The 45,877-nt window shown below is 64.0% G+C and carries 30 protein-coding genes (1 of these 30 running past the window's edge); 9 read left to right on the top strand and 21 right to left on the bottom strand.

Features of this window, described 5'->3' with window-relative positions; genetic code table 11:
• Positions 1 to 16: 16 nt before the first annotated feature.
• The 12 genes from HUX88_RS12620 to HUX88_RS12565 all read right to left on the bottom strand — a co-directional run bounded on the left by HUX88_RS12620 (position 17) and on the right by HUX88_RS12565 (position 18,499).
• The gene (locus HUX88_RS12620) at positions 17 to 1,180 is read right to left on the bottom strand and encodes a glycosyl hydrolase family 18 protein (protein ID WP_176361982.1); all 1,164 of its coding nucleotides are present in this window, start codon (positions 1,178 to 1,180) and stop codon (positions 17 to 19) included.
• Positions 1,181 to 1,192: 12 nt separating this feature from the next.
• Positions 1,193 to 2,305, bottom strand: a complete 1,113-nt coding sequence (locus HUX88_RS12615) for an acyltransferase family protein (protein ID WP_176361981.1) — start codon at positions 2,303 to 2,305, stop codon at positions 1,193 to 1,195.
• Between the two features lie 219 nt (positions 2,306 to 2,524).
• Entirely contained in the window at positions 2,525 to 3,988 is a 1,464-nt protein-coding gene (locus HUX88_RS12610; RefSeq protein ID WP_117013492.1) for an ATP-binding protein, read from the bottom strand.
• Positions 3,981 to 4,688 (bottom strand): response regulator, encoded by a 708-nt coding sequence (locus tag HUX88_RS12605; protein ID WP_117013491.1) that lies wholly within the window; start codon positions 4,686 to 4,688, stop codon positions 3,981 to 3,983. The genes HUX88_RS12610 and HUX88_RS12605 overlap by 8 nt, the downstream gene beginning before the upstream one ends.
• Positions 4,660 to 6,093: an ABC transporter substrate-binding protein gene (locus tag HUX88_RS12600; RefSeq protein ID WP_117013490.1), complete on the bottom strand. Its 1,434-nt coding sequence runs from the start codon at positions 6,091 to 6,093 to the stop codon at positions 4,660 to 4,662. Before HUX88_RS12600 ends, HUX88_RS12605 begins: the two co-directional genes overlap by 29 nt.
• 89 nt (positions 6,094 to 6,182) lie before the next feature.
• Positions 6,183 to 8,762, bottom strand: a complete 2,580-nt coding sequence (locus HUX88_RS12595; RefSeq protein ID WP_176361980.1) for a family 20 glycosylhydrolase — start codon at positions 8,760 to 8,762, stop codon at positions 6,183 to 6,185.
• Between the two features lie 15 nt (positions 8,763 to 8,777).
• Complete coding sequence (locus HUX88_RS12590) at positions 8,778 to 11,423, bottom strand: TonB-dependent receptor (RefSeq protein ID WP_229213229.1); 2,646 nt, start codon at positions 11,421 to 11,423, stop codon at positions 8,778 to 8,780.
• A gap of 93 nt (positions 11,424 to 11,516) precedes the next feature.
• On the bottom strand, positions 11,517 to 14,147 hold the full coding sequence (locus tag HUX88_RS12585) for a TonB-dependent receptor (RefSeq protein ID WP_176361979.1): 2,631 nt from the start codon (positions 14,145 to 14,147) through the stop codon (positions 11,517 to 11,519).
• A 39-nt stretch (positions 14,148 to 14,186) separates the two neighbouring features.
• Complete coding sequence (locus HUX88_RS12580; protein WP_176361978.1) at positions 14,187 to 15,326, bottom strand: ABC transporter ATP-binding protein; 1,140 nt, start codon at positions 15,324 to 15,326, stop codon at positions 14,187 to 14,189.
• Positions 15,327 to 15,350: 24 nt separating this feature from the next.
• Positions 15,351 to 16,217, bottom strand: a complete 867-nt coding sequence (locus tag HUX88_RS12575; protein ID WP_117013486.1) for a carbohydrate ABC transporter permease — start codon at positions 16,215 to 16,217, stop codon at positions 15,351 to 15,353.
• A 10-nt stretch (positions 16,218 to 16,227) separates the two neighbouring features.
• Positions 16,228 to 17,112 (bottom strand): carbohydrate ABC transporter permease, encoded by an 885-nt coding sequence (locus HUX88_RS12570; protein WP_117013812.1) that lies wholly within the window; start codon positions 17,110 to 17,112, stop codon positions 16,228 to 16,230.
• Between the two features lie 136 nt (positions 17,113 to 17,248).
• Positions 17,249 to 18,499 (bottom strand): ABC transporter substrate-binding protein, encoded by a 1,251-nt coding sequence (locus HUX88_RS12565; RefSeq protein WP_161082236.1) that lies wholly within the window; start codon positions 18,497 to 18,499, stop codon positions 17,249 to 17,251.
• 511 nt (positions 18,500 to 19,010) lie between these two features.
• Here HUX88_RS12565 and HUX88_RS12560 point away from each other — a divergent pair.
• Positions 19,011 to 21,668, top strand: coding sequence for a TonB-dependent receptor (locus HUX88_RS12560; RefSeq protein WP_229219314.1), 2,658 nt, complete (start codon positions 19,011 to 19,013; stop codon positions 21,666 to 21,668).
• On the opposite strand, the gene HUX88_RS12555 is transcribed toward HUX88_RS12560, so the two are convergent.
• Positions 21,665 to 22,555, bottom strand: a complete 891-nt coding sequence (locus HUX88_RS12555; RefSeq protein ID WP_229219313.1) for a LysR substrate-binding domain-containing protein — start codon at positions 22,553 to 22,555, stop codon at positions 21,665 to 21,667. The two genes, HUX88_RS12560 and HUX88_RS12555, sit on opposite strands and share 4 nt — an antisense overlap.
• A 74-nt stretch (positions 22,556 to 22,629) precedes the next feature.
• Between HUX88_RS12555 and HUX88_RS12550 the strand changes: the two genes are divergently transcribed.
• Positions 22,630 to 23,037, top strand: coding sequence for a CidA/LrgA family protein (locus HUX88_RS12550; protein WP_117013482.1), 408 nt, complete (start codon positions 22,630 to 22,632; stop codon positions 23,035 to 23,037).
• The gene (locus HUX88_RS12545; protein ID WP_117013481.1) at positions 23,034 to 23,717 is read left to right on the top strand and encodes an LrgB family protein; all 684 of its coding nucleotides are present in this window, start codon (positions 23,034 to 23,036) and stop codon (positions 23,715 to 23,717) included. The genes HUX88_RS12550 and HUX88_RS12545 overlap by 4 nt, the downstream gene beginning before the upstream one ends.
• Here the strand turns inward: HUX88_RS12545 and axe2C are convergent.
• The 5 genes from axe2C to HUX88_RS12515 form a co-directional block, all read right to left on the bottom strand.
• Positions 23,704 to 28,827 carry a bifunctional acetylxylan esterase/glucomannan deacetylase AxeC2 gene (gene axe2C, locus HUX88_RS31845; protein ID WP_217916309.1) on the bottom strand — a complete coding sequence of 1,708 codons (5,124 nt, stop codon included), beginning with the start codon at positions 28,825 to 28,827 and terminating at the stop codon, positions 23,704 to 23,706. The two genes, HUX88_RS12545 and axe2C, sit on opposite strands and share 14 nt — an antisense overlap.
• Complete coding sequence (locus tag HUX88_RS12530; protein WP_117013480.1) at positions 28,824 to 30,026, bottom strand: glycoside hydrolase family 27 protein; 1,203 nt, start codon at positions 30,024 to 30,026, stop codon at positions 28,824 to 28,826. Before HUX88_RS12530 ends, axe2C begins: the two co-directional genes overlap by 4 nt.
• Before the next feature lie 11 nt (positions 30,027 to 30,037).
• Positions 30,038 to 31,375 (bottom strand): cellulase family glycosylhydrolase, encoded by a 1,338-nt coding sequence (locus HUX88_RS12525; RefSeq protein ID WP_229219312.1) that lies wholly within the window; start codon positions 31,373 to 31,375, stop codon positions 30,038 to 30,040.
• A gap of 22 nt (positions 31,376 to 31,397) precedes the next feature.
• Positions 31,398 to 33,530: a beta-glucosidase gene (locus HUX88_RS12520; RefSeq protein ID WP_176361999.1), complete on the bottom strand. Its 2,133-nt coding sequence runs from the start codon at positions 33,528 to 33,530 to the stop codon at positions 31,398 to 31,400.
• Positions 33,531 to 33,699: 169 nt separating this feature from the next.
• A complete protein-coding gene (locus HUX88_RS12515) occupies positions 33,700 to 34,974 on the bottom strand; it encodes a sugar MFS transporter (protein ID WP_373886785.1) in 1,275 nt (424 codons plus the stop codon).
• 314 nt (positions 34,975 to 35,288) lie between these two features.
• Between HUX88_RS12515 and HUX88_RS12510 the strand changes: the two genes are divergently transcribed.
• The 5 genes from HUX88_RS12510 (at position 35,289) to HUX88_RS31840 (ending at position 42,209) form a co-directional block, all read left to right on the top strand.
• Entirely contained in the window at positions 35,289 to 36,311 is a 1,023-nt protein-coding gene (locus HUX88_RS12510) for a LacI family DNA-binding transcriptional regulator (protein ID WP_117013476.1), read from the top strand.
• Between the two features lie 137 nt (positions 36,312 to 36,448).
• Positions 36,449 to 37,657, top strand: a complete 1,209-nt coding sequence (locus HUX88_RS12505; RefSeq protein WP_176361976.1) for an AGE family epimerase/isomerase — start codon at positions 36,449 to 36,451, stop codon at positions 37,655 to 37,657.
• Between the two features lies 1 nt (position 37,658).
• Positions 37,659 to 38,567 carry a carbohydrate kinase gene (locus HUX88_RS12500; protein ID WP_176361975.1) on the top strand — a complete coding sequence of 303 codons (909 nt, stop codon included), beginning with the start codon at positions 37,659 to 37,661 and terminating at the stop codon, positions 38,565 to 38,567.
• A gap of 82 nt (positions 38,568 to 38,649) precedes the next feature.
• Positions 38,650 to 40,800: a TonB-dependent siderophore receptor gene (locus tag HUX88_RS12495; RefSeq protein WP_229219311.1), complete on the top strand. Its 2,151-nt coding sequence runs from the start codon at positions 38,650 to 38,652 to the stop codon at positions 40,798 to 40,800.
• Between the two features lie 1,088 nt (positions 40,801 to 41,888).
• Positions 41,889 to 42,209 carry a hypothetical protein gene (locus tag HUX88_RS31840; protein ID WP_217916308.1) on the top strand — a complete coding sequence of 107 codons (321 nt, stop codon included), beginning with the start codon at positions 41,889 to 41,891 and terminating at the stop codon, positions 42,207 to 42,209.
• A gap of 197 nt (positions 42,210 to 42,406) precedes the next feature.
• Here the strand turns inward: HUX88_RS31840 and HUX88_RS32275 are convergent, their stop codons facing one another.
• The 3 genes from HUX88_RS32275 to HUX88_RS12485 form a co-directional block, all read right to left on the bottom strand.
• A complete protein-coding gene (locus HUX88_RS32275; RefSeq protein WP_373886784.1) occupies positions 42,407 to 42,514 on the bottom strand; it encodes a hypothetical protein in 108 nt (35 codons plus the stop codon).
• 282 nt (positions 42,515 to 42,796) lie between these two features.
• A complete protein-coding gene (locus HUX88_RS32270) occupies positions 42,797 to 43,075 on the bottom strand; it encodes a hypothetical protein (RefSeq protein WP_229219310.1) in 279 nt (92 codons plus the stop codon).
• Between the two features lie 48 nt (positions 43,076 to 43,123).
• Complete coding sequence (locus HUX88_RS12485; protein ID WP_176361974.1) at positions 43,124 to 43,312, bottom strand: hypothetical protein; 189 nt, start codon at positions 43,310 to 43,312, stop codon at positions 43,124 to 43,126.
• Positions 43,313 to 45,720: 2,408 nt separating this feature from the next.
• On the opposite strand from HUX88_RS12485, the gene HUX88_RS32265 reads away from it, so the two are divergent.
• On the top strand, positions 45,721 to 45,877 hold the 5' portion of the coding sequence (locus HUX88_RS32265) for a hypothetical protein (RefSeq protein WP_229219309.1). Its footprint extends 233 nt past the window's final position; 157 of the gene's 390 nt are visible here — the first part of the coding sequence; its start codon is at positions 45,721 to 45,723; its stop codon lies off the right edge, out of view.

Genomic DNA, 45,877 nt, shown 5'->3' with positions numbered 1-45,877 from the left:
CGGGGGGATTACCCGATTACTGGTTCAGGCCGGCGTTGACGGCGGTCCAGAAGCTGGCGTCCTCCATGCCGAAGGCGTAGATCGAGGTGCCGGCCAGGCCGTAGGCGCCGACCAGGCTGGTTTTCAGGGTCACGCTTTTGGCGTTCTCGTTCCATACCGTATGCTTCCGGCCGCCGGCCGTGTAGTTGAAGCTGATGGCGTTGGCGTTGTTGTCGTACTTGGGCGTGACGTGGTACTTGCTCAGCAGCGCGGGCACGTTACGCCAGAACAGCTGGCTGCCGTCGCCCTCGGCGATCCAGTCGTAGCCGTAGGCCGGGATGCCGTTCAACACCTTGGACGCCGGCACCTTGCTGGTAGCGTAGTCGAGGGCGTTCTCCATCCAGTCGGAACCCGCCACCGGACCGGACGCCCAGGACGGGATGGTCTCGTCGTAGGTCATCACCTGGACGTAGTCGGCCGCCTGCCCCAGCGCCTGCAGGTCGAAGGCCAGGTTGTGGCTGTTGTTTTCATCGGTGAAGGAGAACGCCGGCACGGTCATGATCAGCTTCATGCCCTGCGCGTGCAGGGCCGTCGCCAGCGCGGCGGCGAAGTCGCTCATGTTCTTGCGGTCGGCCTGGTCCACCTCTTCGAAGTCGATGTTGATGCCGGCGAAGCCGTTGGCCTTGGCGAAGCTGACCAGGTTGGCCACCGAGGCCGCGCGCTTGGCGCCGGTGACGGCGTGCGACAGCTCAGGGTCCCAGCCATCGGGCGCGGTGGCCGAGACGTTGGAAATGCAGCCGTAGATCGCGATGCCCTTGGACTTGAGGAAGGTGATGGCGTTGGTCGGCGTCGGGTCGCCATTGCCGACCACCGTGCCGTCGCTGGCCATGTTCCAGAAGTCGATGGAGACCGCGTTGACGTTGGCGTAGAACTTGGTCAGCGAGTTGTAGTTGTTGCTGTAGCCCGAATAGTAGGCCAGCACCATCTTGCCGTTGGCCAGCGCCTTGCTGGCGGGAGCTGCGGCCGACGCCGTGCGCTCATCGGCCACATCGACCGAGACGCCGGACGAGGTGCCGTTGCGCGCCGCCGTCAGGTTGGCCATGCGCGCCATGGCGCGTGGCGACTCCTGGCCGGCGGAACCGGAGCCGCCGCAGCCCGCCAGCGTGGCCGCGACACAGGTGGCCATCAACAGTTTTTTCATTTTTTTCTCCAATCAGAGTTTGATATAAATCTTTTTCCGGTCCAGCACATAGCCGACCGACCAGCAGCCCAGCATGTACACCACCGCCCACAACAGCGTGCCGTTGTAGGCGCCGGCCCAGGGCCGGAACAGGTTGAGATAGACCCAATCGAATACATTGAGGTCGCCGATCTTCAGCAGGAAGAAGGTGCTCGCCACCACTTCGCTGAACAAGTAGATGAACAGCGTGTTGCGGCCGAAGACTTCGAAGAAGTAGGTCCAACCACGCTTGCCCAGCATGTCGATCACGTACAGCAGCAGCGACAGCGTGAACAGGTCGATGGCGATGGTGATCAACGTGTAGGAACTGGTCCACAGTTTTTTATTGAGCGGGAATACACTGCTCCAGCACAGTGCCAGTACAGCCAACACGGCGGCCGACATGGTCAGCTTGGCGATGCTCTCGTAGCTGGCGCCAAGGCGGCGCACCAGGCGGCCGGCAAAGTACCCGGCCAGCACGTTGACGATGGACGGCAGCGTGCTCAATATCCCTTCCGGGTCGAAGGCGATGCCCTCGCCGTGGTACATATGCGCCTCGCCCAGCACCAGCAGGTCCAGCTTGCGCTGCGCATTGCCGGCCAGCGTGTAATCGCCGAACCAGTACATCAAGGCCCAGTAGCCGAACAAGGCCACCACCGCAAACACGATGGCGCCCTTCTCCTTCCAGTAATGCAGGATCAGCGAACCGGCGCAGTAACCCAGCGCGATCCGTTGCAGTACACCGAAGATACGGGTATCGGACAGCGGCAGCACAGTAAGCGATCCACCCTCGATACTGAAGAACGGATACCAGTACATCAGGAAGCCGCACAGGAAGATCAGCGCGGTGCGGGTGAATATCTTCTTCAGCACCGCCGCCTCGCCCATGCCCTCGTACTTCTCCAGCGTGAAGCTGAGCGCCGTGCCGACCACGAACATAAAGGTCGGGAACACCAGGTCGGTCAGCGTCAGGCCGTGCCATTCGGCGTGCAGGAAGGGCGCGTAGGTGGTGGCCGGCGTGCCCGGCATGTTCACCATGATCATCAGCGCGACCGTGAGGCCGCGCAGCACATCGATGGCTTGCGAACGTTGATGCTGTGTTTTCATTGATCGTGGACTTTCGGTGTTTGTTTAGCTGTTGCAAACGTTATCATCTTCGCCAGCCACAGGCGAACAGGGATAAGCCTTTGATTTCATTGGTTAAGCGTGGCCGCCGCTTACAGTTCCTTACGCTCGCGGATGCGCCCTGCCCGGCGCCGGCATCGCCGCTGCAACAAAACTTCACAGAGGCTTACAAAATGTATTGCGCGGCTGTCGCATTTCCGCTCACGCCGGCAATCGGATGGTGGCATTGAGGCCGCCCTCGGGATGGTTCTCCAGCACCAGCTGGCCGCCGTGCGCCTCGATCACGCTGCGGGCGATGCCCAGTCCCAGGCCCATGCCGGCGTCGTTCTGCTCGCGACCGTGGGCCAGCCGCACGTAGGGATCGAACAGGCTGGCGAAGGCGTCGTCCGGCACGCCGGGGCCGTGGTCGCGCACGGCGATCGCCACCGCGCCCGGTTCACTGGTGACGCTGATTTCGGCGCGGTCGCCGTAGTACAGGGCGTTGTCCAGCAGGTTGCCGATGGCGCGCTTCAAGGCCAGCGGCTTGGCGCGCACCGTGATGCCGCTGTCGCGATAACCCACCTCGTGCCCGCCCAGCCGCGCGCTGCGCACCAGGCGGCCCAGCAGCGCGTCGAGTTTGACCTCGGCCGGGTTCTCGTGGATGTCGCTGTCCTTCACGCATTGCAGCGCGCCTTTGACCATCATGTCCAGTTCATCGAGGTCTTCCTCGAACTCGTTGCGCAGCGCTTCGTCGTCCAGCAGTTCGGAGCGCAGCTTGAGGCGCGTGATCGGCGTGCGCAAGTCGTGCGAGATGGAGATGAACAGGCGCTCGCGGTCCTCGATGTAGCGCTGGATGCGTTCGCGCATGGCGCTGAAGGCGCGCGCGGTGTTGATGAATTCACGGCTGCCCGTTTCCGGCAGCGGCGGCGCGCGGTCGTCCTGCCCTTGGCCGAAGGCTGCGGCGGCGTCGGACAAGGCGGCCAGCGGACGCGTGATCCAGCGCACCACCAACAGGCAAAGCAGCAGCACCACCGCCAGCGACAGCCCTTGCAGCGACAGCCGATCCCACGCCAGCGGATCGTTACTGCTCAAGAAGTACGGGTTGGGCATCAGCGCCGCCATGTACAGCCAGTTGCCAGGCTCGATCTCGGTCTGGATCACCAAGATCGGCGCGGGGTCCGGCTGCAGCAGCAGGATGTGCTGGACCCAGGCGTCCGGCAGGTCGCCCAGGTGGACGCCGTCCTCCGACACCACCAACTGGTCCGGCCAGGCGAAGGCCAGGTGGAAGCTGGGCGAATGCGGCAGGTCGCTCTTCAACGTGGCGCCCACCGTCGCCAGCACGCTGCTGGCCAGTGGATGTTCGGCGATCTGCTGGACCGGCACGTAGGCGTGATTGAGGTTGACGAAGAAGCGCGTGCCGCCCATCTCGCGCAGCTGCTGGATCAGCAGCAGGCGGTAGTTCGGCGGCAGGCTGCGGAAGAAGCGGATCGCGCCGGACGCGCCATGCGCCATGTACTGCGACGCCGATTGCGCCTCCACCTGCGCCTTGGCGCGCAGCTGGCTGGCCCAGATCACGCTGGCCGCCAGCTGCGTCACCAGCAAACCGGCGGCCATCACCAGCATCAGGCGGCCCAGCAGCGACTGCGGCCAGATGCGGCGCAGCCGCTCCAGCGCAGACTTACGCATGCGAGACGCTGACGTCCGCCGAGAACACGTAGCCGGCGCCGCGCACGGTCTTGATCAAGGCGGGCTGCTTGCCGTCGTCGTTGAGGCGCAGGCGCAGGCGGCTGATCTGCACGTCCAGCGAGCGGTCCAGCGGGCCGGCGTCGCGGCCGCGGGTTTCCTCGCACAGCACGCTACGGTCCAGGATCACGCCCGGATGTTCGACAAAGTATTTCAGCAGCTGGAAGTCCAGCCCCGTCAGCGCGATCACGGTGCCGGCGTTGTCGAGCACCTTGCGCTCCATCAGGTCCAGCGTGAATCCGACGAAGCGGTAGTAGCGCGCCGACGGCGTCTCCAGCGCGGTGCGGCGCAGGATGGCCTTGATGCGGGCCAGCAGCTCGCGCGGGCTGTATGGCTTGGCGATGTAGTCGTCCGCGCCCAGTTCCAGGCCGACGATGCGGTCGGTCTCGTCGGAGCTGGCCGTCAGCATGATGATGGGGACATTCGAGCGCTGGCGCACCTGCTTGCACAGCGCGAAGCCGTCGGTATCGGGCAGCATCACGTCCAGGATCACCAGCGACAGCTGCTCGGAATGCGCGTGCAGCTCGGCCAGGAAGCTCTCGCCGTTGTGCGACAGGATCACCTCGTACTGGTTTTTCTCCAGGTAGGTCTTGAGCAGGACGCGGGTCTTTTGGTCATCGTCTACGATCAGTATCTTGCGCACCGGGTGCTCCTTGGCTTCTGAGGTTAAACAGTCGGAACAACGCCCCAAGGCGGCGCTGCGCCTCGGCGGGCGTGGCCCTGTCGTCTAGAAAATAACGGTGGATTTCGGCGATGATGGCGTCGCGGCTGGCTTCATCGGTGGCCATGCGGTGCACCAGGCTGGGAGCCTGCACCGCCGCGCCTTGCGCGAAGGTGGTCCAGGAGGCACGCGCGCAGCTGTCCATTTTCGACAGGTCGGCGTCGCGCCGCACCGGCACCGCGCCCTTGAGCGTGTTGTATTCCGCCTGTACCTGCGGCGACACCAGCAGCCGCGCCATCTTCTCCTGCGATTGCATGTGGCGGTAGTCGCCGGCGAACATGGTCAGCGTGTCGACGCTGTACAGGTGGTACTTGGCGGTGCCGGGGGCGGTGCCACAGGCGTAGTCCTCGTCCAGCGCCATGCCGCGTTCGGCCAGCTCCGGCTTGGCCCAGTCGCCCATGATCATCATCGCCGCCTCGCGCCGCGCGAACTGGCGCACCACTTCCGGCCACGGACGCTCGTCCAGCTGGCCGCTGATCCAACCCTTGACGACGCGCAGCCGCTCCAGCGCCTCGGCGGTGCGGCGGTCTGCGGCGGCGGCCGGATTGCGGCGCACGAACAGCTCGCGGTAGAACTCAGGCCCGCTCTCGGCCAGCACCAGGTTCTCGAACAGCGCGGCCACCTGCCAGGATTCGCTGCTCTGCGCCAGCGGCATGATGCCGGCGGCCTTGAACTTGAGCGCGGCGCTTTGGAACTCGTCCCAGGTCTGCGGCGGCGACAATTTGAGTTGCGCGAACAGCGCGCGGTTGTAGTACAGCGTATTGACGCGGTGGATCCCGAGCGGCGCGGCGACGACGTGCTTGCGGTGCTGGATCAGCGCCTGGATGGTGGGGAACAGGAAGCCGTTCCAGTTGCCGGCACTGGCGACGTTGTCAATCTCCAGCAGCAGGCCCAGTTCCGCCCACTCCGCGACGGAGACGCCGATGATCTGCGTGACTTCCGGCGCGTCGCCAGCCAGCACGCGGCTCTTGAGCACCTTGCCGGCCCCGAGGCCTGCGCCACCGGGGATGGCGGCGTCCTTCCATTCGAGGCCTTCGTCGGCCATGCGCGCGGCCAGCGCGTTGGCTGCCTTGCGTTCGCTGCTGGACGTCCACCAGTGCAGCACCTGTAGCGTGTTGAGGGAGGCGGCGGGCGCGCCGGCGCCTACTGGTGCGGACTGGGGCTGTTGCGCGGCGTGGGCGATATTCAGCGCGCCGCAGTTGAAGGCGCAGGCCGCGGCCAGCAGGCCGAAGGACCACGCCCGCGCCGGCGTGGCGCGGCGGGCGGTCGAACGAAAGCGTAACCAGTCGAACCTCGGCAAGGCCACTTTTTCTATCGACGCTATCACTCGTTATCCCGAACTAAACAGTGCCACGATTATAACGGAGAAGATAGCCGCCGGGACTAATTGGTATGCCCGGCGTGCGCGCAGCCCGTTCAAGGGTTGTCGATGCGCGACACCTTGCCCATCCTGCCGTTGCGGTCGAAAGCCGCCACTTTGATCGAACCCTTGTCCGATATCGGCCCGCTCACTGGTTTGCTATTGGTATTCGGCTCGCCGCCGTCGCTGGTGTAGCGCATGGCGATGCCCGGCAGGACGTGATTGACCAGCACCTTGCCGCCGTCCAGCATCAAACCCGGCGGCGCGATGCGGTAATCGACGCCGGTGTGCTCCAGGTCGAGGCGCGGCAGCACACGCTGGCTCAGCGTGTTGACGAAGCCGGACCACGCGGTGCGGTGCAGCGCGGCGGCTTTGGCGGCGTCGGTCTCCGTGGCCCATGCGGGATCGGGCGCCCAAGAGCGTTCGGCCATCGCCAGCAGACGTGGCATGACGAGGTAGTCGATACGCTCGGGAGTACGTACGGTTTCGGTGAACAGCGTCGCTTCCAGCCCGCGTATGCGGCGCTTGCCGTAGTCGGTCAGCCGGTCCTTTCCGGCCAGCGGCGGATTGGCGTTCTTCAGGTAGTCCAGCGGGATGAAGTCGTAGACCGTGTCGAGTTCCACATAGTCGCCCCAGTTCACGCCCGGTTCGTCAGGGTTGGCGTTGTAGGCCATGTCCATGTACATCTTGGTCACCGGGGCCAGCACGATGTCGTAGCCGGCATTGGCCAGGCGGTAGGCGAAGTCCTCGGCGCCTTCGGTGTTGTTCCAGACGTAGGCGCTGAAGCCGCGCTGCGTGAAGTGCGGATTCGGTATCAGCTTGTGTTCCCCATTCAGCTTGGTGCCGCGCGCCGCCAGCTCTTCCCAGCCGGAGGCGTACAGCCCGCGCTTGCGCAGGATGGCGTCGACGCGGTCATAGAAGTAGTCCCACAGTTCGGCGGTGCTCTCCAGCTTTTTCTTCTGCATGACCGCGCGGCTGGCTGGCGACTGCTCCCATGCGCCGCCGGGCAGCTCGTCGCCGCCGACGTGGATGGTGTGCAGCGGCACGCCGGCCTCCTTGTACATGTCCGCGACCTGCCCGATGACGTGGTCGATGAAGGTGAAGCTGGACTCCAGACCTGGGTTGATCACGTGGTCGTTGTACAGCTGTGCCGATTTGTAGACCGATTTGTCGGCCGGGTCGTTGAGCAGGTACTTGGCGGCATCCGCCTTGCCTGCGGCTTTCAGGCGCAGGTAGCGCGCTTCCATCGCCTTGACGGCGGCGCGGGCGTGGCCAGGCATCTCGATCTCGGGGATCACGTCGATGTGGCGCGCGGCGGCGTAGCGCAGGATCTCGATGTAGTCGGCGCGGGTGTAGTAGCCGCTGCCGCTGGCGTCGGCCGGATCGGGGCCGGAGCCGTAGGCCGGTTGCAGGCGCACGCCTGGCTTGGCGCTGTGGCCGCGCACCGCGCCGATACTGGTCAGTTCGGGCAGGCCGGCGATCTCCAGGCGCCAGCCCTCGTCCTCGGTCAGGTGGAAGTGGAATTTATTGAGCTTGTAGCGCGCCATCAGGTCCAGCAGCTTGAACACGGTCTGCTTGGTGTGGAAGTTGCGGCCCACGTCCAGCTGGAAGCCGCGATATTCGAAACGCGGTGCGTCGGTGATGGTCAGCTCCGGCAGGTCGATGCTGGCGGCGCCCGGCAGCGGCAGCAGGTCGCGCAGCGATTGCAGGCCGTAGGCGACGCCGGCGGCGCTGTTGCCGACGATGTCGATGCCGCTGCCGGCCTTAATGGTCAGCGTGTAGGCTTCCGGCGAGGTGGAACCGGGCACCTGGGCCACGCTCAGGCGCAGTGCGGGCGAGCCGGCGCCGCCAGCGGGCAGGTTGGCCGGGAACAGCGAACGCGCAAACGCGGCTTCCGTTTTCAGTGCGGCCGGTGCGACGATGACCGGCAGCGCCGCCAGTCGCAACCTGCCGCCGCCCGTCTGCAGATGCTGCGGCGTCGGGAACACCGGCGGCAGCGCGGCTGCCGGCATCCAGTCGGCGTTGGCGTTGCGGCGATAGGTGTCCTGCACCGTGACAACCGGCTTGGCGCCGCTGCTGCCCTTGTCCAGCTGCTCCGGGCGAGTGACCGGCAGCAGCTCGTAGTCCGCGATGGCCTGGCCGACATCCGGGGCGGCGTCATAAACAAGGTAAGGGCCGATCGGCGCCTTGGCCAGTTTAATCACCAGGTCCGGATGGTAGTAGGCGATGTTCAGCGTCTGCCCTGCCGGCACGCCGGCAAAGCCGGGCGCAGGCCGAATGCGGAACAGATTGCCGGCGACCTGCTCCAGCAGCAGGTTGCCTTCCAGCGGTCCCGTCGCAACGCCGTCCATGACGTTGAAGTACAGCGTCCAGCCCTTGGGCGGCAAGGGCTGCTGGCCCAGATTAGTGAGGATCAGGCGCGCATGCGTGCCGCCGCCCGGCGCTTCCGACGTGAACACATTGCGCACCAGCTCCCAGCGCAAGCGGATCTGCGCGCCGTTCACCACGCCGGCCAACGCGCCCTGCCCGGCCACGGGCTTGGCTTCGGGCGCCACTCCGGCGACCGCGCCGCCAGCCATCGACGCCATCAGCCATGAGGCCAAAACGAAACCACTGTACTTGATCTGCTTACGCATTCGATTCCTTTTCTTTTACCAGGTGGCGCCGAAGCGGATGCCGTAGACGCGCGGATCATTGTAGGACGCCGTGACGTAGCCGGGATCGACCACGCTTGCATAATTCTTCGCCAGCGTCTGGCCCCAGTTTTTCACGTATGCCTCCAGATGCCATTTGCCGCTCGGAGAAACCAGCTTGAGCGCCGCATCGACCGTCGTGTAGGCCTTCTGCGCGTCGGAGATGTGTGGATTATCCAGATTCCGCAGCGAGAAGTACATCTTGTCCTGCCAGCGCGCCGAGATCCATGGCGTGAGCGTGTAATCGCCGATCGCGAAGTCCTGCGAAGCGCTCAGGTTCAACGTGTTGGCGGGCGCATACGGCAAGCGGTTGCCCGCGATATTCAGCGGGAATTTGCCGGCGAACAGAGGGTCCGTGCCTTCATACGCCACGCAAGGCGGCGCGCCGTACTTGTCGCGGATGTTACAGCTGATCGAGCTGTCCTCGCTGTAGGTCGGATAGGACTTGATGACCGCCTTCAGGTGCGAGTACGAATAACCGATGTGCGAACCAGGCCACGGCTTGTATTCGCCTTCGATCTCCAGGCCGGAGATGTTCGCCTGCGCCGCGTTCTGCGTGCCGTAAATGACCACGCTGTCGCAGTATGGATTGGTGGCGGTGCACGGTATCTTCGGAATGATCTTTCCGACCGTGACGCCGCCGGTCAGCTGCATGTCCTTGTAACGGCTGTAGAACGCGGTGGCCGAGAAGGTCAGCTTGTTGTTCAGCAGGCGGCCCTTGTAACCCAGCTCGAAGTTGGTCAGCGTCTCGGGATTCCACGGCATGTTGGTGTAGTGCGGTCCCGGCGTCATGCCGGCGCAGTTGCCGTTCAAGCCGGTGCGGCAGATATCCTCCTTGTCGCTGAAGCCACCGGCCTTGTAGCCGGTCGACAGCGAGGTGTAGACCAGGTCGCGCGGCGTCAGTTGGCGGCTCAGGCCCAGGCGCCAGGTGAATTTCTTCCATGCGTCCGAATCGTCGCTGATCACCGGATGGATGGACGAATCGAAGCCTCCCGCGCCGTAGTAGCCGCCCATGCCAGGCTTCAGGTCCGAGCTGTTGAAGGGCACGAAGCCCGGCGTACCCGGCGTGCCGGGGTTGTGCAGGCCCTTGAAGTAGATCGCCGGGTCGTCCGAGAACGCGGTGTCCCAATACTGGCCGCCGACGTCCTTGCGGGTGTCGCGCGTCATGCGGCCGCCCACGGTCAGGTTCCAGGTCGGCGCGAATTCCCAGTCGGCCTGCGCGAAGATGGCCTTGGAATCGGACTGGCGGTCGGCCTGGTGATAGAAGTAGGACTCGGCCGGGAAGCCATACGTGCCCCACGACGCCCCCAGGTAGTCCTGCGCGTAGTCGATGCTGTTCTTCTCGTGCATCCAGAACAGGCCCGCCACGTAACGCAGGCGGTCGTACTTGCCGCGCAGTTGCAGCTCGTGGACCGTGGAGACGTACTTCGACGCCGTGGTGTAGGTGGCGTAGTCGTTGAACGGCGACGTACCGGGGCGCGTGGCCAATTCGCTTTCGATAGGCTGGTAGCCGCTGTCGCTGTCCTGGATCTCTCGCCGTTTCTGGCTCGACCACGAGGCGTTGTATTCGATGGTGGTGGACGGATTCAGGTCCCAAACTAGGCCGCTGCGCACGGTGTCGATGGTCATGTCCATCACGCCGGGCACGTTGACCTTCACGTCCCATTGGCCGCCGGTGCAGGCATACGGCGTGCCGGCCGCCTGTTCGCAATCCTTGATCGGCAAGTCGCCGGCGCCGTTGTTCTGGTACTTCTCGTAGGTCAGGCGCCAGTCCAGATCGGGGCGAATCTTCCAGCGGGCCTGCAGGCGCGCCGCGTATTCGTCCTTGTTGGTGTAGTACTTGTCGGCGCCGACCTTCTTGTTGAAGCGCTGGTCGACGTCGGGGATGATGTTACCGGCCGCGTCGCGCGAGGGCACGATGCCCAGCGCCGGAAAGTTCGCGGCGTAGAAGTCCTGCTGCTGGTTGATGTAGCCGTCACGCTTGATCTTCATGGCCGTGACGCGCAGCGCGAAATTGTCGCTGACCGGGATGTTCTGCACCGCCGATACCTGGCGTCCGCGATAGGTGCCAACGTCCGCCTCGACGGTGCCATAGCTGCTGCCGAATTCCGGCTTGGCCGGGATGATGTTGATGCTGCCGCCGGTCGAGTTACGGCCGAACAGCGTCCCCTGCGGACCACGCAGCACCTCGACCTGGTCCAGGTCGAACATCAGCGCCAGCGCGGCCTGTGGGCGCGGCTGATACAGGCCCGCCACGTGCAGGCCGACCGCCGGGTTGCCGATCTCCGTGAAGTCGGAACTGCTCACGCCACGGATGGCGATCTGCACGCCGCCGCTGCCGTCGTTCGACGTCCCCAATTGCAGGTTGGGGATCTGGCCGCTCAAGCCGCGCACGTCGGTGATGCCGTCGCGGCTAAGCGCTTCCTGCGTCACCGCCGTTACCGCCACCGGCGTCTTGAGCAGCGACGTGGAATGGCGCGTCGCCGTCACCTTGACCTCCGCCACCTGGTCCTTGGTGGCGATGGCCGAAGCATCGGCCTCCTGTTGCTGGGCGCCCGCCGCGCCGGCCATGACAGCGCAAGCGCTGCCGATGGCGAGACTCATTAACTTTTTCTTGGCACTCTGATGCGACATCATTGCTCTCCCGATCAAATCGATATTTGTCCCGCCATCGGCGCGACGGCGCGCCCAGCTTTTTTAGAACTTGGCTTTCAAGCCAACGCTGTAACGCGCGCCATTTTCGTACACGCCCACCGGCAAACCATCGGTGGTGTTGGTGCGGATGACTTCATTGGTGATGTTCACCGCCGTGAGGTAAAGGCTGATCTTCGGCGTGATATCCCAGCTTGCCGAAGCGTCCCACTGGCCGTAGGCGCTGGTCACGTCCTGGCCGCCTTCATCCAGCGCGCCGTAGGCCTTGGAACGGTAGTTGTACGACAGCCGCGCACTGTAGCCGTTCTTCTCGAAGAAGCCGGTGATGTTGGCCTGGTTGCGCGAGTTGCCCACCACGTTCAACTTCACGCCGCCCGCATTGGCACCAGTCTTGGCGTCGGTGTAGGTGTAGTTGACGATGGCGCCGAAGCCGCTGCTGAACGCCTGCTGCCATTGCAGTTCCAGGCCGTTGACGGTTTCGCCGTTGTTGGCGTTGTACGGACGGCTGACCGGCCGCATCACGCCCGCCACGTTCTCCTGCGTCGTTTGCGTGTAGATGAACGTATCCAGCTTCTTCGCAAACAGCGTGGCGGACAGCAGCGACGCGTCGGCGTAGTACCACTCCGCGCCGATCTCCGCCTGGTTGGCGTGGTAAGGCTTGAGCAACGGATTGCCGGAGGTGGCGGCGTTGGTGGTGCCGCTGACTTCCGTGCTGGCGCTCAAATCGCTGTAGGTGTTACGCGCCATCACGCGCGCAATAGCGCCGCGCACCAGCAGGTCCTTGTTGACGGAGTAGACCGCGTTCAGATTGGGCAGCACGTCGGTGTAGCTGCGGCTGACGTTGGCCAGTGTGTAGTTGCCCGAGCCGGTCAGGTCCTGGTACGCCTCGGAGGTCTGGTCGGTCTTGACGATACGCGCACCGAAGTCGCCACGCCATCCACCGGTGGCGAAGTCCGCACGGGCGTAAGTCGCGTAGATCTTTTCCTTGATCTTGTAGTACTCGCCCTTGGCTTCCGCGTAGACCATGCCCTTGTCGTACATCGGGAAGCCCTTGGAATAGGCCAGGCCATCGTCCACCCACGCATACTGGGTCAGCGAACCGGGATTGGCGGCCTTTTGGCTCAACAGCGGCGAGGCGCCGGTCGACAGGTCCGCCAGCGAGAACGACTGCCAGCCAGGATTGCCAGGACCATCGGTACCGATGGTGCGATGGTTCTGCACCGTGGTGTCGCGGAACTTGGCGCCGACCTTGACCGACTTGAAGAAGCCGTTGTTCAGGTCCAGCGTCAGGTCGCCCTGCGCGTAGTTCTCCTTGGTCTCCATGCGGCGGATCCAGTCGCGCGAGCTTTGCAGCGTCAACTTGCTCGGGTCGAGCGGATTGATGTCCTGGTACTTGACCTCATAGGTGTCCGGCGCGATGTTGAAGGTGGTGCGGGTATTCCCGACGAACCAGAAGTTGCGGTCATGGTCGCTGCCGCCCGAACCCTTGGTGGTACCGGCCTGTCCGTGGAATTTCCAGTTGTCGGCATCGTAGGTTCCTTCCAGGTCCAGCACTTCCGACTTGACGTAGGACTGGCGGAAGATAGGCTCGAACGACACGCCGCCCGTCGGGCCGACCGTGCCGCCGACCAGCGCCTTGGTGCCGTCGGAGGTGGTGATGAACTTCGGATTGGTGACGGCGATGTTGCCCTTCGCATCCGCCAGGCCGCCCGCCTCCCATAGATAGTTCTGGTTGCTGTTGTCCATGCTCATGTCCGAGTTCATGTAGTTCAGCGAGAGGTCGGTGTTGGCGTTCGGGCGGGCCTGCAGGGTGATGTCGCCGGTGGTGCGCTTGCGGTCCTGGCGGAAGATGGCCGAGCCACCGCCCCACGACGCATAGGCGCCCGGCGTGACGACGCCATTCTGGTCGACGATGTTGTACTTGGTCGAATCGGTGAAGTTTTCCAGACCGTCGCGGCGCATGGTGCGCTGCTGGCGGCTGATGGCGACCAGCGCGCCGAAGGTCTTCTGCTCGTTGGTCCAGCTCAGCAGGCCGGAGACCTGCGGATCGGTTTTCTTCGGCAGCTTGCTATAGGTCTCCTCGACCGATACCTGCGCCACCAGCGGCTTCAGTTGGAACGGCTTGCGGGTCTTGACGATCACCAGGCCGCCGATGCTGCCCTCGTCCAGGTCCGCCGACGGGCTTTTGTACACGTCGATGCTGCCCACCAGTTCCGACGCGAGGATGTCGTAGTTGAAGCCACGGCTCTGCGAATCGTTCTTCCACCAGTAGCCCGAGGCCACGGCCTGGCCGTTCAACTGCGTCAGGTTCAGGTTCTTGTCGGTGCCGCGCACGAAGATGTCGCGGCCCTCGCCCCAGGTGCGGTCCACGGAGATGCCCGGCACGCGCTGCAACGAATCCGCCACGTTCTTGTCGGGGAACTTGCCCACTTCCTCGGCGGTGACGGTGTCGATCACGTTGCCGGAGTCGCGCTTCTCGGCCAGGTTGCGCTTGAGGCGTTCGCGGATGCCGCGCACTTCAACGGTTGCGGTTTCACCAGCCGGTACAGCGTCGCTGGACTGTGCCGCTTCGGCCGTAGCCGGATCGGCCGCGTACAAGTGCGGCGCCAGGCCGCCGCTCAACGCCAGCGCGATCAGGTTAGGTAGTAGTTTTTTCTTAAATACCGGCTTAGTCATTCAATTCTCCTTGTGTGAAAAAGATGAACCGCATCGATATCAAACGCTGCGCATCATGCTGCGCGCGGCCGATACCATATTCCCCGGGCGCAGCCGCCGCAACGCCCGTCCCGCTTCGTCAAACACGTGGAAGGCGGTGCTGTCGGCCGAGAAGACGATGGGCTGTCCGATCTCGACGTGACGTTCGCCGTCTCCGCGTATCACCACGTCTTCTGCACCTTCTCGACTGACGTAGATGTAATTGGCTTCACCCAGGTGTTCGACCACACTGACCTCGCCTTTGAAAACTTCCGAACCGGCGCGCGATTCGTTGATATGCTCGGCGCGCAGGCCAAGCGTGACCTTCATGCCGGTGCGCAGGCCGCTGCCGTCGACATAGGCGCGCACCGCCTCGCCGCTGGGCAGCAGCACCAGCACACCGCCGGCGCCCGCCTCGGCGACGGTGCCGGCCATCAGGTTCATCTTCGGCGAGCCGATAAAACTGGCGACGAACAGGTTGCACGGCTGCTGGTACAGGTCCAGCGGTGTGCCGGCCTGCTGGATATGCCCCTCGTGCATGACGACGATCTTGTCGCCCAGGGTCATCGCCTCGACCTGGTCGTGCGTGACGTAGACGATGGTGGCGTCCAGCTGCCGGTGCAGCTTGGCGATCTCCAGGCGGGTTTGCACGCGCAGCGCGGCGTCCAGGTTGGAGAGCGGCTCGTCGAACAGGAACAGGCGCGGCTCGCGCACGATGGCGCGGCCGATGGCCACCCGCTGCCGCTGGCCGCCGGACAGTTCACGCGGCAGGCGCTCCAGCAGGTGCTCGATCTTCAGCGTGGCGGCGGCGCGCGTGATGCGCTCCTTGATCGCGGCCTTGCCCTGCCCCGCCACCTTCAGGCCGAAGGCCATATTCTGGTACACCGTCATGTGCGGATACAGCGCATAACTCTGGAACACCATGGCGATGCCGCGTTCCGCCGGCGGCAGGTGGTTGACCACCTCGTCGCCGATGGACATGCTGCCTCCGGTGATGCTCTCCAGGCCGCACAACATGCGCAGCAGCGTCGATTTGCCGCAGCCGGAAGGGCCGACCAGCACCACGAACTCGCCGTGCGCGATATCCAGGTCGATGCCGGCCAGGACATCGGTCTTGCCATCGTAGGATTTACGCAGCTGCTTCAGGCTGACACTTGCCATTACATTCCTCTTTCTGTTGTTGGGTTACTTGACCGCGCCGGCCGTCAGGCCGCGGATCAATTGACGCGAGAAGACCGCGTACAAAATCAGCATCGGGATCACCGCCAACGACAGCGCCGCCAGCACGGAATTCCAGTCGGTGACGTACTGGCCGATGAACTGCTGCACGCCCAGCGTGACGGTCTTGGTGCGGTCGGACGGCGCCAGGATCAGCGGGAACCACAGGTCGTTCCAGGCCGGGATCATGGTGAACACCGCCACCGTCGCAATCGCCGGCCGTATCAGCGGCAGGATCACCTGGAAGAAGATCCGCACCTCGCCGACGCCGTCGCAGCGCGCCGCGTCCTTCAGTTCCGACGGCACCTGGCGCATGAATTCGGACAGGATCATGATCGCCAGCGGCAGGCCCTGCGCCGTGTACACCAGGATCAGCGCAGACAAGGTATTGACCAGGTCCAGCTTGACCATCAGCTCCAGGATCGACACCGTGCCGAGGCGGATCGGGATCATGATGCCGAGTGCGAGGAACAACGTCAGCACCCGGTTGCCCATGAAGCTGTACTCCGACAGCGCCCACGCGGCCATGGCGCCGAACAGCACGATGCACAGCAGCGCCGCCAATGTCACGTATAGGCTGTTGCCGAAGTAGAGCAGGAAGTTGGTGCTGGCGAGGACCTTCTGGAAGCCGATGAAGGTCAGCGATTCCATCGTCGGCAGCGCCAGCGGATCGTCGAAGATGGCGGCGCGGGTCTTGACCGAGTTAATCAGGATCAGCGCGATCGGGAACAGCGCCAGCACGGTGTAGGCGATCAGCGTGGCGTGCACCATCAGGCGGCCCAGGTCGAAGCGGCTGGCCAGCGGCGCGGTCGGGTTCATGGCGATAGCGGTCATGGCGCGGCCCTCACAGTGCAAAGCGGGTCAGCCTGCGCTGGACACCGACAAAATATATACCCACGCCGGCCAGGATCACCAGGAACATCAGCGTGGCGACGGCGGAACCGAGATAGGCGTTGCCCACCTGCGCCTGATAGCCGAAGAAGGTGCGGTAGAACAGCGTGCCCAGGATGTCGGTCGAATAATTCGGCCCGGCCAACGCGCCCTTGATCGAGTAGATCAGGTCAAAGGCGTTGAAGTTGGCGACGAAGGTCAGTATCGTCACAAGGCCCAGTGTCGGGTAGATCAACGGCAGCTTGATCTGCCAGAAGATGCGCAGCGCGCTGGCACCCTCCACGTGGGCCGCCTCGACGATCTCCTCCGGCACCGCCAGCAGCGCCGCGTAGATCAGCATCATCGGCATGCCGATGTACTGCCACACGGAGATCATCGACAGCGTGGCCAGGGCGGTTTCCTCCTGCCCCATCCACGGCGCGAACCACTCGGCCAGGCCGGCAAAGCCCATCAGCTTCTCGCCCACGCCCCACAGCGGCGACAGGATCAGCTGCCAGATAAAGCCGATGATCACCACCGACAGAAGCGTCGGCAAAAAGATCAGCGTGCGGTAGGTACGGGCGCCGCGCAGACCCTTCAAACTAAACAGCGTCGCCAGCAGCAGGCCGATGGGGTTCTGCAGCAGCATATGAATGCAGAAGAATTTGGCGTTGTTGGCCATCGCATTCCAGAAGCCCGCCGACCAGTCGGGATCGAGCAGGATGGTGCGGAAGTTCTCCAGGCCGACGAAGGTGGCCTTGCCGCTGTCGTCGGCGCTGAAGAAGCCCTGCGCCAGCGTCTGCACCAGCGGCAGCGCGCTAAACAGGGAGTAGACGATCACCGCCGGCGCCAGGAACATCAGCAACTGCCAGGGCCGTACCGTATTAACCGCATGTTTCAAGTAAGCCTCCAGAATTCGGGCAAAAAAAGAGCCGGCGCCGCGCCCGGCGCCGGCCAAAGGAATCACACAATCAGGGGGAGGGATTGGTGTGATACTACTTTTGCTGTGGCTTGTACCACTTCGCAAAACCGTTTTGAAGCTTTGTCGCCGCGTCCTTGGGCGCCAGCTTGCCGTTCAATACCTGGGCGTTGACGTTCCAAAGTTCGCTCTCCATGCTGGGCTGTCCGCGATTGAGCACCTGCGCGTTGAAGCGGATGGTGGAGGCGCAGCTGCCGCGCCACTCCGCCATCTGCTTGGCCACCGGATCGCGCACCGAGATCAGGTGGTTCGACAGCGAGAAGAAGCCGGTCACGCGGTTGGTGTAGATGTCCGCGAATTCCTGCGAGCCCACCCAGGCCAGGAATTTGTAGGCGTCCTCCTTGTTGCGGGACTTCTTGTTGATGCCGATGCCGATGTCCATGTGGTCGGAGATGAAGCACGGGTCGCCCGCCTTGCGCACCGGCGGCGGAAACGCGCCCAGCTCCAGTCCCGGCGTCTGCGCGAAATACGAGATGTCCCACGAGCCGGTTGGGTAGATCGCCGCGCGGCCCAGCGCGAACTGGTTCTGGCTGTCGCCGTAGGTCTGCGCGCTGGCGCCCTTGCCCAGGTAGGTGCCCATCCGCTGCTCGAACTGCAGCGCTTCCACGAACGGCGCGTCGGTCAGCTTGGCTTTGCCGGCGATGAGCGCCTTGCGCCCTTCCTCGCCGCGCCAGAAATTGGGGCCGATATTGGTATAAACCATTTGGCTCGATTCCCACTGGTCGGCGGTGCCCAGCGCCAGCGGCGACACGCCGCCCTTTTTCAACGCCTCCAGCACGGCGAAGAATTCATCCACCGTCTTGGGCGGTTGCAGGTTCAGCTTCTTGAAGATCTTCTTGTTGTACAAAAAACCGTGGATCACCGAGGCCACCGGCATGCAGAATGTGTCCTTGCCGTCGTCGGTCTGCCACGCCACGGTGGACGTGGCCGGGAAATTCTGCATGCCCGGCTTGCCGTCCAGTTTATCCAGATGGCCCTTCTTATACAGCGACAGCGACACGTCGAACGGGCGGCAGGCGATCAGGTCGCCCGCCGTGCCGCCCGCCAGGCGCGCGGCCAGGCTGGAGTCGTATTCGGTCGGCGCGGTCGGCGCGAACTTGACCTCGATGCCGGGATTGTTTTTTTCGAAGGCCGGCAGCAGCACCTTTTCCCACAACGTCTTGTCGTCGACGCGCCAACTTTCGATCACCAATGTGCCGGCCTGGGCAGCCTGGGCGGAGAACATGGCGATCAACAGAGCGTGGCGAACAATCCGGCGTACTTGCATATTTGAATCCTTTGCATGGCTTTATTTACAACGATGAATTTATTCTAGCATCGGCTTTTCTGTGACAGACGAGTGAGTTGCCTGATAGAACGAACAATCTAAGCCATTGAATTCATTGGGATAAATTCCCGCAACAGGAAGACGGCGTTACGTTTCCTTACCGCCGACGGGACGCGACAGGGGGAATGCGCAGGCCCAGCGACTGCGTTCCGCAAGGATTCGCAAGGAAAACTTACAAAACTTAACAAAAAGGCCCGATTGTTGTTGTTGCGAGACGGCAGATCGCGCGCCGCGCCGCGTGTTTAGTAAAGGTAAATAAACTGCTGCGCCTATTTTCGTTTCGTTTGACCGTCAACTTTTTGGAATGCAATACTGAATTGTCAGATTGCTACATCCCGAGCGCGGCCGCCTCGGGCCATGGCGATCCACTGACCCATAAGGCGCAACAAACAGCGCCCATAATTAATGACAACAAGGAGATGAAATGCTTGAACCAACGAGAAGGACTCTCATGAGCCTGGCTGTGGCCAGTGCCTGCGGCTTCATGACCATCGCAGCAAATGCGCAGAATGATAGCGCTAACAACGGCGCCGCCGCAGACGCGGCCACGGCGCCGGTCATCACCAATCCCGACCAGATCCCCGAAGTCAAAGTGACCGCGACCCGGTATTCGACTTCGCTGCTGCGCACCCCGCTCGCCGTCACCGCGCTGAGCCAGGACCAGCTGACCCGCAAAGGCGCCACCAGCCTGCGCGACTTGAGCGGCGAAATGCCCAACGTCGTCATCGAAAACACCGGCCTCGATTCGGCGGTGCAGATCACCATCCGCGGCATCACCTCGACCAACTTCACCGAGACCGGCGACCCGGCGGTCGGCTTCCACGTCGACGGCATGTACTCGCCACGGCCGCAGGGCGCGCAGGCGCTGATGTTCGACCTCGATCAGGTCGAGGTGCTGCGCGGGCCGCAAGGCACGCTGTTCGGCCGTAACTCCACCGGCGGCAGCATCAACGTCATCCCCGCCAAACCCGATTGGACCGGCAACTACGGCAAGGCCGATCTGGACCTCGGCAACTACAACAAGAAGCAGCTGTCGCTGGTGCAGAACGTCGTCGTCAACGACGCGCTGGCATTGCGCGCCACGTTCATGAAGGTCAAGCGCGACGGCTACGCCAACCAGTCCCGCGATGTGACCGAGGCCAATGCCCCGGCACTGGGCTGGGTCCCGAACGGCAAGCCGGATGTGGACCAGCGCTTCAACCGCCCGGTCGGTCCGAGCGAGTACTACACCAACCAGAACGAATGGGCCGGTCGCCTCTCCGCCCAGCTGAAGGTGAACAAGGACGTCACCGCCAAGGCATCGTATGAGGAGTTCCAGGATTCCAGCGCCGGCGGCGCCGCCGTCCGCGACTGCGACGCCGGCGCCGGCACACGCTACGCCTGCACGGACCAGGGCAAGTGGGACATCAACGTCAACGTGCCCGGTCACATCGACATGAAGATCCGCACGCTGCGTACAGGCGTGAACTGGAACATCAACGACCACACCAACTTCGACTACACCTTCCAGGTGGCCGACCAGCGCCGCAGCGAGATCACCGACGACGACAAGGGCCTGCAGAACGCCGCGCCGTTCCAGGTCAACGGCCAGTATCCGAATATGGCCGGCGGGAACTGGGGCACCTGGCCGCTGACCGACTCCTACCACCGCACGCTCGATTCGCGCTACCTGTCGACCGTGCACGAGGCGCAGTTGAAGCAGCAGCTGGGCAACCTGCAATACGTGGGCGGCTTGTTCTGGATGCATGAGCGGAACAACATCGACTACGAGATCACCAACACCATCCAGAAACCGTACGGCGATGTCGGCAGCGTGCTGTATCACCAGCCCAACCGCCAGGTCGATGCGAAGGCAGCGTTTGCGCAGGCGGACTGGAAGTTCATCCCCACCTGGACCGCCACCGTCGGCGCCCGCTACAGCCTTGACAGCAAAGAGGACAAGGGCGGCGAAGTCTATGGCGCCAACTGGATCGGCGATACGGCCTACTACAACGGCCTGTATTCGCAAGGCACGCCGGGCACGCCGGGCTTCCACGTCCACGACGGCACCGACCTCACGCCGGGAATGGGCGGCAGCGTCGCGGCCTATCACCTGTACGGCGCGCCGACCTCCAACGACCATAAGCAGGACTGGAAAAAAGTCACCTGGCGCCTCGGCCTGCAGAAGCAGCTGGACAACAACAAGATGGTCTACGCCTCGGTATCGACCGGCTACAAGGCCGGCGGCTTCGCCGACAAGACCGACAGCTGCAACTACCACAAGTGCGCGGACGGCAAACCGGGCGTGGTCACCTTCCTGCCTTACGATCCCGAGACCGTGACCAACTATGAGCTGGGCTTCAAGGGCAAGTTCCTGGACAATACGCTGAGCCTTTCGGCCACCGCCTTCTTCATGAAGTACAAGGGCATGCAGCTGACCGGCACCTACTTCGTCAACCAGATCATCCCGGACAACGGCCTGCCTTGCCCGGCCGACCAGCCGAAGTGCGATGTGTATGAAACCTGGCGCACCATCAACGTCGGCAAGGTGAACATCCCCGGCCTGGAACTGGAGTGGGACTACAAGCCATGGCGCGGTGGCCGTGTCGGCGGCGGTTTCGCCTACATCAACACCTCCGTCCACAACTTCAACTCCTACAGCGACGACTACCAGTGCGACGTCAGGACGGAGCTCGGCCTGCCGGCCTGCCCTGCCGTCTACAACGGTTCCGACAAGACGCTGCTGGGCCGCCGCCTCGCCAACATCGAGGGCAACCACCTGCCGAACACGCCGAAGTACCAGTTCAACATCAACTTCTCGCAGGAGTTCGGCCTGGAGAACGGCTACAAGGTGATCCCGTATGTGAAGGTGAACTGGCGCGACAAGGCCTACTTCGACCTGCTCAATTCGGACTTCGCGCACATCGGCCGCAACCAGAAGGCGTATGCAATGGGCGATGCGTCGGTGCGGCTGGAAGCGCCGGACGACAAATGGCACGCCGAGCTGTATGTCCGCAATATCTCGGACAGCCACGCGAAGACCAGCGGCGATTCGACCTACGGCGGCTTCATGAGAGCCACCTTCGTCGAGCCGCGCATGTTCGGTGTCCGCGTCGGCGGTAACTTCTAAGTTTTACTTCGGACCAGGTCCAGCCAGGCGCGCGCGGCGAACGAGAGATGTCCGCCGCGCCGCCAGGCCAGCATCAACTTCCAGTCGAGCGCTGGTTCCTCCAGCCTCACCACCGTGAACTGCGCACGCGGCAGCGTGTCGCAGAACACCTTGGGCAGCAACGTAATTCCCACGCCCAGCCGCACCAATGACGCCACGAACTCCCACTGTCCGCTACGGCCGCTGATGCGCGGCTTGAATCCTGCACCCCGGCAGGCGTCTTCCACGATGTCGTTCAGCGCGAACGATTCGCCGTAGAAGATGAACGCGCTGTCGGCCAGCTCGCGCAGCGCGACGCGGCGGCGGCCATGCCATGCCGAATCGGCGGGCGCCAGCAGGCATAAGGGTGATGAGACCAGCTGCGAGCCTTCGAACTCCTGCCAGATGCCGGCGTTGGCCGGGTAATCGAGCATGGTGCCCATCTCCAGCGTGCCGTTGCGCAGGTCCCGTTCGATCGACTGCGAGCCGCCTTCGAACAATTTGAGTTCGATGTCCGGGTGTCGCCGGTGGTAGGCCGCCAGCAGTGGCGCCAGCAGCGCGTGCGCGTGCTGCGTAACACCCAGGCGCAGGTCGCCGCGCCGCAGCTGCTGCAGGTCCGCCAGCTCGACGCCCATCTCCTCGTGCATCGCCAGCAGTGCGCGGCCGCGCTGCAGCACCACGCCGCCGGCGTCGGTCAGCGTGAAGCGCTTGCCGACGCGCTCCAGCAGCACCAGGTTCAGCGACTGCTCCAGCTGCTGCACCATCTTGCTCACGGTGGGCTGGGTCACGTGCAGCAGCTCGGCGGCGCGGCTGAAGCTCTGCTGCTCGACCACGGCGACAAAATAGCGCAGCGAACGGATGTCCATCATCTATTCCATATTCGAATGATTTTCATAATTTTAATTCATTTTATCTTCTAACCGGCCGCGCCTAGAATGGACTCATGAAACGTCTCTTTTCCACTGTCGCGCAAGTGCTGTTGCTGATCGCCGCCTGGTATGGCGCCGACCGCGCGGCGTCCTGGCTCGGGCTGCCCTTCTCCGGCGGCATTGTCGGCCTGCTGGCGATGGTCGCGCTGCTGCTGAGCGGCGCGGTGCGCCCGGCCGCCGTCGAACATGGCGCGGACTGGCTGCTGTCGAATATGCTGCTGTTCTTTATTCCGCTGGTGGTGTCGGTGGTGCAGTTCACCGGCCTGCTGAAGAGCGAGGGCTTGCGGCTGTTCGCCGCGATTGGCCTCGGCTTCATCGCCGTGCTGCTGGCCACCGCGTTCACAGTCGAATGGGTGTGCAGGCTGGATCGCGGCCGCCGCCTGCGACGCTTGCGCGTACAACGCAAGGGAGCACCGGCATGAAACCCCTGCTGTTCCTGCTGCTGACGCTCGGCCTGTTTTACGCGAACCAGGCCTTGTACCGGCGCTACCGCTACTTCTGGCTCACGCCGGCCATCGCCACGTCCGCCATCCTGATCGCCGTGGTGGAGCTGTCGTCCACGCCGTTCTCGCAATACTTCGGCGATACCCGTTGGCTGCCTTGGCTGCTCGGCCCCGCGACCGTGGCCTTTGCGCTGCCGATCTACCAGTACCGCGATCTGGTGAAGCAGCATTGGCTGGCGCTGGGCCTGGGGAGTTGCGCGGGCATCGCCGCCTCGGTGGGCAGCACGCTGTTGCTGGACCGCCTGCTTGGCCTGCACGGCAGCATGGCGCAAAGCCTGTTGGCGCGGTCGGTGTCCACGCCGTTCGCGCTGGAGGCGACGCGGCACCTGGGCGGCTCCGCCCAGCTGACGGGAATATTCGTCATCATCACCGGATTATTCGGCATCCTGCTGGGACAGGCGCTGCTTGGCCTGATGCCGCTGCGGATGCGTATCGCGCGCGGTGCGCCGTTCGGCGCGGCGGCCCATGGCTTCGGGCTGACCACCGCGCGTCAGATAGGCCCACAGGAAGGTGCAGTCGCCAGCCTGACCATGATCTTCAGCGGCATCCTGATGGTATTACTGGCGCCGTGGCTGGGGACCGTGCTTACCAGTGCATGATGGCGCGCACCTGCGGCAGCAGGTCGTTGGCGATGCTGGCGGTTTGCTCCCTGGTCGGATGGCCGTCGGTGGCATCGCCGGGATAGGGCTGCGATGCGACGTAATGCACGCGCTGGTCGCCGGTGCGGCGTACCGTCTCGTTCAGGTAGTCCACCAGCGCTGTTTTCTTTTCCCCTGTCTGCAGGCCGCCTTCGGTCAGCACGATCTGCGCTTGCGGGTGATCCGCCAGCAGCATCCGCACCAGCCGCACGTAGGCCTGCACATAAGGCTCGCGCTCCGGTATGCCGGGATTGACATCGTTGTTGCCGATGGCGCTGATGATCAGGTCCGGCCGATAGCCGCGCTGGTCCCACCGTACCGGATGCGCCTTGTCCGCAATCGTCAGTTGGTAGTAGTCGGCCAGGTTCAGCTCATCGGTCTTGTTGTCCCAGGTTCGTACCAGACCGCGTCCACCATAGCAGACCAGCTGCACTTGCGCGTGCAGCTGCCGCGCCATCAGCATGCCGTACGATGCGCGGGCGTTCCACCATGATGGCTCCTTCTTCGCCCCCGGCACGCGGTCGATGGCTTCGCCGCAGGTGACGGAATCGCCCAGCATCAGCAACTTGCGCTCCGGGAGAACGGGAGCCGGTTGCCACTGGCCGTCCGTCTCGAAGCGCAGCAGCGCGGCGGTGCCGTGCCAGGTTTCGGAGCGGTTGACGATTTCCACCTCATGCGGGCCGGCACTGGCGCCCTCCACCAGCGTCAGCGTCTGCCGGCCCGGCGACAACCTGACTTTACGGGCCTCGCCATGGTCGACGATCACGTCCAGATAGCTGTTGCCGCCGCTGGCTTCCATCACCGCGTCCAGGCGCGTGCCGTGGAAGTTCAGGTAGAAGCTCACGCCGGGATAGCCGAAACGCACCGCGCCATCGTCGCGTATCTCGGCGCGACCCATGCGCGCCACGTGCGGATCGGCTGCGGCTATCGGCTCGGCGCCCATCAACTTGCGCAGATCCGGCAGCATCGCGTCGGACCAGATCTGGTAGCCCTTGGCGGTTGGATGCAGGAAGTCCGCCATCACCTCGGGCGACATGTCGCCATCCGATTGCAGGAAGTGTGCGCCATAGTCGTGGAAGAAGACATGGCGGCCATCATCCAGTTTGGCGATCATGCGGTTCAACTCCGCGACCTGCGCGCGCTTGGGGCTCTTGGCCGATTGGTCGTACGGCAGCACGGCGTTCAGCAGCACGCGTGCATCGGGATACAGCGTGCGCAGTTTTCCCAAGACCGCCTGTACGCCGTCGAACACCTCGCCCGGCGTGGCGCTGCAATGGAAGAAATTGTTCACGCCTATCGTCAACACCACGACCTTGGGATGCAGCTTGTCCGCGTGGCCGTTCTCCAGGCGCCACAGCACGTTGCCGGTGTGATCGCCGCCGATGCCGAAGTTGGCCGGATGCCAGGCGCCGAAGGACTGCTCCCATATCGCCTTGTTCCAGCCTTCGGTGATCGAATCGCCGACGAACAGCAGGTCCACGCCGCCCGCATCGGCGATCGCTGTCTGGTCGCGGAACATCTGCTGCCAGCGCTGCACGGTCATCCACGAGTACTCCACCTTGCGCGGAACCGGCGTGGCGCCGCATGCGCTACCGTCGCCAGTCAGACCGGCTTCGCTGCCGATGGCCAGAGATTGCGGCGCCACATTCCAGCCGCGCAGGTCCAGCCGCACATCGCCCTGCCCTTTGAAGGCGACGGTGACGGTGCGCGCCTCGCCCGGCATCAGGCCCAGATAGTTATCCGAGTAATAGACCGGCAAAATGCGTTCGCCAGCCGCGTTGAACAACGTCAGCTTGCCGCCCAGCGCGGGCGCGGCGTTGCGGTTGCTGAGCGTGACCTCCAGCTTGCGCTCTCCATCCGGCGTGGTTTTGGCCCAGCGCGCGGAGGCGCCCAACTGCACGGCGGCCAGTTTGTTCAGCTCCTGCTGGTCCGCCGGCGTGGCGCTCGGCCAGTAGACGTTCTGCGACAGCTGGTTGCCGGCGGCGTCCTTCAGGCTAAGTTTCAGCACGATCAGCTTGTGCTGCGCCAGCAGCGCGCCGATGCCGACATCGATGTTCTCCGATGTGGACACGGCGGCCACCTGCACCGGCCGGTCGCCGTGGCCGACCATCCTGCCATCCACCGTCCACGCGGACCACGACAGCGTCGCACCTTCCAGCGCGGTTGCAGGATTGTTCACCACCATCAGCTGATAATCCGGCAGGTTCATTTGCACATGCACCGGCTCGGCCGCGCTCTTCACGCCATAGTAGGCGCCGTGCGTGTCGTAATCGTGGCTCAGGATCTGCCACATGGTGCTGGGCCATGCCGGCTGCGTCATCCACAGCATTCGGCCGCTGTTCTGGCGCCACAAGCCGGCGTTCATGCCTTCAAAGATGGCACGGTGGCTCTCATAGTTAAGCAGCTGCGCCTTGCGCTCGAAGTCCGCCAGCGAGGCCGGCGCGCCGTACTCGCTCGCCATCGCCGTCGTGAAAGACTTGATGCTGCCGTTGCCGTCCGGGTGCCAGTCGTGATAGCTGACGGTGTCGCCCAGCGGCCACTGGTCGGTGGCCGGCACCGCAGCCTGCAGCGCCTCCACCGTCGGGAAGGACGGCGTGCCCACCTCCACCGAGAAGCCCCTGGCGTGCTCGGTGAAATAGCTGGCCGGAGCCTGGTAGTTGTATGGGCCGCTGTTCTGCAGGTTGATGCGGTTGGAGCTGCCGGTGTACCAGCGCGTGCCGTCCAGCTGGTAGATCATCGCCTCCAGCGCCTCGTTCAGCACCGGCTGCGGCACGCCCTCGTTACGGCCGAACCACAGCACCACCGACGGGTGATTGCGATAGCGCTTGACCACGTCGCGCGCATTGTCGACGAACAGATTGACGTCCTGCGGCTCCAGGTTGTAATCCTGCGTCGAGGCCCAGAAGTCGTTCAGCACCATCAGGCCGTATTCGTCGGCCAGGTCGAAGAAGGCGTCCTCGGTGTTCTGCCCCACCCAGTTGCGGATGATGTTGACGTTGGCATCGCGGTGCAGGCGGAAGTAAGGCTCCAGCCGTTCACGCTCGATGCGCTTGCGCCAGTCTTCCGTGCCCCAGTTGCCGCCGCGAGCGGCGATGCGTACGCCATTGACCTTGATGACCAGGAAGGGACTGAGCGTGGTCTCTTCCAATGGACGGATCGCCGCCGTGCCGTCGGCCTCGGGCCGCAATCCGGTGGCCCAGTTATTATCGGACAGTTTTTTGATCGCCTGGTGGCGCGCGTCGGTGATGTGCACGCCCAGTTCGCGGCCCTTGGTGAAGTCCGCTTCCACGCGGCGCAGATGGCCGCTTTGATCGACCAGCGACAGTTCGTACGTTACTGCGCGCACGCCGAAACGACTGCTGGCCTGGTCCGACAGCTGCGCGCCTTGCAGTACTTCGAGCTTCAGATCGTGCAGGTCCGGCGCGCCGTAGCCGTTCGGCCACCACAGCTTTGGATGCTGGAGCCTGAGCGCGACGAAATCGGCCCGCGTGAAGCGCACGCTTTGCTCACCCGGCGCCAGCGTCACGTTCTTGCTGACCAGGATAGGCTTCATGCCACCGTCGCGCCGGCTGATGGTGGCGCGCACCGTCGCCCGCAGCGAGGCCTTGGACAGATTGGTCACGGCGGCTTCGATGCTGACGTCGGCCACACTGTTGTCGGCCTTGGGCAGCGCGGTGATGACTTGCGCATCGCCGAGTTTGAGCTCGCGCGTGGCGCGCAGTTCCACGTCCTGCCACAGGCCTGTGTTACGGTCGCGGACGGACGGTATCCAGTCCCACCCTTCGGAGGCGATGAAGGTCGGGCCATCCTGCGCCAGCGTGCCGCCGTTCTCGCCAGCGCCGGCGGTCATCGATTCCTCTTGCGGCAAACCGGGATGCGGTGGCGGCGAGACCTTGACGGCGATGACGTTCTGGCCTTTGAGCTTCAGGTAAGGGCTGATATCGAAGGTGCCCCGCACGAAGGCCCCCTTCATCCCACCCAGCTTGCGGCCGTTGATCCACACTTCCGCCTCGTAGTTCACGCCCTTGAAGGTCACGAACAGGTGCTGGCCAGCCTTGAATGCGGCTGGCAGTTCGAACGGCGTGCGATACCAGTAATCCTGCTTGTTCAGCGATTCGGGGATCGCCAGGTTGTTGAGGCCATAATCGGGATCGGGATAGACACCACGGTCGACCAGCGTGGTCAGCACGGTGCCGGGCGTGGTGGCTTGATACCAGCCGGCTGCATCGAACCCGGACGACGATATCTGCGCGGGCGTTGCGCGCACTTGCGGCGCCGCCTGCAGCTTCCACGACTTGAGAGTCCAGAGATTCGGGCCGCCCTGCGCCAGCGCCGGGCCGTTGTAGGCCGGCTTGGCCTTTGGCTCCTGCAACGGCGATCCCGATTTCGGCAGCGTCCAAGGATCCTGCGGCGCGGTCTGGCCGTACATCTGGCGGACCTGGATGGGCCACGACGGGCTGCCGGTCTCGAAATTGATCAGCGCTTCGCTGGGCTGGGCCGCAACCGCAGCATGCACCGCTTCCGCATCCAATGCCGCGTTGCCGACTACGAAGCCCGCGATGCGGCCCGCGTACCCGGCGCCGGCTCGGCTGCGCGGCGCCAGCGATATCTGCGCAGCCGAATTACCGTCGCCCGCCCGGGACGCCGGCAACGCCACGTCGCGCTGAGCGACGGCGCTGCCGTTCGCGTACAGCGTCATCGTCCTGCCGTCATAGCTGGCGGCCAGGTGAACCCACTCGCCGGACGCAAGCACCAGCGGTGAAACCACCTCCACGCCATAGCCGCAGAAGCCGAACTTGCCGTCCACGCTGCACAGGAACCATCCAATGCCTGCCTGGGCGCCGGTCACGCCAGCCATCAACGTGCGGCCGGGTACCGCTTCCGATGGCTTGAACCAGCCACTCACGCTAAACGGCTGCGATTGGGCCGAAGTGAAGATCTCGCCCTGCATCACCTTCTTCAACAAGCCATCGCTGGCGGCCGGGAACTCCGCGTTGTATGGCCCCCAATGGTCGCCCGCCCACGCCCCGGAACATGCCAGCACCGCCAGCAGCATCAACTTGCGGTTCATCCGCGCACCTTCAGGCGTAACAGCAGCACGCTATGCGGCGCGAGTTTGCTTTCGAGCTTCTTGCTGGTGTCGCCGGATTTTCCACTCCAGATTTCGGTCCAGTTGTAGACGGTGTTCTTGAAGTCCGCCTCGCGCTTGCTCAGGTCATCGCCGATGACGTGCTTCTTCCAGTCGTAACTGATCATGGCTGCCTGTTCGCCGCGGTTAAGCACCATCACCGCCCAGTCGCCGCCGGCCAGCGGCTTGGCCCAGTATTCCAGTTGGGCGCCGTCCATATACTTCAAGGCCTGCACGCCCAGCTTGTCCTGGCTGATCGCAATCGCGTCCTTGTTGACCAGGATGCGGCGCGTGGCCTCGGGCATGCTGCGCAAATCGTTCCCCATGATCAGCGGCGACGCCATCATCGCCCAGATGGAGAAGTGCGCGCGGTCCTCGTCCTCGCTCATGCCGTTGCCCACTTCGAGCATGTCCATATCGTTCCAGTGCCCCGGGCCGGCGAACTTGCGCAGGCCGGCCTGCTTGTCGAGTATCCGCAGCACGCCGAACTGCGACCACGAGCCGTGATTGAACTCGCAGTCCCAGCATGGATAGATATCGCCGGTGGTGCGCCAGGAATGGCCGACATCCGCCGCCCATTCCCATGGCTTGCTTTCGCCCCATTCGCACATGCTGAACATCATCGGCCGGCCCGCGCTGCGGATCGCGTCGCGCATGGTGGTGTAGGCGCCGACGGCACTCAGGCCCTTGCTATCGCACCAGTCGTACTTGACGTAGTCTATGCCCCACGATGCGTAGGTGATCGCGTCCTGGTACTCGTGTCCACGGCTGCCGGGATGACCGCCGCAGGTGGTCGCGCCCACGTCCGAATAGATGCCCAGCTTGAGCCCCTTGCTGTGCACATAGTCCGCCAGTGCCTTGATCCCCGAGGGGAAGCGCTCCGCGTTGGGACGGATCACGCCGTCCTTGTCGCGCGTCCCGTGCCAGCAATCGTCGATGTTGACGTACTCGTAGCCCGCATCCTTCAGGCCCAGCTTGACCATCGCGTCGGCGGTGTCGCGTATCAGCTGCTCGTTGATGTTGCAGGCGAAGGTGTTCCAGCTGTTCCAGCCCATTTGCGGCGTGGCGCCCAACCCTTCGAACTTCTGTGCGCCGGCGTTTGCGCAGACTACCATCGCCAACAAGATCAACAAGCGTTTCAAAGGGCCACTCCTCAGTGTTTGATGGCGTGCAGACGGTCGGCGTATTCCTTGATCAGTAATAGCGAGCTGACGTCGGAGTCGAACACCGAGTACAGGCCCTGCTCTTCCTGCGGCGGATCGCCGACGAAGTCATTCCCCGGTTTCCACCAGTAGTCCGCATTGGCCGCACGGCCGGCGCCGCCCCAGGCCCAGAAGTTGAAGCCGGCGATCGGGTCGCCCTTGCTGGCGCGCCGGTAGATGATGTCGAACACCTCGCGGTAGAAGCGGTCGCGGATCTTAGTGGAGGCCTTGACGCTGAACGAAGGACCGTCGCGGTCCAGACCAAACTCCTCCAGCACGATAGGCTTGTTCAGCTTCTTCGCCAGCTCGATGTGCGAGTTCAGATAATCGCGGCTCTTGGCGATGGCGCCGTCCCAGCTGCCGATTGGATCCTTCGAATCGAACCAGCCCCAGTTCTTCGGCCACAAATGATAGGTCAGGTAATCGATGTTGTGGGTGCGGTGGGCATCCTGGTAGAGCTGTGCGTCCTGCGCGGAACCGGCCAGGCCCTCGCTGCCGCTGCTGACCATATGGTTCTTGTCCAGGCTATGGATGTAGCCCGCCACCTCGTCCACCCACTTGACATAGACCGCCTTTTCCTCGGGCGTGGCCGCGCCGCTGCCGGGACGCGGTTCGTTCGCCAGTTGCCATGACATGATGCTGGCATCCTCGGAATACGGCTTGCCGGTGATGGTGTTGACGCGCTTGACGATCTTCGCGATCACGTTGCGGTACTCGGCCTGCGCGGCGGCGTTGCGATAGAAGCCGGCGGTCTTCTTCATGAAATCGTCGTATTCATGGGTGACGTTCGGGTCCAGTGCCGGCGTACCCTCGAACCAGTTCAGGTACTGCGTCATACCGCCCGACCATTGCCAGAAGTTGTTCAGGTAGAGCACCACCGTCATGTCGCGCTTGGCCACTTCGGCCAGCAGGAAATCCAGGCCGGCCAGCAGTTCCTCGTCGTACTGGCCCGGCGCCGCCGTGGTGGCGGGGCGAACGGCGCTCTTCATCTCGGTCTTCTCGGATACCGCCAGCACGCGCAGGTTGTTGATGCCCAGCGCGCGCATATTGTCCAACTCCTTCAGCAGGCGCGCACGCTCGCCAACTCCGCTTGCCGCGCCGAGGTAGCCGCCATACCAGAAGTTCGCGCCGACGATGTAGTAGGCCTGGCCTTTGCGGCTGAAGTGGGTCTTTTTCACGCTGACGAAATCGGCCTTGCCGGCGCCGCCGTGGGCGTCGTTAGCGCTAACAATACCGCAAGCGCTTAACATCAAGGCGGCCGCGCAGAATTTATATAGTTGTCTCATCATTTCGCTCTTTTTTATGGTTGGTTTATTTGCCGGCTTTGCCGGCGACATCCAGTACACGCTGCGGCAGTTGCACGGTAATGCTGGCCGCTCCGGTATCCGCCGCGTCATGCGCCAGCAGCACCTTGTAGCCGCCCCTGGCGATGCGCCAGGTCTTCGAACGGCTGTCGAACATCGCCAGCAGGCGCGGATCGACGCTCACGCTGACTTCCTTGGTTTCACCCGGCGCCAGTTCGACCTTGTCCCAGCCGGCCAGGCGCTTGGGTGCTTCCCACTTCGCACCCTGCGGCGCCACATACAGCTGCGGCACGTCCTTGCCCTTTACGGCGCCGGTGTTGGTAACCTTGAAGCGCAATTGCAGCTTGCCGTCCTTCTGGCTCGCGGCCAGACCGGAGTAGGCGAACTGCGTGTACGACAGGCCGTGACCGAACGGGAACAGCGGCTTCAAGCCTTTCAGGTCGAACCACTTGTAGCCGACCGCCGCGCCTTCATGGTAATTGACGTCGAAGCGTTTGCTCTCGTCCTTCGGATCGCCGTCGAGCACCGGCCGTGGCAGCTGGCTTGCCGACACCGGAAAGGTCGCAGGCAAGCGGCCCGACGGATTGACCTCGCCGAACAGCACGCGGGCGATGGCCTCGCCGCCACTCGTGCCGGCATACCACGCCTGCACCACGGCGGCGGTCACGCCCCAGCCAGGCATCAGCATCGGGGCCGCCGGTCTCAGCACCACCACCGTCTTCGGATTGGCCTTGGCCACGGCGGAGATCAGCGCATCCTGATTGTCCGGCAGCGACAGCGAGACGGCGTCCACCGATTCGCCCACCCACTGCTGCGCGAACACCAGAACCACATCGGCATCGGCCGCCGCGCGGGCTGCTGCCGCGGCATCCACGCCATCGTGATAGACCACGCTGGCGCCCGGCGCGCGCGCCTGGATCGCCTTCAACGGCGACGACGGATGGTAGACCACCGGCCCAGGCCAGGTGGCCGGCCCGATGCCGGTGACGGCGCTGCCGCCCACCGGATACACCAGCGATGATCCGCCGCCGGCCAGCACGCCCACGTCCGCGTGCGCGCCGATGACGACGATCTTTTTCGCACCGGCCTTCAACGGCAGCACGCCGCCGGCGTTCTTCAGCAGGACCATGCCATCCTCCGCGTCGGTGCGGCTGACCACACCGTGCGCGGCGAAGTCGATCGTCCCGCCTTCGGCCACAGGATGGTCGACGACGCCCTTGTCGAACATGGCGCGCAGGATGCGGAACACCATATTGTCCAGCCGCGCCTGCGGCACATGGCCGTTGGCGACCGCCTCCTCCAGCGCGGCGCCGAAGTAAGCGCTCTTGTCGAACTCCCACGCCGATTCCTGATCGAGGCCGTTGTTGGCGGCTGCCACGGTGCTGTGCACCGCGCCCCAGTCGGACATGACGTAGCCCTTGTAGCCCCAATCCTTCTTCAGCACCTGGTTGAGCAGGTAGTCGCTCTCGCAAGCGTAGGCGCCGTTCAGGCGGTTATAGGCGCACATGACGGAGCCGGGGTCGGACTGCTCCAGCACCATCTGGAATGCCAGCAGGTCGGACATGCGGTTCTCGGCGTCGCCGATGCGGCTGTCGAGGATGAAGCGGCCGGTCTCCTGGTCATTGACGGCGAAGTGCTTCATCGTCGCGATCACATGATTCGACTGGATGCCCTTGACCTGCTGCCCCACCATGGTGGCGGCCAGCAGCGGGTCTTCACCTGCGTATTCGAAATTGCGGCCGTTGCGCGGTTCGCGCAACAGGTTCACGCCGCCGGCCAGCATCACGTTGAAACCGGAGGCGCGCGCCTCGGCGCCTATCATCGCGCCGCCGTTGTAGGCCAGCTTGCGGTCCCAGGTGGCGGTAGTGGCCAGGCCGGATGGCAATGAGGTGCGTTCGCGAGGAGTCTTTGTGGCCTGTGTCGCCACGCCCAGGCCGGCGTCGGTCTCGAACAAGGCCGGCAAACCAACGCGCGGCGTGCCGGGAATATAACCCGCCGAGAAAGGCAACGCGGCGGGATTGCGCTTCTTGTCGCCGAAGTCGGAGCCGAACCAGCCCATCGCCCAGCTCAGTTTCTCCTTCTGCGTCATGGCATTCAGTGCGAGTTCCGCGCGGCGGTCGGCGCTCAGCGACGTGTCCATCCAGGTACGCTCGGCCACGGGAACGGCGCCGGGCGTTGCGGCCTCGCCGGCGTATTGCCGGCAAGGCCGCGGCGACGACGATGACCGTGGCGGCGGCGAGCGCCATCGCCACCGCCAGCGCGATCGCCAGCGGACGTAAATTCAGATCGGTACGCATGGTTTCTCTTTCTCAGCGGTTGGAGTACATGCCGGCGTATTTCACGCCGAAGTAGAGAATGAAGGTATAGCAGGCGGCCGGCACGAAGAACGACCATTGCAGTCCGATGGAATCGGCCAGCAGGCCTTGTACGAAGGGCACGACGGCGCCGCCGACGATGGCCATGCACAGGATGCCGGAACCCTGGCCGGTCTGTTTGCCCAACTTGTGCAGCGCCATGCTGAAGATGGTCGGGAACATGATGGAGTTGAACAGGCCGACCGCGATGATGGCCCACATGGCGACCGTGCCGCTGCCGAAGATGGCCGTCAGGATCAGCGCGATGGAGGCCGCCGAGTTGAACGCCAGCGCCTTGCCCGGACTGACGTAGCGCATCACGGCGAAGCCGATGAAACGGCCAACCATGGCACCACCCCAGTAGTAGCTGACGTAGTGCGCCGCGGCGCCCGCAGGCAGGCTGGCGACATTGGCCTCGCCAAGGAAGTTAATCAGGAAGCTGCCGATGCTGACCTCACCACCCACGTACAGGAAGATGCCGATCGCGCCCAGCATCAGGTGGCGGTGTGCCAGCACCGACTTCTCGACGGTGGAGATGACACCGCCCTCCTCTTCCGCGTGCGTCATTTTCGGCAGGCGCACCAGCGCAAACAGGATGGCCAATGCCAGCAACGCGGCGGCCAGCGCCAGGTATGGCATCTGCACGGCGGCGGCTTCCTCGGCCTTGGTCTTGACCAGGTTGGCCACGGCGGGCGCGCCTTCGGACAGGATCAGGATACCGCCCAGAGTGGGCGCGATGGTGGTGCCCAACGAGTTGAAGGCCTGCGTCAGCGTCAAGCGGCTCGACGCGGTGGCCGGCGCACCCAGCACCGTCACATACGGATTGGCCGCCACCTGCAGGATGGTGATGCCGCTGGCGAGCACGAAGAAGGCCAGCAGGAACAGCGCGTAGCCGTTCATCGAAGCGGGGTAGAACAGCGCGCAGCCGCCGGCCGCCAGTACCAGGCCGCTGACCGCGCCGCGCTGGTAGCCGATACGCTTGATCAGCATACCGGCCGGCAGCGAGACGATGAAGTAGGCTCCAAAGAAGCAGAACTGCACCAGCATCGCCTGTACATAATTAAGGGTATAAATCGATTTCAGGTGGGGTATCAGCACGTCGTTCAGCGACGTTAGCAGCCCCCACATGAAGAACAGCAGCGTGATAATGATCAGGGGGACGGTGTTGCCCTCCCCTGCCTGATCCGTTTGGCCGCGGGTACGCATGGCTGCCGATGCAACGTGTTCCATAAGTCTGTCTCCTGTATGGATGGTTTTTATATTAATGAAAAATATTCTGCATGCGCGCCGTCCGGTGGTCAAACATCCCGCGAAATTCGGGCCCAGTTTAGCCATCCTCACTAAACATGGCGATATAGACGGCACGCCACCGCTGCCGCGTGCCGACCGGCTAAAACTGGCATGTTTAGTAAATTGAGCTAAACTTTTGGTCTAAGTCCGCATGCTGTTTGACCGCGTGTAGATGCTTATGCAAGACTGCGTTCATACAGAATTCTGCCGATGGCCCAGCCGCGAGCAGCATCATAGAGATACTTGGAGGTTAGATGGGCAATGCCACGAATGTCGCCGGAGTGACGATACGGGATATCGCACGTGTCGCCGGGGTGTCCACAGGGACCATCTCGCGGGCGCTGAAAAACGAACCTGGTTTGACCGAGGCGACCCGTCAGATGGTGCTGGAAGCGGCGCGGGAACTGGGCTACGATTTTTGCAAGCTGCGGCCCAAGCGGCTGCGCCGCCTGACGTTCCTGCTGCACCGCCAGCACAACACCGCGTCGAGCAGCCCGTTCTACTCGCCGGTGCTGCACGGCGCGGAAGAGGCTTGCCGCAAGCAGGGCATTGTGCTGTCCTTCATGGCGGTCGGCCCGGCGGACGGCTTGATCGACCAGATACGCATGCATGCGCCGGACGGCATCGTCTGCGCCGGCTTCTTCGAACCGGAGACGCTGAGCGCCTTGCGGTCCACCGGCAAACAGCTGGTGCTGATCGATATGAAGCTACGCGGTTACAGCTCGGTCAACCCGGACAATATGATGGGCGGCTATTTGGCCACGAAACACCTGATCGACACCGGCCGCACGCGCGTGGGCTTCATTTCCGGCCCACTGTCGCACTACAGCATCCGCGAACGTGCGCGCGGCTACAGGCAGGCGCTGTTCGAGGAAGGCATCCTGGCCGATCCCCGCCTGGAGGCGGGACTGCCGGACGGGGTGGACCTCGAAACCGGGGCTTGGGAAGCGATGGAGCAGTTGCTGTCCCTGCCCCATCCGCCGGACGCCGTGTTCTGCTACAACGACAGTGCCGCGCTGGTGGCCATGCGCTGCTGTCTGGCCAAGGGTTTGAAGGTCCCGCACGATATCGCGATCGTCGGCTTCGACGACATCGCCACCGCCGTGCTGGGACACCGTCCGCTGACGACGCTGCGCATCGATAAAAAGGCGCTTGGCGCGCTGGGTGTGGAACTGCTACTCAGCGGGCAGCAGGAAGTACCGGTTGAGAAGATCGCTCCGGTGGAGCTGGTCGTCCGTGCCAGCACAGTATTCGACGGCTGGCGCATACAGAAATAGACTTTGCAATCCAGGTTACGCCGCAGGACGTTCGGTTCGCAAGAACCGCAACGAGGGGACTGCTGCGCGCCTGAAAAACACACAGGGACTGCCTTATGCGAGGCAGCCTGATTACCAACCCAAACACGGACCTGACGATGGCGCCAGATTTTCAATCCCGCTCGACGCTGCTGAACCACATACGCCACACCAAGCACTTCTACGATGACCGTTGCGTGGATGCCAGCGGCGGCTTCTATCACTTCTACAAGGACGACGGCACGGTCTACGACGCCCGCACCCGCCACCTGGTCAGCAGCACGCGCTTCGTGTTCACCTACGCGATGGCCTGGCGCCAGTTCGGCGAGGCGGCGGACCAGCAGCGCCTGCGCCACGGCCTGGACTTCCTGCGCAAGGCGCACCGCAACGCCGAAACCGGCGGCTACGCATGGCAGCTGGATTGGAACAACGGCGCGGGTACGGTCACCGACGGCACCAACCATTGCTACGGCCTGGCCTTCGTGCTGCTGGCCTACAGCCACGCGCTGATGGCCGGCGAGACCCAGGCCCGCGATTGGATCGCCGAGACCTTCGCGCTGATGGAGCGCCGCTTCTGGCAATCCGCGTACGGCCTGTATGCCGACGAAGCCAGCTCCGACTGGAGCTACCTCGATCCCTATCGCGGCCAGAACGCCAACATGCACGCCTGCGAAGCGCTGATCGCCGCCTTCGAAGCGACCGGCGATCGCGCCTACCTGCTGCGCGCCGAAACACTGGCGCGCAACATCACGCAACGCCAGGCCGCGCTGGCCGACAATCTGATTTGGGAGCACTACCACGCCGACTGGTCGGTCGACACCGAATACAACCGCCATGACAAGAGCAACATCTTCCGTCCGTGGGGCTATCAGCCGGGCCACCTGACCGAATGGGCCAAGCTGCTGCTGCTGCTGGAGCGCCACGGCGAACAGCTGGAGGGCGGAAGCCACTGGCTGCTGCCGCGCGCCGTCGAACTGTTCGACGCTGCGCTGGCCAAGGCCTGGGACCACGAGCACGGCGGCATCTACTACGGCTTCGCGCCGGACGGCAGCATCTGCGACGATCTCAAATACTTCTGGGTCCAAGCCGAGAGCCTGGCCACCGCCGCGCTGCTGGCCGCGCGCACCGGCGAGTCGCGCTACTGGACCTGGTACGACAAGATCTGGGCCTACAGCTGGGAGCATTTCGTCGATCACCGTCATGGCGCGTGGTACCGCATCCTGGGCGCCGACAACAGCAAGCTGACCGACGAGAAAAGCCCGGCCGGCAAAGTGGACTATCACACCATGGGCGCCTGCTATGAAGTGCTCAACGTTTTGAAGGATTGAGATGGCGGCCTTTCCATTATTCGTGGCGGCGGGCGAAGCGCTGACCGACATGATCGTGCAGGACCCGGCGCAGCAGCACTGGCTTAGCCAGGTGGGCGGCTCGACCTGGAACGTGGCGCGCACCATGGCCCGCTTGGATGTACCAACCGCCTTCGCCGGCGCCATCAGCCGCGACGTCTTCGGCGACGCGCTGTGGCAGGCCAGCGAGGCCGCCCGGCTGGACCTGCGCTTCATCCAGCGCTACGACAAGTCGCCGCTGCTGGCCATCGTGCACCGCACCGACCCACCGGCCTATTTCTTCGTCGGCGACGACAGCGCCGACCTGCAGTTCGACGCGGCGGCGCTGCCGCAGGACTGGCGCGCGCACTGCAAGTGGGTGCACTTCGGCGGCATCTGCCTGGCGCGCAGGCCGCTGGCGGACAAGCTGGTGGCGCTGGCCGAACAGCTCAAGCAGGACGGCGTACGCATCAGCTACGACCCCAACTACCGGCTGCTGATGGACCAACGCTACGACGCCACGCTGCGCCGCATGACGCAACTGGCGGACGTGATCAAAGTGTCGGAGGAGGACCTGGAAGGCCTGTTCCGCACCACCGATATCGACGGCGCCTTCGCCACGCTGCGAAGCTGGAACCCCGCCGCCACCTACCTGTACACCAAGGGCTCGGCCGGCGCGTCGCTGCACATCGGCGACGAGGCGTGGCACATGCCCGCGCCGCCGATCACCGTGGTCGACACCGTCGGCGCCGGCGACGCCAGCATCGCCGCGCTGGCGTGGAGCATGATGCATCGCCCGCAGCAGCAGCCGTTGCAGCATCTGGGCTTCGCCGTGGCCGCAGGCGCCGCCGCTTGCCTGGCGCCGGGCGCATCGCCGCCATCGCTGGCGCAGATCGAGGCGCTGCTCACGTAAAAAACGGCTGCGCCGTCATACGGGCGTCATACACGATCGATAAGATAGCGGGCTTTATATTGCCCCTCTTCTTTAGGTCCTTATGCGCCCGACTACTCCCTTCGTTAAATCCCGTTTGCACCTGGCCCTCGCGGCCGCCGGCCTGTGCGCCTTGCACGGCGCGGCCTTCGCCACTGAAGACGGCGGCGAAGGCGCGCTGTCCAAGGTCGTCATCAAGGCGACGGTGGAAAAGAAAAAGCTCGGCGACAGCGTCAGCGGCGGCGCCCTGGGGCGCAAGTCGGAACTGGATACGCCCTTCTCCACCAAGGCTGTCAGCAGCGACGAGATCGAAGACCGCCTGGCCACCAGCATCTCCGAAGTGCTGAAGTACGACGCCTCGGTCACCGCCATCAGCCCGCCGATCAGCACCCACCCTGCCACCATCCAGATGCGCGGCCTGCGCCTCGATGACCTGAACGGCTACAAGATCAACGGCCTGGCCAACATCAACCGCGGCACCGAAATGCCGCTGGAGATGTTCGAGAGCGTGGAAGTACTCAAGGGCCTGACCGGCTTTATGTACGGCTTCGGTTCGCCGGGCGGCATCGTCAACTACGTCAGCAAGCGCCCCACCACCGACAAGAGCTTCAGCGCGGCCATGGGCTACCAGGAAGGCGGCGCGATCAAGGAACATATCGACACCGGCGGACGCCTGGGCGACGAAGGCGGTTTCGGCTACCGTCTGAACCTGCTGCACGAAGACGGCGGCGTGCAGGAGGAAAGCGGCTCGATCAAGCGCAACGCGGCGGGCCTGAACCTGGAATGGCGCGTCTCCAACGACGTGGCGCTGACCTACGACGCGATCTACCAGCGGCGCAAAAGCGTGGGCGGCACCGACGTGGTGATCTCGCCGCTATACGTGGTGCCCAAGCCGGTCGCCGGAGACACCAAACTTAATAGCATCGGCGCTGGCAGCGATGTCGAATACTCGCTGTCCACCGTCGGCATGGAATACCGCATGAGCCCAGAATGGGTGGCGAACCTGTCGTACCGCACCTCGAGTTCGACGCGCGTCTACAAGAAGGACCAGTACTACATCACCAGCAACAAGGCCGACTACAAGGACCGCGTCACCTCCGAACTGCACGGCTATCACTTCGACCAGGCGCAGGCCAGCTTCGAAGGCAGGATCAACGCCTTCGGCCTGGCGCACGAAATCGTCGCCGGCGTGAGCTCGCAAAACCTGTCCTCGACCTCCTCGGCGGTCACGCCCAAGACCTATCTGGGCACCGGCAACCTGTATGCACCCAACATCATCAACGTCGACGGCATCAACTGGAGCGGCGGCACCTACCGCGACGAAGCCACCCGCCAGGAGGCGGCCTTCGCCAGCGATACCGTCAAGCTGACCGACAACTGGTCGGTGCTGGCCGGCGCCCGCTACACGCGCTACAACGACAACGCCTACTCCACCAAGGGCGCGGTCATCGCCAACTACCCCGCACAGCGCACCACGCCCACCGTGGCCCTGATGTACAAGCCGGCCGCCGACACCACCGTCTACGGCAGCTACGTCGAGGCGATGGAGCAGGCTTCCAGCGCGCCGACGTCCACCGTCAACGCCAACCAGACCTTCGCTCCGCTCAAGAGCAAGCAGGCCGAAGTCGGCATCAAGACGGAGCGCAGCTTCTGGAACGCCAGCGCGGCGCTGTTCCACATCAAGCGTGGCGCGCAGTACACCAACGGCGCCAACGTCTTCGTGGAAGACGGCGAAACCAAGTACCAGGGCGTGGAATTCAACACCGTGGTGCAGGCAACCAAGAACCTGTCGATCGAGGGTGGCCTGATGCTGCTCGACGCGATGCTGGAAAACGCCGCTCCCGGCTTCAGCGGCAAGCGCGCGGTCGGCGCGCCCCGCCGCCAGGTGTCGGTGCAGGCGACCTGGCGCGACGTATTGCCTGGCCTGGCGCTGCACGCCGGCACGCAATACCTGGGCGAGCTGCCGATGGTTAAGCCAGCGTCCAACACGCGCCGGCCTACGGCTGTTCGACGCGGGCTTCAACTTCTGCGTCACCGCTGCGCTGGCAAGATGGTCAGCGTGCGCCAACATCTCAACATCGCCAGCCGCAAATACTGGACCTACTACCAGGAGAACTACCTGAACGATGGGATCGCGCGCCATCAGCGTGAATGTTCGCGTGAACTTCTAAGCCATGAAACCACACGCCTCGCGGCCATCGCCTGTCCTGTTTAGCTTGTTGAATGCGTCCGGCGAAGCTGTATTACCAGACCGGAGCCGCCGTATCAACGCGCAGCCTTCAACTACGAAACGCCGCAAGGCTACCTGCGCGCGGTCTACACCCAGCTGTGGCGCGGCGCAGGTCGCGCAGCCCCAGGCAGCATGAAGACTGCATAGCTTTGGCAGCTGGCGGAAGGAGAAGGCGCTGACGCCGCTGGGCCGGCGCCGAGATTGGGCGACGCGATCTTCTACAAATGATGAAAGCCAATGCGCTGTTGGGCTACGGCGTAGTGGCCGGCATCACCAAGCCTGGCTACGGCAGCTTGAGACCATGCAAGGCGTGACGGGCACAAGCAGCTGGCCAGGCACATGGTCCGCCGCTTGCCGCAGCTGTTCGCTGGCAGCAAGTGGCCGCGCAACGCCGCATCCTGCTCGTCACCTCCGGCAGGACCGCGCGGTCGACAGCGGCAGTATTCGCCGGTTCGCTGGTGGCGCAGCAACCCAAGCTGCAAGCGCTGATCCGTGCGTCCGCCATCGCGATCGCCGCGCGCGGAAACGAATCCACGACAGCCGCCTGCAGTCACCGACCGCTTCCTGCTCTACTTCCACAAACTCAGCGCCAAGCAGGATGCGGTGGCCGACAGACGATCCGCTGTACGCCGTACCTGTGGCAGACCAGCCAGAATACCAGGCTTGGATCCGGGCGACGAGCTGCGTGCGCGCCAGCTGCCGCCTAGCGCAGCCGCAGGTCGCGGCGGCTGCCAGGGGGCGGGCTGGAGCGCCTGTTCACGCCGGCCTTCATCACCGGACTGGATCAGGGCCGCTACAGCGCCGCCAACACTGGCACCTACAGCTACACCAGCGCCGACAAGCAGTTCACCAACAAGCTGACCGGCGACGGCGACACCGAGATCAAGTCCGCATTGACGCGGCGCAGGCGTTATGACGCCTGGCGGCGGCCGACATGAGGCCGAACTGAAAACCGACCACCGCTACCTGCCGGCGGCACAGGCGGCAGTGTTCGCAACCACCGAGGAACGCCATCGCCTTCTACACCAAGGAGGGCCCCGGCATCAGCGAAAACGGCTGGCGTCAATTGCCGCATGGCGCAAACGCTGCTCGACGATTTCTTCAGAAGTGGACGCAATCGCCAGAGGCAGCCTGTCGCACGCCACCGTAAGCTGCGTTTCAGCCACGCGAAATCGATGATCCCGATGGCGGCCATCCTCGGCCTGCCCGGCATGTCCGAGCCGCTGCCGCGCGCGGCGACCTGCAACTACGACAACAGCAACTGGCGCGGCGAAGCGGTCGCGCCGGTGGCTGCACCAGCATCAGTGGGATGTCTAACGACGAGAGGCCGCGCTGGTCCGCATGCTGTACAACAGAGAAGGAAGCGGACTTCAAGCGCGACCAGGCCAAGCTAACCCCGGTCAGCCATTTTTACGACTACGCCCGCTTGCGCGCCTGCTACCTTCGAATTAACGCGGAATCAACCGCATCAGCGGGCCTGGCTCACGTCCTGGCTTTGTGGCGATCAATTGCCTCAGCAGCGCCGGCATGTAGGTGCGGCTCGCGCGCGGCAGGCTGCCGTCACGCAGGCGCAGCAAGGCGTCGCGATTGGTCAGCTCGCGGTTCTGGATGTGTCGATGCGAACTATAGCCGAACGGTGCACGCGTTGGAACCGCAGCGGATCGAGCTGCATGGCCAGCAGATGCAGGGGTTCCCGCACCAGATGCGTCTTGCCGCCCGCGTGCAGCGTCGCATAATCACCGTCCGCCTCGGTTCATGACATCGATAGCCCGCACAGTACCGTGCGCGTCCGTTCGTATCGTGAACGTGTGTGTCCAGGTACAGGCGCCGGCAAACGGACTTCGTTCTTCCTGCGCCAGAAGGCCCTTCTTGCGCGGTCAAGGCCTCGTCGAAACGGTCGTCATCGACCGGCAGAGCAAGCAGTCCAACGCCGCCAGGTCGAATGCCTGCAAGGCGAAGCTGTCATACGCCGTCACCAGGATCACCATGGGCCGGCCGTCCGCAGAGCAGCGCGCGCAGCTAAGCCCGCTTCGGCCTGGCGTTTCGGCATCCATGAAGACGAGGTCAGGACGCAACGCGGCCAACCCCTGAACCGCGGTGTATCGCCGTCTCCATACTCCGCCACCAGCTCGAAACCGGGCTGTGCTTCCAGCCGTGCCTTGAGCGCGAGCCGCGCCAGCGGCTCGTCGTCGACGATCGCGACGCTGATCGGGACCGGCATCATGCCGCCATCGGCCCGCAGCGGCAGCGTCAGACGCACGTGGAAGCTGCGCTCACCGCGCCAGTCAGCGACCGGTGCTCCCCGCCATTACAGGTGGCGCAACCCGGCGCTCGGCCACATTAGCAGGCCGATGCCGGCGCCGGTGGTCGCAGCCGACGCGGGCCGATGTCCATCATTGAGCAGTTCGACCGCCAGGCTGGCGCCAGCACGCTCGACGCCCGGATGTCGAGCCGGCCCGCCGTCGCCAGCGGGGGCGATGCCGTGACGAGATCGCATTCTCGACCAGCGGCAAAGCGGCAGTACAGGACCGCCACGTCATCGTCACCCGCAGACGCTCGCCGAGCCTTGCCTGCTCGATGCCGAGGTAGGCCTCGATCAATCGCCGAAGTTCCTCGGCCAGCGCGTGTTCATGGCGGCCATCATGCACGAGGTGGCGCGCAAAAAATCCGCCACGCGGCGTCAATACGGTGGCCTCGCGATTATCGCCAGCGGCGACGAGCGCCGATCATAGCATTCAGGGTGATACAAAGAAGTGCGGATTCACCTGCAGGCGCGGGCGCTGGCTCCGCGTCGCGCGTGCGCGAGGAGCCTGCGCGAGGCGCAACCGGGTACGCTGCAGCGACAGGTAGTAGACGCGACCGCATGCGCACGGCGCAGAACGCGATGAGCGCCAGCCAGCAGCCGTCAGTCCCTGTACCAGGTGGGACCAGCGGTAGCCAGTCGCCAGCCCGAGCGCGATCGCAGATGCCCGCCAGCGCATTCGCCACCGACATCGCGTAGCTTGCCGCCAGCAAGATCACCACTGTGGCCAGCAACGCGCTCTCACGGCGCCACAACTGGCGCTGCAGCCAGGCCAATGGCACGATCCACACCATGCAGAGCGACGAAGTACAGCCCCCCCCCGGAAAGCAGCAGGCATGGCATGCTAGCTCCGGCAGCCGAGATCGCCATGGGGCGGCAACCGGCAGGGCAGCAGGACGGCGACGAGTCTTGGGTGCGGAGTTTCTTTCACGCTGGGTATCCGGGAGAGGAAAGCAGCGATTCTAGCGCGTCAGTCGCCCTATCGAGTAAAGCATCGAGCTAATCTTCCAGCCATCCCCGGTCTGCACCATCTGCCAGCTTTCGCTCCCACGGTTGAGTGACTTTTCCGTTTACCGAGAAATCAAAGTTGAGTAGACCGAGGCCACCGCGCCATTCGTTTCAATGCGAACGTCGTAGAAGCGCTCTTCGACCGGCGGTGGAAGTCTGGATGTAGTCCGCGAACTTTTTCCAGCAGGCGAACCACCTTGGGCGCCGCCGGGTTGTTCGCCTTGATCGATTTCCAGGTTGGGGTGTCAGTACCGATAGCCAGCTGTCGTGGTCCGGCAGGAACAGGCCTCCCAGGGTTTCCCGTCGTGGGCGATGATGGCGGATGGAACTGCTGGACGACTTGGCGAATGGCGGCGACATCGACGACGTCTGCGTAATGCAGCGTCGGCCGCGCGCGCGCGCGGGCGCGGCGCGCCGGGTAGCACAATAAATGAGGGCAAAAACAAAGGACGGCAGTTTGTGCATATAGTCTCCAATGTGAGTAAAAAAGTCACGATAAGACGCCGGCGCCTCGCCGGTCGAGCCGGTGCGCCGGACCGTGCACGGGATGCGGCGAAGCGGTACTGCCGCACCACTGCCGAAAACACAACATCTGATTCAATTCGTTACGGGACTTCCGTTTTTATAGTGATAGGCTTGGTAGGTCTTTTCATATCATGAGAGGCTTACCCCGCCAGACCAGATGACCAGGCGTCAGTTCCTTCGGGTGACTGGCGCGACCATCGCTGGGTTCGAGCATCGCCTTCTCGGCTTTGCGCCGGCATCATTGGCCGGGAGATCCGGCAGTACAAGCTGGCGCGCAGCACCGAAACCCGCAACACCTTACCCTACTGCTCCGTAGGCTGCGGGATCCTTATGTACGGCGGGCGACGGCGCCAAGAACGCCAAGGCCAGCATCATCCATCGGGGGCGACGCCGACCGCCCGGTCAACCGCGCGGCACGCTTTTTTGAGCGCGAGCCTGGTCGTTTTCATCACTCAGAAAACCGCCTGCTGGTGCCCGGTACCGCGCACCCGGCGCGACCGAGTGAAGGCAATCTCCTGGGACGACGCGCTGACACATCAGCGAAGTTGATGAAGGCCGATCGCGACGCCAATTTTCTAAATCGACAAGACGGCGGACGGCAAAACCGTCAACCGCTGGACCACCACCGGCATGCTGTGCGCGTCGGCGGGGACCAACGGAGTAAGGTTACTTAACCCATAAAACCATGCGCAGTCTGGGCATGCTGGCATTCGACAGTAAGCGCGTGTATGACACACGGTCCGACGGTGGCGGAGTCTTGCCTCGACATTTGGACGTGGTGCGATGACGAATCCTGGGTAGACATCAAGAACGCTGATGTCATCCTGGTCATAGGCGGTAACGCAGCAGGCTTTTACCCTTGCGGATTCAAATGGGTCACGGAAGCGAGGCGCATCGCGGCGCGAAGCTGATCGTGGTCGACCCACGCTTTACCCGTATTACCGCTTCGGTGGCGGACTACTACGTCCCTACCCACCGGCGCGGACATCCGTATTCCTGGGCGGGATCATCAACGCTACCTGCTCACGAACGACAAGATCCAGCACGAGTACGTCCGCAGCTACACGGACATGCCCTTCATCGTCCGCGAGGACTTCCGCCTTCAACGACGGCCTGTATTCGGGTTGGGACGACAAGGCGGGCAAGTACACGGACAAGAGCAGCTGGAACTACGGACAGGCGACGACGGCTTTGCCAAGATCGATGCCACGCTCCGAACACCCGCGC

This window comes from Duganella sp. BJB1802 (assembly GCF_013369445.1).
GTDB lineage: Bacteria > Pseudomonadota > Gammaproteobacteria > Burkholderiales > Burkholderiaceae_D > Rugamonas > Rugamonas vulcania_A.
Note: the sequence above shows the minus strand (reverse complement) of the source record. Positions and strands in the feature narration are given on the sequence as shown.

Coding starts and splice junctions, on each gene's coding strand:
- HUX88_RS12620 (WP_176361982.1), bottom strand. CDS start 1,180: ATGAAAAAACTGTTGATGGCCACCTGTGTCGCGGCCACGCTGGCGGGC.
- HUX88_RS12615 (WP_176361981.1), bottom strand. CDS start 2,305: ATGAAAACACAGCATCAACGTTCGCAAGCCATCGATGTGCTGCGCGGC.
- HUX88_RS12610 (WP_117013492.1), bottom strand. CDS start 3,988: ATGCGTAAGTCTGCGCTGGAGCGGCTGCGCCGCATCTGGCCGCAGTCG.
- HUX88_RS12595 (WP_176361980.1), bottom strand. CDS start 8,762: ATGCGTAAGCAGATCAAGTACAGTGGTTTCGTTTTGGCCTCATGGCTG.
- HUX88_RS12590 (WP_229213229.1), bottom strand. CDS start 11,423: ATGAGTCTCGCCATCGGCAGCGCTTGCGCTGTCATGGCCGGCGCGGCG.
- HUX88_RS12585 (WP_176361979.1), bottom strand. CDS start 14,147: ATGACTAAGCCGGTATTTAAGAAAAAACTACTACCTAACCTGATCGCG.
- HUX88_RS12580 (WP_176361978.1), bottom strand. CDS start 15,326: ATGGCAAGTGTCAGCCTGAAGCAGCTGCGTAAATCCTACGATGGCAAG.
- HUX88_RS12575 (WP_117013486.1), bottom strand. CDS start 16,217: ATGACCGCTATCGCCATGAACCCGACCGCGCCGCTGGCCAGCCGCTTC.
- HUX88_RS12570 (WP_117013812.1), bottom strand. CDS start 17,112: ATGTTCCTGGCGCCGGCGGTGATCGTCTACTCCCTGTTTAGCGCGCTG.
- HUX88_RS12565 (WP_161082236.1), bottom strand. CDS start 18,499: ATGCAAGTACGCCGGATTGTTCGCCACGCTCTGTTGATCGCCATGTTC.
- HUX88_RS12560 (WP_229219314.1), top strand. CDS start 19,011: ATGAGCCTGGCTGTGGCCAGTGCCTGCGGCTTCATGACCATCGCAGCA.
- HUX88_RS12555 (WP_229219313.1), bottom strand. CDS start 22,555: ATGATGGACATCCGTTCGCTGCGCTATTTTGTCGCCGTGGTCGAGCAG.
- HUX88_RS12550 (WP_117013482.1), top strand. CDS start 22,630: ATGAAACGTCTCTTTTCCACTGTCGCGCAAGTGCTGTTGCTGATCGCC.
- HUX88_RS12545 (WP_117013481.1), top strand. CDS start 23,034: ATGAAACCCCTGCTGTTCCTGCTGCTGACGCTCGGCCTGTTTTACGCG.
- axe2C (WP_217916309.1), bottom strand. CDS start 28,827: ATGAACCGCAAGTTGATGCTGCTGGCGGTGCTGGCATGTTCCGGGGCG.
- HUX88_RS12525 (WP_229219312.1), bottom strand. CDS start 31,375: ATGATGAGACAACTATATAAATTCTGCGCGGCCGCCTTGATGTTAAGC.
- HUX88_RS12520 (WP_176361999.1), bottom strand. CDS start 33,530: ATGGACACGTCGCTGAGCGCCGACCGCCGCGCGGAACTCGCACTGAAT.
- HUX88_RS12515 (WP_373886785.1), bottom strand. CDS start 34,974: ATGGAACACGTTGCATCGGCAGCCATGCGTACCCGCGGCCAAACGGAT.
- HUX88_RS12510 (WP_117013476.1), top strand. CDS start 35,289: ATGGGCAATGCCACGAATGTCGCCGGAGTGACGATACGGGATATCGCA.
- HUX88_RS12505 (WP_176361976.1), top strand. CDS start 36,449: ATGGCGCCAGATTTTCAATCCCGCTCGACGCTGCTGAACCACATACGC.
- HUX88_RS12500 (WP_176361975.1), top strand. CDS start 37,659: ATGGCGGCCTTTCCATTATTCGTGGCGGCGGGCGAAGCGCTGACCGAC.
- HUX88_RS12495 (WP_229219311.1), top strand. CDS start 38,650: ATGCGCCCGACTACTCCCTTCGTTAAATCCCGTTTGCACCTGGCCCTC.
- HUX88_RS31840 (WP_217916308.1), top strand. CDS start 41,889: ATGGCGCAAACGCTGCTCGACGATTTCTTCAGAAGTGGACGCAATCGC.
- HUX88_RS12485 (WP_176361974.1), bottom strand. CDS start 43,312: ATGCGATCTCGTCACGGCATCGCCCCCGCTGGCGACGGCGGGCCGGCT.